The organism is Mycoplasma sp. 5912, assembly GCF_054353835.1.
In genome coordinates, this window is the sequence record NZ_JBTHHI010000001.1 from 115,344 (window position 1) to 173,014 (window position 57,671).

Annotated in this window: 48 protein-coding genes (2 of these 48 cut by a window edge); 15 read left to right on the plus strand and 33 right to left on the minus strand. The window is 27.4% G+C overall.

Features of this window, described 5'->3' with window-relative positions; translation table 4 throughout:
• The 13 genes from ACXYRP_RS00350 to ACXYRP_RS00410 all read right to left on the minus strand — a co-directional run.
• Positions 1-18, minus strand: the beginning of a protein-coding gene (locus tag ACXYRP_RS00350; protein WP_458614960.1) for a DEAD/DEAH box helicase. It extends 3,747 nt beyond the left edge of the window; 18 of the gene's 3,765 nt are visible here — the first part of the coding sequence; it begins with the start codon at positions 16-18; its stop codon lies beyond the left edge, outside the window.
• A gap of 6 nt (positions 19-24) precedes the next feature.
• Complete coding sequence (locus tag ACXYRP_RS00355) at positions 25-381, minus strand: PTS glucose transporter subunit IIB (protein WP_458607354.1); 357 nt, start codon at positions 379-381, stop codon at positions 25-27.
• A 216-nt stretch (positions 382-597) separates the two neighbouring features.
• Positions 598-1,647 (minus strand): FtsZ/tubulin family protein, encoded by a 1,050-nt coding sequence (locus ACXYRP_RS00360; RefSeq protein WP_458597344.1) that lies wholly within the window; start codon positions 1,645-1,647, stop codon positions 598-600.
• Positions 1,647-2,801 carry an MAG3720 family protein gene (locus tag ACXYRP_RS00365; protein WP_458597345.1) on the minus strand — a complete coding sequence of 385 codons (1,155 nt, stop codon included), beginning with the start codon at positions 2,799-2,801 and terminating at the stop codon, positions 1,647-1,649. Before ACXYRP_RS00365 ends, ACXYRP_RS00360 begins: the two co-directional genes overlap by 1 nt.
• An 11-nt stretch (positions 2,802-2,812) precedes the next feature.
• Positions 2,813-3,715 carry a 16S rRNA (cytosine(1402)-N(4))-methyltransferase RsmH gene (gene rsmH / locus ACXYRP_RS00370; RefSeq protein WP_458597346.1) on the minus strand — a complete coding sequence of 301 codons (903 nt, stop codon included), beginning with the start codon at positions 3,713-3,715 and terminating at the stop codon, positions 2,813-2,815.
• On the minus strand, positions 3,715-4,140 hold the full coding sequence (locus ACXYRP_RS00375; protein WP_458614961.1) for a division/cell wall cluster transcriptional repressor MraZ: 426 nt from the start codon (positions 4,138-4,140) through the stop codon (positions 3,715-3,717). The genes rsmH and ACXYRP_RS00375 overlap by 1 nt, the downstream gene beginning before the upstream one ends.
• Positions 4,141-4,349: 209 nt before the next feature.
• The gene (locus ACXYRP_RS00380; protein WP_435130478.1) at positions 4,350-5,024 is read right to left on the minus strand and encodes a potassium channel family protein; all 675 of its coding nucleotides are present in this window, start codon (positions 5,022-5,024) and stop codon (positions 4,350-4,352) included.
• An 8-nt stretch (positions 5,025-5,032) separates the two neighbouring features.
• The gene (locus ACXYRP_RS00385) at positions 5,033-6,820 is read right to left on the minus strand and encodes a potassium transporter TrkG (protein WP_458597348.1); all 1,788 of its coding nucleotides are present in this window, start codon (positions 6,818-6,820) and stop codon (positions 5,033-5,035) included.
• 15 nt (positions 6,821-6,835) lie between these two features.
• A complete protein-coding gene (locus ACXYRP_RS00390) occupies positions 6,836-7,072 on the minus strand; it encodes a YneF family protein (protein WP_458597349.1) in 237 nt (78 codons plus the stop codon).
• A gap of 16 nt (positions 7,073-7,088) precedes the next feature.
• Complete coding sequence (locus tag ACXYRP_RS00395; protein ID WP_458597350.1) at positions 7,089-8,210, minus strand: zinc-binding metallopeptidase family protein; 1,122 nt, start codon at positions 8,208-8,210, stop codon at positions 7,089-7,091.
• Between the two features lie 65 nt (positions 8,211-8,275).
• Positions 8,276-8,869 (minus strand): hypothetical protein, encoded by a 594-nt coding sequence (locus ACXYRP_RS00400; RefSeq protein WP_458597351.1) that lies wholly within the window; start codon positions 8,867-8,869, stop codon positions 8,276-8,278.
• Positions 8,859-9,581: a 23S rRNA (guanosine(2251)-2'-O)-methyltransferase RlmB gene (rlmB, locus tag ACXYRP_RS00405; RefSeq protein ID WP_458597352.1), complete on the minus strand. Its 723-nt coding sequence runs from the start codon at positions 9,579-9,581 to the stop codon at positions 8,859-8,861. The genes ACXYRP_RS00400 and rlmB overlap by 11 nt, the downstream gene beginning before the upstream one ends.
• 15 nt (positions 9,582-9,596) lie before the next feature.
• A complete protein-coding gene (locus tag ACXYRP_RS00410) occupies positions 9,597-10,817 on the minus strand; it encodes a class I tRNA ligase family protein (protein WP_458597353.1) in 1,221 nt (406 codons plus the stop codon).
• A 151-nt stretch (positions 10,818-10,968) separates the two neighbouring features.
• On the opposite strand from ACXYRP_RS00410, the gene ACXYRP_RS00415 reads away from it, so the two are divergent.
• The 3 genes from ACXYRP_RS00415 to ACXYRP_RS00425 are packed head-to-tail and all read left to right on the plus strand — an operon-like array spanning position 10,969 to position 13,769.
• On the plus strand, positions 10,969-11,757 hold the full coding sequence (locus tag ACXYRP_RS00415) for a DNA-methyltransferase (RefSeq protein ID WP_458597354.1): 789 nt from the start codon (positions 10,969-10,971) through the stop codon (positions 11,755-11,757).
• Between the two features lie 30 nt (positions 11,758-11,787).
• Positions 11,788-12,837, plus strand: a complete 1,050-nt coding sequence (locus ACXYRP_RS00420) for a hypothetical protein (RefSeq protein WP_458597355.1) — start codon at positions 11,788-11,790, stop codon at positions 12,835-12,837.
• Entirely contained in the window at positions 12,825-13,769 is a 945-nt protein-coding gene (locus ACXYRP_RS00425) for a hypothetical protein (protein WP_458614962.1), read from the plus strand. Before ACXYRP_RS00420 ends, ACXYRP_RS00425 begins: the two co-directional genes overlap by 13 nt.
• Before the next feature lie 247 nt (positions 13,770-14,016).
• Here ACXYRP_RS00425 and ACXYRP_RS00430 read toward each other — a convergent pair whose 3' ends face one another.
• Entirely contained in the window at positions 14,017-15,408 is a 1,392-nt protein-coding gene (locus ACXYRP_RS00430; RefSeq protein WP_458597357.1) for a DUF2179 domain-containing protein, read from the minus strand.
• Between the two features lie 161 nt (positions 15,409-15,569).
• On the opposite strand from ACXYRP_RS00430, the gene ACXYRP_RS00435 reads away from it, so the two are divergent.
• The 3 genes from ACXYRP_RS00435 to ACXYRP_RS00445 all read left to right on the plus strand — a co-directional run bounded on the left by ACXYRP_RS00435 (position 15,570) and on the right by ACXYRP_RS00445 (position 22,879).
• Positions 15,570-16,823 (plus strand): Mbov_0400 family ICE element protein, encoded by a 1,254-nt coding sequence (locus tag ACXYRP_RS00435; protein ID WP_458614963.1) that lies wholly within the window; start codon positions 15,570-15,572, stop codon positions 16,821-16,823.
• 145 nt (positions 16,824-16,968) lie between these two features.
• Positions 16,969-18,423 (plus strand): hypothetical protein, encoded by a 1,455-nt coding sequence (locus ACXYRP_RS00440; RefSeq protein WP_458614964.1) that lies wholly within the window; start codon positions 16,969-16,971, stop codon positions 18,421-18,423.
• A gap of 619 nt (positions 18,424-19,042) precedes the next feature.
• Positions 19,043-22,879 (plus strand): hypothetical protein, encoded by a 3,837-nt coding sequence (locus tag ACXYRP_RS00445; protein WP_458614965.1) that lies wholly within the window; start codon positions 19,043-19,045, stop codon positions 22,877-22,879.
• Between the two features lie 32 nt (positions 22,880-22,911).
• On the opposite strand, the gene ACXYRP_RS00450 is transcribed toward ACXYRP_RS00445, so the two are convergent.
• Genes ACXYRP_RS00450 through mip form a run of 3 tightly spaced genes read right to left on the minus strand, consistent with a single transcriptional unit; the run spans position 22,912 to position 27,287 of the window.
• Positions 22,912-23,301, minus strand: coding sequence for a hypothetical protein (locus tag ACXYRP_RS00450; protein ID WP_458614966.1), 390 nt, complete (start codon positions 23,299-23,301; stop codon positions 22,912-22,914).
• On the minus strand, positions 23,291-24,697 hold the full coding sequence (gene gltX / locus ACXYRP_RS00455) for a glutamate--tRNA ligase (protein ID WP_458597363.1): 1,407 nt from the start codon (positions 24,695-24,697) through the stop codon (positions 23,291-23,293). Before gltX ends, ACXYRP_RS00450 begins: the two co-directional genes overlap by 11 nt.
• A complete protein-coding gene (gene mip, locus ACXYRP_RS00460) occupies positions 24,684-27,287 on the minus strand; it encodes an Ig-specific serine endopeptidase MIP (RefSeq protein WP_458614967.1) in 2,604 nt (867 codons plus the stop codon). Before mip ends, gltX begins: the two co-directional genes overlap by 14 nt.
• A 176-nt stretch (positions 27,288-27,463) precedes the next feature.
• On the opposite strand from mip, the gene ACXYRP_RS00465 reads away from it, so the two are divergent.
• From ACXYRP_RS00465 to ACXYRP_RS00475, 3 genes are all read left to right on the plus strand, one after another.
• Positions 27,464-29,809 (plus strand): putative immunoglobulin-blocking virulence protein, encoded by a 2,346-nt coding sequence (locus tag ACXYRP_RS00465; protein ID WP_458614968.1) that lies wholly within the window; start codon positions 27,464-27,466, stop codon positions 29,807-29,809.
• A 562-nt stretch (positions 29,810-30,371) separates the two neighbouring features.
• Complete coding sequence (locus ACXYRP_RS00470) at positions 30,372-30,626, plus strand: hypothetical protein (protein ID WP_458614969.1); 255 nt, start codon at positions 30,372-30,374, stop codon at positions 30,624-30,626.
• 56 nt (positions 30,627-30,682) lie between these two features.
• Positions 30,683-31,372: an IS30 family transposase gene (locus ACXYRP_RS00475; RefSeq protein WP_458597390.1), complete on the plus strand. Its 690-nt coding sequence runs from the start codon at positions 30,683-30,685 to the stop codon at positions 31,370-31,372.
• 197 nt (positions 31,373-31,569) lie between these two features.
• Here ACXYRP_RS00475 and ACXYRP_RS00480 read toward each other — a convergent pair whose 3' ends face one another.
• Positions 31,570-32,571 carry an Mbov_0400 family ICE element protein gene (locus ACXYRP_RS00480; protein ID WP_458597366.1) on the minus strand — a complete coding sequence of 334 codons (1,002 nt, stop codon included), beginning with the start codon at positions 32,569-32,571 and terminating at the stop codon, positions 31,570-31,572.
• Between the two features lie 86 nt (positions 32,572-32,657).
• On the opposite strand from ACXYRP_RS00480, the gene ACXYRP_RS00485 reads away from it, so the two are divergent.
• The 5 genes from ACXYRP_RS00485 to ACXYRP_RS00505 all read left to right on the plus strand — a co-directional run bounded on the left by ACXYRP_RS00485 (position 32,658) and on the right by ACXYRP_RS00505 (position 37,968).
• Positions 32,658-33,830, plus strand: coding sequence for a DNA cytosine methyltransferase (locus ACXYRP_RS00485; protein WP_458597367.1), 1,173 nt, complete (start codon positions 32,658-32,660; stop codon positions 33,828-33,830).
• 231 nt (positions 33,831-34,061) lie between these two features.
• A complete protein-coding gene (locus ACXYRP_RS00490) occupies positions 34,062-35,159 on the plus strand; it encodes an Eco57I restriction-modification methylase domain-containing protein (RefSeq protein WP_458614995.1) in 1,098 nt (365 codons plus the stop codon).
• Positions 35,160-35,657 (plus strand): hypothetical protein, encoded by a 498-nt coding sequence (locus ACXYRP_RS00495; protein ID WP_458614260.1) that lies wholly within the window; start codon positions 35,160-35,162, stop codon positions 35,655-35,657.
• A 130-nt stretch (positions 35,658-35,787) separates the two neighbouring features.
• Positions 35,788-36,414, plus strand: coding sequence for a hypothetical protein (locus ACXYRP_RS00500; RefSeq protein WP_458614970.1), 627 nt, complete (start codon positions 35,788-35,790; stop codon positions 36,412-36,414).
• 12 nt (positions 36,415-36,426) lie between these two features.
• Positions 36,427-37,968 (plus strand): Mbov_0400 family ICE element protein, encoded by a 1,542-nt coding sequence (locus ACXYRP_RS00505; protein ID WP_458614971.1) that lies wholly within the window; start codon positions 36,427-36,429, stop codon positions 37,966-37,968.
• Between the two features lie 138 nt (positions 37,969-38,106).
• Here ACXYRP_RS00505 and ACXYRP_RS00510 read toward each other — a convergent pair whose 3' ends face one another.
• The 12 genes from ACXYRP_RS00510 to secG form a co-directional block, all read right to left on the minus strand.
• Entirely contained in the window at positions 38,107-40,032 is a 1,926-nt protein-coding gene (locus ACXYRP_RS00510) for a hypothetical protein (protein ID WP_458614972.1), read from the minus strand.
• Between the two features lies 1 nt (position 40,033).
• Entirely contained in the window at positions 40,034-40,309 is a 276-nt protein-coding gene (locus ACXYRP_RS00515; protein WP_458597372.1) for a hypothetical protein, read from the minus strand.
• A gap of 2 nt (positions 40,310-40,311) precedes the next feature.
• Positions 40,312-41,340, minus strand: a complete 1,029-nt coding sequence (locus ACXYRP_RS00520) for a carbohydrate ABC transporter permease (protein ID WP_458607480.1) — start codon at positions 41,338-41,340, stop codon at positions 40,312-40,314.
• The gene (locus ACXYRP_RS00525; RefSeq protein WP_435130539.1) at positions 41,297-42,334 is read right to left on the minus strand and encodes a carbohydrate ABC transporter permease; all 1,038 of its coding nucleotides are present in this window, start codon (positions 42,332-42,334) and stop codon (positions 41,297-41,299) included. Before ACXYRP_RS00525 ends, ACXYRP_RS00520 begins: the two co-directional genes overlap by 44 nt.
• Complete coding sequence (locus ACXYRP_RS00530; RefSeq protein ID WP_458614973.1) at positions 42,315-44,399, minus strand: ATP-binding cassette domain-containing protein; 2,085 nt, start codon at positions 44,397-44,399, stop codon at positions 42,315-42,317. The genes ACXYRP_RS00525 and ACXYRP_RS00530 overlap by 20 nt, the downstream gene beginning before the upstream one ends.
• Before the next feature lie 12 nt (positions 44,400-44,411).
• Positions 44,412-45,785, minus strand: a complete 1,374-nt coding sequence (locus tag ACXYRP_RS00535) for a thermonuclease family protein (protein WP_458614974.1) — start codon at positions 45,783-45,785, stop codon at positions 44,412-44,414.
• A 51-nt stretch (positions 45,786-45,836) separates the two neighbouring features.
• Positions 45,837-48,383: a P68 family surface lipoprotein gene (locus tag ACXYRP_RS00540; protein ID WP_458614465.1), complete on the minus strand. Its 2,547-nt coding sequence runs from the start codon at positions 48,381-48,383 to the stop codon at positions 45,837-45,839.
• A gap of 193 nt (positions 48,384-48,576) precedes the next feature.
• Positions 48,577-48,861 (minus strand): antibiotic biosynthesis monooxygenase, encoded by a 285-nt coding sequence (locus ACXYRP_RS00545; protein ID WP_458597377.1) that lies wholly within the window; start codon positions 48,859-48,861, stop codon positions 48,577-48,579.
• Positions 48,862-50,412 carry a methionine--tRNA ligase gene (gene metG / locus ACXYRP_RS00550; protein ID WP_458614975.1) on the minus strand — a complete coding sequence of 517 codons (1,551 nt, stop codon included), beginning with the start codon at positions 50,410-50,412 and terminating at the stop codon, positions 48,862-48,864.
• Position 50,413: 1 nt separating this feature from the next.
• Positions 50,414-51,214, minus strand: coding sequence for a tRNA1(Val) (adenine(37)-N6)-methyltransferase (locus ACXYRP_RS00555; protein WP_458597379.1), 801 nt, complete (start codon positions 51,212-51,214; stop codon positions 50,414-50,416).
• Complete coding sequence (gene rnr, locus ACXYRP_RS00560; RefSeq protein ID WP_458614976.1) at positions 51,195-53,375, minus strand: ribonuclease R; 2,181 nt, start codon at positions 53,373-53,375, stop codon at positions 51,195-51,197. The genes ACXYRP_RS00555 and rnr overlap by 20 nt, the downstream gene beginning before the upstream one ends.
• Positions 53,376-53,378: 3 nt before the next feature.
• Positions 53,379-53,612: a preprotein translocase subunit SecG gene (gene secG, locus ACXYRP_RS00565; RefSeq protein WP_458614272.1), complete on the minus strand. Its 234-nt coding sequence runs from the start codon at positions 53,610-53,612 to the stop codon at positions 53,379-53,381.
• A 151-nt stretch (positions 53,613-53,763) separates the two neighbouring features.
• On the opposite strand from secG, the gene ACXYRP_RS00570 reads away from it, so the two are divergent.
• Complete coding sequence (locus ACXYRP_RS00570; protein WP_458614977.1) at positions 53,764-55,464, plus strand: hypothetical protein; 1,701 nt, start codon at positions 53,764-53,766, stop codon at positions 55,462-55,464.
• A 21-nt stretch (positions 55,465-55,485) separates the two neighbouring features.
• Here the strand turns inward: ACXYRP_RS00570 and pfkA are convergent, their stop codons facing one another.
• The 3 genes in view from pfkA to ACXYRP_RS00585 are tightly spaced (at most 7 nt apart) and all read right to left on the minus strand, a layout consistent with a single transcriptional unit that may run on beyond the window.
• Positions 55,486-56,460 carry a 6-phosphofructokinase gene (gene pfkA / locus ACXYRP_RS00575; protein ID WP_458597383.1) on the minus strand — a complete coding sequence of 325 codons (975 nt, stop codon included), beginning with the start codon at positions 56,458-56,460 and terminating at the stop codon, positions 55,486-55,488.
• A 7-nt stretch (positions 56,461-56,467) separates the two neighbouring features.
• Positions 56,468-57,298, minus strand: coding sequence for a bifunctional 5,10-methylenetetrahydrofolate dehydrogenase/5,10-methenyltetrahydrofolate cyclohydrolase (locus ACXYRP_RS00580; RefSeq protein ID WP_458614274.1), 831 nt, complete (start codon positions 57,296-57,298; stop codon positions 56,468-56,470).
• Positions 57,286-57,671, minus strand: the end of a protein-coding gene (locus ACXYRP_RS00585; protein ID WP_458614978.1) for a valine--tRNA ligase. The gene runs 2,104 nt beyond the window's last position; the window shows 386 of its 2,490 coding nt (coding positions 2,105-2,490); its start codon lies off the right edge, out of view — the gene reads right to left on this strand; it ends in the stop codon at positions 57,286-57,288. Before ACXYRP_RS00585 ends, ACXYRP_RS00580 begins: the two co-directional genes overlap by 13 nt.

Sequence of the window (57,671 nt, forward strand, 5' to 3'; positions counted from 1 at the left end):
GTATTTGTTTTCTTGCATAAGTACCTACTTGATATATTTTGCTAAAGCATCTGCTACTGCTGCTGTATATTGTTCAAAAGTGATAGAAATAGAATTAGATTTTAAAAACAACCCACGAACACCTTTTAAAGCCTTTATTGACTGTATATCAATTATTTTAGTATCTTTTAAAGTGATATTAACTCTGTAGTGTGTATTGGTTATTTCGATAATATTTTCATGTTTTAATGCATTAATTAATGTTTGAATTTTAAATGGTAAATTGTTTTCTTGGTAAATAGTATTTTTTTGATGATTTTTACTTTTATTTTTTCATTTTAATCAAATGAATCCAAAGGTTATAATGGTATAAAAAATAATAATTCAGGTTCTTTTTTTCATATATTATTAATTTTACAACATTTACCATAATATAAAATAGAATATATGAATTTAGTCAAAATTTACTTATTTTTTTTAGTTGTTTTTAATTCAATTTAACTAAAAATTTAAATAATTAATTATTTTTATATAATAAATATTATTATGCTTATTTATATAAAAAAACTAGTAAATATTACTAGTTTGCAATCTATAATTCTGATTAATAATTATCTTCTAAGACTTCGAGAATCATGAATCATACATTGAATTATAGTTTTTTTGATTCGAAATAATTTTTGTGTTTTCTGAGTTTATTTGCTTCAATCCTTGCGAATATTTTGCATCAGTAGATTCAACATCATTTATATGTAAATTTTTTATATTATTATCAAGAGAATTATTTCGATTTACTAAATTTTGATTTATTCCACTTATAAATACATTTACATCTATAAAACTAAATGATTTTTGTTGATAAACTATATTTTTTATAATTTGTACATCATTAGATAAATTAAAATATTTAACAATTTCAGAAATTATTCGGCTAATTTCTTTATTTGTGTTGACATCTGTTTTAATGTTTACAAAAACTTTTGCAGCATTTTGGATTTGGGAATCATTTAAATTATATGTAGAAAACTTCTTAATTATTTTACTACTTAAATTGCTTCCGGATGCTTTTGCAGCAGTAATATAAGTTAATCCTGAATTCTCTAACGTCTTCTTTAAATTTGCAAGATTTATTGAATTATTCGCATTTTCATTTAAGAAGTTAATTAAATAACTTAATTGTAAGTTTGCGATTTTATTAATTTCTTGATCTGGAAAGTCTGGATACATATGATGTATTTTTTGCGTTGATACAAAAGTGTATGCATCAGAACATTCAATGATTTTATCTAAATATTGCTTTATATTAGGTAAATATGAATTTTGTAAAGGTATTTTGATAACTGAAACAACTAATTTGTTTAGCATTTTTGCTAATTTTGTTATTGCAGGAGTTAACCAAGTTCCCACATTGTCTATATAACTGCTGATTAACACAATTTCAGCATCTGCTAGTATATTTTTTAACATTAATGCATCAATATGACTGCTAAAGTCATCAATATTATCTTTTAGATTCTCTTTTATTAGTATTTTGCTTTCACAAGAACTTTTACTAAATTCTTGTTTATTTGCAAAAATTGCAATATATTCAATTTCATCATTTTGCTGAAAAGAAATTGGGTTTTCACAAAAACTACCACATATATCTAAAATTTTAATACTTTTCATTAATGTTTAAAAGCAAAGATTCTTTGTCAAAAACTTTTATTTTTGATATATGTTAAATCAATTTCACGTGTAACGGTTTGTAAGTGTCCGCTATCATCATAGTTAAATGAATTAGCAAAAATAATTGACTGTTTAATAATTGGATCAAGTTTATGTATCAAGTTAAAACCACCTTGGGTAATGGAATTTAATTGATAAAAACCTTTCAGTAGTTTTGAATCAATGTTTATTTGCTCTGTAAGTTTTTTAGTTATAAAGTCTGTTAATAAGTCATTGCTGCTATTAATTCAAACTTTTAATTCTTTGTTATTATATTTTAAAATTTGGTTGATTTTTGAACATAATATATTTACAAAGTTTATCAAAAGTGAATATATATCATTGTTGATTTCATCGAGAATTTGACCAGAATCACAAGATAAAATTTCATTGATTCTTGCAAAAATAACTTTTTTACTTAAATTTTGATCTAAAAACTTATTTACTATAACATCTGTACCCATTGCGATGTTAATAGTATTGAGAATATAGCCATTTTTTACAAAACTTACATAAATATTACTATCACATATGTTAACTAAAAGGTTGTTATTTTCTTGATTAAGTGAGCTTGCAAGAATTTGTTGAAAGGTCGCAAGTGTGTATGTAATATTTTTTTTATTTAAATTTGTCAAGTATTTATATGTCTTTACAAGAAAGGAATTTAATTGTAAATTATTTGTATTAAGAAATAATTGACTTTGAAATTGATGCAAACTTTGATAATCTTTGTCTTTTGGAAAAGTATCATAGTATTTATAAACACCATTATAAAAAGTTTGATATTGGTAGTTAAAGGTATTCAAATGAATAAAATCTTCAATTTGCTCAGGTTTTTCATTTAAAACATCTGTATTAACTTGCTTTTGACTAAGGATGTATTTAGTTTCTAAAAATAAGTCATCTTTTAAATTGATATTAATAAAAATATCATCTTTTTTGTATTTTTTGGTATAAGTGTTGATTTTATCTTTAATAAAATCTAAAATAATTATGGATTTTTGATAATAGATTTTAACATCTTCGGCGATTTTGCTAAAGTTGTTATTTGAATTTTTAATAGAAGAAAAGTAAAAATGATTTTGATGAATATTGAAATTTAAAAATATTTTCATTTTAACTCCTTCTATATTAATTTAGTTAATTTACGTAATTTTGCACTTTTTGAGCGTCGATTAATTTGAATTTCTGCTTGAGTAGGCAAAATTTGTTTTTGAATAAATGCTTTTGGTTCTTGAATCGGTAATTTGCTTGGTAGTTTTGACTTACAAAGTTGATTAAAATGCTCTTTTACTACCTTATCTTCAATTGAATGAAAGGTGATAATTACTAAGGAAGCATTGATTTTTAACAAATTAATGGCATCTTTTAGCATTGTTTTTAAAGAGTTGATTTCATCGTTTACTTCGATGCGAATTGCTTGAAATACAGGTTTTGCAGGATTTTTAGCACGTAATAATGCAGCAGGATATGCTCTTTTTATCACATCAACTAATTTTAGTGTTGTTTCAATAGGACGCGATGCTATAATGGCTTTCGCAACCCGACTAGCAAGTTTTACATCAGCGTATTTATATAGCAACCGTACTAAATCACTTTCACTATATTCGTTAACTACCTTATAAGCAGTTAATTGTTGATCTTGATTCATACGCATATCTAAAATTGCATCTTTGTTGTAGCTAAATCCACGGTGACCTTGATCGATTTGTGGAGATGAAACACCTAAATCAGCAATAATTCCATCAACTGAATAAACACCTAAATCCGATAATCTTGATTTTATATCTTTGAAATCACTTTTGATTATCGTGAAGTTATTCGATACTTTTTTAAGACGTTCAGATGCTATCTTAATAGCATAGTCATCTTTATCAAAAGCATACAAGTGTCCGTTTTCAAGTTGCTTTAATATCGCTTCTGAGTGACCACCCATTCCAAGGGTTAAATCGATATATATTCCATTTTTATCTATGTGCAAGGATTCGATGCTTTCATTAAGGAGTACAGAATAATGTAAGTTTGTCATTATAGCAGCGAAATTTTTTCTGCTAATGCCGACATACCTGAAAGTGATATTTCAGCATTTTCTGCATCAAATTTTTCCTTAGCTCAAATTTCAACAAGCGAACCCATACCCACAAATGTTATTTCTTTTTTGATAGCAAGATCAGTAGTAATTTTTTTCGGGATGCTAAAACGACCCACTGAATCTAGTGTGGCTAAAAAGGAATTACCAAGAATAAATCTAGTTACCTTTCTCACATCCTTATTAAAGAAGCTTTTTGATTCAATATTTTGACGGTATTTATCAAATTCTTCAATACTGCGTAGTTCGGCATTACCATCAAAACCGATGCTAACCATAAATTGATTACCCAACTGTTCTTGAAAGACTGGAGGTAAGATAACACGGTTTTTGTCATCTAGGTTTCTTGTATGTTGTCCAACCATTACCACGTCCTCCCACTATCTAATAAAATTCTACCACTATTTACCACCACTTATAAATAAAATTTTAATATTTTTTATCTTTTTAGTTTCTTAATCAATTTTGTTTTGACTAAAACAAAAGAAAACACCTATTTTTATGTATATTTAAAAATAGGTGTTAAAAAATTTGTGAAAAAATTTTCCACATTTTATCAATGTGGAAAATAATTTTAGTTTTGGTTATTAAATCATTCAAAGGCAGCAGTAACATTTTCTATTTCACCGATAACAGTAACTGTATCATTTTCATGTAAGACAGTATCAGCAGTTGGTCTAATTTTCTTTTGTTGGGTTTTAATTAACACGATTGTTATTTCTCATTTGTTTAAATTTAGATCACGAATTGGTATATTACAAATACTTTTGTTTTTAATTACAGAGTTTCCTAACACAAAACCATCACCGAGTTCTTGTAGATTCTTGCTATATAAAATAAATTTTTCATTTGATGCAATTAATGCAGCACGGATTCCGGCTTCTTGTTCAGGCCGCAAAATTGCACTAACACCAATTTGTCTTAGCACCCTTGCGTGACGACGACTTACAGCGCGAGCGATAATGTTTTTAACTTTTAATTCTAATAAGGCTGCAATGATTTCGATATTATCAGGGACAGCAACAACGATTGTTCCGATTTTTTCTACACCAATTGCTTTTAGCAATTTTGTTTCCGCAGCATCACCTACTATAAGCCTTTGTGCATCATCTTCATAAAGTTTTAACCGTTCTGAGTCGGTATCGATAATTGTAATTTGCTTGCCTAATTTAATTAACTCTTCAACAACGGCCTGTCCGAAGCGACCTAACCCGATAACAGCGATGTCATCGCTTTGTTTAAATTTCATATTTTCTCCTAACCGATTGCTAGATCAGCATCGATGTATTCATAACTGCGATCTTTTGATTTCTTACGTTTTCATACCAACAAGGTTGATGAAACACCGAATTGACCGATAAACATTGTTAATATTAATGCAAGTTTTGAAGCAACATTGAGATCTTTAGTTATTCCAGTGCTTAATCCGGTAGTTCCGAAAGCACTAGAAACTTCAAAAATGATATGCATTGGATCATAATAAGGTTTTGATAAATTTGAACCAGTTTGCATCATATTTGATGTACTGATGTGTCCACCTGAAACATCAAAGGAAGTAAATGTGATTAAAGTGACAAAAAAGACTAAGACAAAAGCTAAAATAAAAGTTTGTGTAGCCATAAAGACGGTTTTTTGTTCAATAGCACGTTTAAACATTCTTACCCGTTTGCGACCCATTAAAACAGAGATGGTAGTCATTAGCAAGACAGCAAAAGTAGTTGTTCGTATTCCACCACCTGTTGATGATGGTGCAGCACCAATAAACATCATAGCTGTTCATATTAAAATTGAACTTGCACTAAAATCTCGTAAATTCACACTTGAAAAACCAGCAGAACGTGTTGAAAAAGTTGTGAATATTATCGCAAAAGTTTTATCAAAATTGTTTCCGTACATATAACCTTGATTAATATAATGTTTTAAATTTTCAAGATTATCCTTACTTGTGTTTAATAAATTGTATATTTTTAATTCCGAATCACTAAGATTATTTGAATTTGTGATATTTAAAAGATGTGAAAATTTTTGGTTATTATTAATTGCAGATAATCAAGTATTGTATTCTTGATAATATGCTCCTGGGATATAAACTTTATTTCAGATAGTATTTTGTGATTTAGATGTTGCTTCAAAGGAAATTGTTAAAATAAAACCTACTAAAAATACTAAAATATAGGAAATAATTGAAACTTTGGTAAATAAACTAAAGCGATGTTTTCCTTGGTATCTACGGATTTTATGTTTTAAATAGCGATGGATATCATATATTGTTGGATAACCTAAGCCACCTATCACAAAAAGGATGATAAATCATATTTGTAATCCAAAATTAAGATAATAAGGCATGATTGAATTACCAGAAATAATGTCAAAACCAGCATTATTGATAGCTGAAATAGTGTGAAAGAAACCAAATCTAAATGAGTGTGCTCAGTTTTTATAAGGATTTATATATTCGCCTTGTGTTTGTAAATATGATTTAATTCCTAATGTTTGTTGTGGTGGAGTGTAATAAAAATAAATCGACATTAAAATACTTGAAATAAGTATGACAATTAATAAAAATTTCAAAGAAGATATAATTAATTTTATAGTTACATTAACATCCGAACTACCGCGTTCATGCTGGAGCAGTTGCACATTTCCAATTGATGTGATTTGTCTACCTAATAAATAATTGAAAATAAAGAATTTTAAGGCAAATATCCCGATTCCACCAAGTAAAATTAAAATAGCAATAATCGCTTGACCAAAATAATTTCAATGTGAAAAAGTATCATAGACAACTAATCCGGTATCTGAAAAAGCACTCGCTGTTGTAAATAAAGCATTGATATAATTATCAAATGAAGTTCAGTTATGATTATATGTCTTTTGAGTAATTGGACTTCAAAGCAGTAAACTAAAAATCAAAACTACAAAAAAATAAACAATTAAAAGATATTTTAATTGCGAAATATTTCTGCGTCAGTTTAAAAATTTTATAAATAACTGGACTAATTTTAAAGACTTAAGGAATTTACGAACCTTAAACCAAAAACTCATGTAACTCCTTAGAGATTATTTATCAGATTGCATAGAACGCATAATTTGTCTAATTTGTGATTCACTAGCAGTGCGTCCCATTTGTTTAAACATTATTCGAATTTGTTTTTCTGTAATAGGTGGATTTTCTTTAAGTTGTTTTTGAAACATTTTTTTTGCAACAATAAATGTTACAACTGCAGCGGCAAAAATAACAAAAATGATAACACCTATCATCATACCAACAAATGCTCCTGTTGACATTTCAACCATTGTTACTCCTTAATAATTAATTATACTTAATTTTTTGATATTCTGAATCATTAAAATCCTTAAGAAAATTAACTATCAAATCACTAGCAGCTAATAAATCAGAAATTGCACAAACCCCGATGGGACTATGTAAGTATCTTTGTGGTAGTGAAATTGTTAACACAGATGCCCCACCTGGAGCAAATTGTAATTCCTTAGCGTCAGTTCCTCCACCAGCAGCAACAAATTTATAAGTAGGAATTTGATATTTATTTGATATTTTTATAAATGCATCAATTAGTTTTGGGTCCATCAAAGTTCCACCATCTTTTACACGGATTGCAGCACCTGCATTTAATTTGGTGCTACCTGGTATAGTTGCATATGTATCATGTGAAGATGTAGTATCAAGAGCAATTGCAATATCTGGGTTAATAATTGAAACTGATGTTCGAGCACCACGGGTTCCAACTTCTTCTTGTACAGTTCCTACTAAATATAAATTTACATCTAAATCACAATTGGCTATCTGTGAGGCAATTTCATCTAAAACTGCTACACCTGCACGATTATCCATTGCTTTTCCACCAATTAAATTTGTATCATTGAACAAAATTGTTTCACCTGATAAATAAACTCTATCCCCTATTTGAACTCCTGCAGCAATTGCTTGTTCTTTTGAATAAAAACCAAAATCTGCATATAAATCATTATTTGTAAGAGCTTGTGAAATTTTTGATGCTTCCATAATATGGATGCTGGTATGCCCGAAAACACCTATATACTCTTGTTTTGATGAAGTGATTAATTTTGCTTTAGTTCCAATAACAACAGAGGCTCAAATTCCGCCTACTGGAGTTAAAAGAAGTTGTCCAGTTTTGGTAAAATCACGAACTAAATATCCTACTTCGTCCATATGAGCAGCAATCATTACTTTTGGAGCATTAGGGCTACTTGCTTTTTTATAAAAAATAATTGAACCAAATTTATCTCTAGATACTTCAAAATTATTACTAATATTTTTACGAAGCAAACTTGCAACAGGTTCTTCGTAACGCGACATTGCATCAGTTTGCATATAAGAAATTAATTTATTTTTAAATTCATTTTGTCTTGGTTCTGTAACATAATAAGATGGTTTATTGCTTTGATCTGACATAATTTCCTTTTGTAATATATTCTACCAAATTTTAAAAAATAGCCCATAATTATTGGACTATTTTTTTAGAAGAAATCAGTAATTTTTGCTCGGATGTTTGTTGTAATTTCTTTTTGTTTTGAATTTGTATAATGCATTTTATTATTATTTAATAAGTTTTGCAAATAATTTCTTTCTTGTTCATTTAACAGATGCATAATTGAAATTAATTTTACATATGCTTCGTTTTTATTGTTTCTTTCTTGAAAGTTTTTATATCATGAAAGTTTGTTTTGCAAACGATTGAAATTTATATTGTGTCTACCGATCTTGTTTTCAAAACGACTTTGACTTCCATAATGAGCATTAAAAAAATTGATAATGCGATACTTTAGCATACTTCAAAAATAGTTAGCAAAAGGGATGTCCTGCTGATTGCGTTTTGTTTTTAACATCTGCAATAGTTCATAATATGCTGCATTTAATATCTCATCAAAACTAAATACATGATCAAAATATACATTTTGGATTTTATGACATACAGCGAATAAAATTTGCTGGTATTGCTTTATAAATGATTGAATAATCTGATTATTTGTGATGTGTTTCTTGCTTTCATCCAAGTTTAAAAACTCAATAACTTCTGAATCAAGATTTTTGATCTGGAACTTAGTCCTCATTTAATTTACTGATATAATCAAAAAGGATAATACCAGTTGCAACCGAAACATTTAAAGATTGTATGCTTCCGTATTGTTTGATATAAACACTTTGATCGCAGACTGACAAAACACTTTTTGAAACTCCATCTCCTTCATTTCCTACAACTAAAATAGTTGGTTTATTATATTTTATTTGTGTGTGTGGAATTGCCTTAGCATCTATGGTGGTAGCATAAGATCAATACCCAAATTTTTGAAGTTTCAAAATTGTTGCCGAAAGACTAGATACTTTGTAAAAATTGATATTTACAAAACCACCAGATGCAACTTTTAACACGGTAGAATTAATTAAAACACTTTTTTCTTTTGGAATAATAATGTCTTTGATTCCGGCTGCATTAGCAGTTCTAATGATTGCACCAAAATTATGTGGATCTTGTAAATGATCTAAAATTAAAATACATTGTGGTTTGGTTTTAATTATAAGATTTATATCTTTATAATTAAAACCATCTAATATACCAATAAACCCTTGGTGGTTTTCCTTGGTTATATTATTTAAAAAAGCATTATCCTTTATTTCTACATTGTTAGTCTTCTTTAAAAATTTAGTGTATTCTGCTTTAGCTAAATATATTTTTTTAAATTTATATTTAGCAGCAATTGCGTCAAGCAAGGTGTTTTTTCCACACACTAATAATTCTTTCATATTTTCTTTAAAATTTTTCATAACATTTGTCCATATTTAGACCAATTTTTGTTCCATTAAGGTATTTCTGAGTAAATCTGCATTTTGGTAGTCTTTATTTTGCAGATGTTCTTGTCATTGATGATATATTTTGACATAAGGTAGATAATCAAAATCACAGATATCAAATCTTAAGGTACTAAAAATTTCAGTAAGTAAACTAATATCATTGCTTTTTTTATTGATATTAATGTTTTTAATTAAATCATTAATCTTTTTATTAAAATCAGAAAATTTTTGTTGATATAAAAGTCGCATAATATTTTTGTATTTATCTTTATCATAGTCATTTCCGATGTTTTTCAGGTATTTTAAAAAGAAGATATTCTTAATTCTTTTTAACAAAATTTCGATATTGTTTATTGCATTATCATCGATGTTAATATTTGCTGTAAAAGAATTTAGTAAAAATAATAATTTTAGGTGATCACCTGTATATTGATTCAAAAAGTCTTTTGCTAAAATAAAATTTTGTAATGATTTAGACATCTTTTGTCCTTTTAAATTAATTTGTCCAGTTCGCAATCATTTTTTGGTGATATCATTATCTGTTACTGCAAAATATTGGATATTTTCATTTTCATGATGTGGAAATGTCAAATCCATCCCACCTCCGTGGATATCAAGTCCATCAATATTAAAATGTTTATAAACTAATGCAGCACACTCAGTATGTCAGCCTGGTCTACCTGTTCCAAAAGATGAATTATATTTTATCCCTTTATCGGTTGTTTTTCATAAAACAAAATCAGCATAAAATCTTTTATGTTCACTAAGATTTTCATCGAAAATCATATGCTCTATTTTTTGTTTTGATACTACACCATAGTGTGATAAGTTATTTTTTACACTAAAATATAATGAATTTTGTGACGTATATGTATGATTTTTTACTGTCATTTTTTTTATAAAATCTTCAATAATATCCAAATTTTTTGTAACATATTCATATTGATAAACTGTGTCAACTTTTAACTTTTTTAAAATATCTAAATAATAAGTTGCATACTTTGTAGCTATTTCTGATTCGCTGACATTTTCTTGTAAAGCTCTATTAATGATTTTATCATCGATATCTGTTATATTATGTATAAATTTAAAGTCGATATTTAATGCTCTGGCAGCTTTTAAAATAAGATCCATAGTTAATATTGGTCTAAGGTTCCCGATATGCACATCATTATATACAGTAGGCCCACAAACATAAATTTTTAGCATATGATTATTATATAGTTTTTCAAAAGAAGAGAATTAAAGAACAAAAAATATGGAATTTATTCAACAAAAACATCAAAAATAACAATATATAAAACGTTTTGTGAAGATATTCATATATTAAGATTTATAATATAAAAGTTATAGGAGTAATATGGAAGTTAATAAAGTGTATCAGATGGATGTTATTGAGTTTTTAAAGAATTTAAAAGATAACTCAGTTGATTTAATCATTGCAGATCCACCTTATAATTTAAATAAAAGCAGTTGAGATAAATTTGAATCTAATCAGGAATATTTTGAATTTATGTATTCTTGATTAGATTTAGCAGTTATGAAATTAAAAGATACAGCAAGCATATATTTGTTCAATAATTCATATAATTCTGCTTTCATTTTAGTTTATTTAATTAACAAAGGGATGTTATTTAAAAATAATATTATTTGATATAAAAAAGATGGTTTTTCACCAAGTAAGAAAAAATATGTTAATAATCAAGAGACAATTACATTCCTAACAAAATCTAATAAATATACATTCAATTATAATGATATAAGAACTGAATATCTTTCGAAGAAGCGACTTTTGAATGCTAAAAACAAAGGGATAATTAAAAAAGGGAAACGATGAACACCTAATCCGAATGGTAAATTATGTACTGATATTTGAGAAATTCCGTCGGTTAGACATACGAATAAAGTTAACGGCAAGGTTGTGAAGACTAATCATCCAACACCGAAACCGAAAACAATGATTGAAAGAATGATAAAAGCAAGTTCTAATCCGGGAGATCTTGTTCTAGATTTATTTAGTGGTAGTGGTGTTACATCATTTGTAGCAAAAGAATTAAATAGAAATTTCATAGGATGTGAGTTAGATTCAGAATATGTTATGAAAATAAACATAAAATTACTAGATATAAACAAGCAGCAGCAAAAATAATTGTTATAATTTATAACTTATAAGGATTTTATGCAAAAGAATTATCAAGAGATTTATAAACATTTATCTAAATCACAAATACCGTTAGAAGATTTTAAAAAGACAAGGTTATTTAGTTATTTATCTAATTTAGGATACCAGTTATCAAAATTCAAAAATATGAATCAAAAATCATTGTATTATATACACTTTACATCTTTTTGTAATATTTATCAGCCTAACAAAATAAGGTTAAGAAATGATTCGTTTTTAGATGATGTGATAAATAAAAAAGATTCTATTTTAGTAGCTGGATACCGTGAAAATAAAGATGTTTACTTAGTTTTTATGAGTAAATCATTTTTTGGTTATAACAAACAAGTATCTGTATCAAATTCATTTATTTTAATGGAATATAGTGATTTAAAAAATAAGATACTACCATTAAATTCGGATGTAATTTTGCCTTATTGAATTAAGAAAAATAAGCAATCAAAAATAAAATATTTATACTATGTAACATCGAATGACTTTGATGAAGAAATTTTTGATAATTTTAAAGAAACAGTTAATAAGATGAATTTTAATCCATATTCTGAAAATATTGAAATTCAAAATTCACTTATAAACAAAGGCCCAAAAATAAACCAAAATGAAGTCTTAAAAATTAGAAGTTTTTGAAATTATAAATGTGCCTTGATAAGCTCAAATTATGACTATAAATGCCCACTTGGTGAAAACATTGATATAGATAAATTAAATAATTACGGTTTATCTTATGTAGATATTCATCATATTGTTCCGAAATGATATTTTATTAAGTATTTTAAGGATAAAGGTGAAATAATTGATTGAAATATGATTCATAGTAGCACAAATTTAATTCCATTGTGTGCTGCTTGTCATACAGGGATTCATAAAGGCTCTTCGAAAGAATCTATTAAAAAAGAACTTAGCTTTAAAATAATTAATTCGCTTTATAACAATTTATTTAATAAAAATATACAAAGTGATTTTGATAGTTTTATTATCAAAAATACTGATATCAAAGAAATAAAAAAATTATTTGAAATTTATACGGATGAATTATGAAGAAATTAATTGTCTGGGATTTATTTGGTGGTGGTCAAAACTCGGTATTTAATGCAATAAATGAAGATAAATATTTAAAAGACAAATTTGAAATATATACATGAGATATTACTGAACCTACTAGAAACAACCATTATAAATTAGATTTAGCATCAGATAATATAGTGCAATTATTTTGAAAATATCCTAGACCTGATATTATCGTTGCTAGTCCATTGTGTCAAAGTTTCAGTTGTGTTTTAGCAATGAAAGGTGGAGGAACTCCTTTTTGAAAGCTAAATGAAACCAAGGATTATGTTTTAGAACGAAGTGTAGAAGAATTTGAAAGATTAAAGGGTGGTTTTACTAAAAATTTAAAGGCAGATGTGCAACTTTTTATCAAACGTCTGGGTGAAAAATGTTTAAATAATACAATTGAATTAATAAAGTTTTATAAACCAAAATATTTTTATATTGAAAATCCTAAACAATCAATGATGTGAAAATATATAAAATTTAACCGTAAAGATTTTCACAATGAAAATCATTACTTTAATGAAGCAAGCTATGGAAAATATGGTTTTCTAACAACTAAAGCAACTTATTTTTATAGCAATTTAAAATTAATTTTAAAAAAAGGAAGAATCGATCCACCTTATACGATACAAGAAATTAATGGTGAAAAGTATTATGTATTAAAAGATGATCACAACATTAAACTTAGACGCGATTTGGATAGTAGGATGTTAGGATTGGCTTCATTGAATCGGATGATTAAGGCTCGTAAAGTCAAAAGTGGTATGGGTGCAATGGATTTTGTGCAAAGATATAAAACACCTGTTCAAAAAAATAAAATGGTAAATGAACAAATATGTGAAGCAGGACCCGCTTCTGCCATACCTCATTCATTGATAATAGATATTTTTAATCAAATTTTAAATGATGTAGAAACGAAAGAGTAAGAAATACATTTAAAAGTATTTTAAATTAAAAAAATGGAACAAATGTGGAAATAATTTTATTCATAGAATAAAAAAGTTAATTTTATTTGTAAATATTTAATATTTTCAAATACTTTAATTATAATTATTTAGCCTTGTACCCCCAAGGTAAAAAATAATTCTTAAATTGTGTAAAGTTATTCATTTATGTCCTTTTGCTAGTAGCAAATAATATGATGATACAAAAAAACCAAGGAAACTTGGTTTTTTAAAATTTGTTTTGTGGTAAGAAAATGTGTCCATCAATGCTGGTAACATCGGATATTGCTATAAATGCATCGCTATCTATTTTTCGGACATCTTTTATAATTCGATTTACTTGTCTAAACAATGTAATTGATGTAACAACATCTAATAATTCATTTGAATAACCACCTTGTGCTTTAAACAAACTTACACCTGTAACAATTTTACGGTCAACTTTAATGATTTGAGCGATTTCTACTGCTTTTTTGAGTGAGTAAATTTCAACACGGACTAACTTAAATTTTGGATATAACTTATTTAAAACAATGATATAGACAATATTTGTTAAGATTGTTGCAACAAAATTCGGAGATAAATATAATTGAAATGATCACTTTAAGGAGTTTATTTGAGCAAGTTCATGACCAGAAATATTACCTGATTTTGATGCTGCTTCCAAAAGTAGTGAACCAGGCAATCATGAACCAATTAACACACCAATTAAAACAATTATAATGTTAATATTACCTGAAATAGAACCAAATGATTTTTGCTTAGTATTTGCATATCATTCACCAATAATCCCTGTAACTCCAGCAGTTCCACCGATTATCTGAATAATTGCAAAAATTCATGCAAGTAAAAATCCGTATATAATAGCAAAAACAAATAATGCAATAATATTTCCACCATCTTTTCAGGTTAGTGGGATTATCCCGCTTAATGGTTGCTGTCATTCAGAAAGTGATTTTTTAATTTCAGCATTTGAAAAATCACCAATTAAGTAGATTGAACCAATATTATGAATAAATCCTAATCCGAAGGAAACTAATGAAGAAACAACTAAAAAAATTACCGTTAAATTCGTAAATAATTTACCTATTTTTTTATAACCAAAAATAAATATCGGTATGCTTAGGATAATATAAGCTAATCAAAAGACAAATTGATCTAAAAAGTTGCGAATTCCTAGTGTAACACTTCCTTTTGGAAGCAAAACAATTAAAAGTTTTGATAAAGCTTGTCCAAAAGTTGCTAATCCAAAGTTATAAATTCCGACATTTTTAACTAAAAAAACCGAAATAACGCCAAAAAAGACAGCAGCAGCAATTGTAATTAAAACAAGTTTTCAAAAAGGTTTTTGTGAATAAAGCAAACTTAGTTTCAATCCGAAATTTGCCATTTTGGTTCTTTTATAAATGGTATTTTTTTTAACTAAACGAGTTTTTCTTTCGCTGGTTCCTGCTAGAATTTCTCCAATTTCTAATGTAAGTGTTTTTCGTGATATTTTTGAAATTAAACTATTATCATTTTCGGCTTTTTTGGTTTCTTCAAAAATTGGATCACAAATGCTGGTTTCATTTGTTACATTTTCTTTTTGAGTTTCTAACGAATCATTTTTGTTTTCTTGCATCAAACCTCCTTTTACATAGTAAAAAAATAACAAATTCTTGTTAAGTTTTTTATTAGAATAATTATATTCTTTTTAACTAAAAATTAGACATTTATCTAACTCAATTTTAGTTTTATAATTATATCAAATATAGTTTAGATATTAAGTGATAAAGGAATATGATGAGAGAAAAAGATATTTTAATGAAATTAGTAATGCCAAAATATTCAATAACATATAATCGCTTAGGAATTAATATTGGTAAGCATCCTGTAATATTTTTTAAAAATTATCAAGATAATGAATATTATTATGTTTCTGCTCGTAGTGCATCTGATTTTGATAATAAAAAGAGATTTAAATATAATTACGAAGTTGAAATAACTAATTCAAAGATGTTAAATAATAAAGTAAGTTATATTGATACAACACAAATTTTTCATATAAATAAACAAGATCTATATAAAGTTTTTGATAAAGATTCAGTAATATTTTTAAATACAAATTATTTTGATATTAATGATATCAAAAGTATTTATAATAAAATTTATCAAAACTTAACTAAAAATCCACCTTATGTTTCACTTAGTTATATAAATATCAACAAAAATAAAATTCATACACAAACTAAATATTCACATAAAGAGTTTTTATGAAGAAATTATTCTGAATTACAAATAAAACCAGATGGATATAAATATCTTAATTCTGCTAAATGACAAATAAACAAAATTCTAAATAATAACAATTATCCAGATACTATTTTAGAACTTGATGATTTAGCTGGTGGAATATACACAACATATACTGAAATAATTCAAAAACATCATTTATTTGAAAAGTTTAAATCTTTTTTAAAAAAGGATTATCCACAATTTCTTGAAGATAAAAAACTTGATTTTAACAAATATTCACCAAGGCAACTTGAACAAATTTATTTAGGTTTACAAGCATCAGTTGATGTTGATAAATATTTGGATTCAAAATGAGAATACGATCAAATGCAGCAAATTAGAATAGGTTTACAAGCAAAAATTGATATAAAAGACTATTATGATAATAATTTAGATGGATTAAAGATGCAGCAAATAAGAGAATGTATTTTTAATGAACTAGATATAAAGAATAAATATAAAAATTATTGAGCAGATTCTGAAAATGATAGTAATTATGATATTAATAAAGCAGATATCAATGTAAAGGACATATTTAATGAAAATTTTGATGACAAAATAAATATCGTTTTTAATGATATTCTCAATCCTAATATATCTTCATTAAATGAAGATGCGAAAGAGACTAAGAATGAAATAAATGTTAAAATTGTTAAAAATATAGATAAAGAAAGTAAATCAGATAATGATGAAAATTCAGATGTTGATAATAAACAAGTGAATGACTTAGTTATTGAAGAAGATAGCGGTATAGTTATGTAAGTTTTAAATTTCAATTGAAAATATTTCCTTAAAATAGATAAAAAAATAATAAATTCACTAAATCTTATATATAAAATTTTGATATAATAATAATATCGTGTATCATAAAATAATTCGATATATTTATATAAATAAATGGAGTAAAATGAAAATCAAAAAGAAATTAATATCGCTTTTACTAATTTCATCTAGTGTCGCAGCAGTAGCGACAACTGCAGTTGTTGCTTCTTATATTTCGGTAAAGAATGTTCCAGTTAAAACTCAATCAATGCATATGTCATTAGCACCATTAAAATATTTTGATGGTGATAATGAAGTTAAAACAAATGAATCAGATAAGAAAACCAATTCAGATAATAAAAATTCATCAAAACAGGAAACAAAAGAGTTACAAGAAGCAAAAGATGGATACAAACAACTTATAGCGTCAATTTTAACTAACGAAAATAGCATTTTCACTGATAAATCTTTTAATCAATATAAAAAAATAGTAGATGATGAGAAGAAAATTCTTGATGAAAAACTTGACAAAAAAGAAATTACTGTTTTTGATGTAAGACTAGCAAATTCAAAAATTATTCATTATAAGTATCAATTAGTGATAAATGATGCAAAATTAGATGATGTTTATAAAATCATAACAGATTTAACAACAAAAATAAAAAATGATGGTGCCGCAGAAGTTCAAGCAGAAATTGATAAAAAAGTAGCAGACTTTAAAAAATCTTATGCAGATGCAAAAGATAATAATCAAAAAACAGAACAATTAACTAAATTAACTGAAATTTTCCTTGATGCAACATTGATTCAACCTGCTATTAAAGATCTTAACACCACTAATATTAATTCACTTAAATTAGAAATTGAAAACACCTGAAAAGAAAATGCATTTTTCACTGTGGATTCATTTAAACAGTTTTCAGATGAAAAAACAAAACTTATAAATCAACTGCAAGATTTATTAACTAATGGTACATCAATTACACAAGTGCAAGAAGATCAAGTTAATTCAGATTTAAAAAATTCAATTAATAAGTTAGTTATAGAATCATCTAAATTATCAGATGCAGAGAATAAATTAAAAGAACTTATAAGCAAGTTACCTAATGAAAAAGATAAAAATACCAAAAAATCAGTTCAAGATGTTGCAAATGAAAAATTAGCAGAAATCAATAATGCTAAAACAGGTGAAACATTACCATCTGATAAATTACAAGATTTATCTACATTGTTTATAAATGTCTGAAGTCAAATAAATAACCAAGAACTGATACAAAACTTTAAAGAGAAATTAAATCGTGAAATTAAAATAATAAGCGACAACGATGAAGTCCAAGTTCTTTCAAATGAAGTGCAAAAAGCAGTGACAATAGAAGATCTTAAAAAGGTACAACTAAAGATAACTGAAAAAATAGCAACTCAAAAAGAAGTGATTGAAGAACCAGAATCTAAATCTACTACAGCAGCTATAATTATTACATCGATTGTAATTGGTATTCTAGCAGTTGTTGGAGTTGTTATTTCATGAATTGCTGCTCCTCGCAAAGAAAAGAATAAAGATTCAAAAACCCAAGAGCAAGAACAAAAAGCAGAAAATTAATTTCTGTTTTTTGATATTTAATTAGTTAACTGATTTTATAAATTATAAGAATATATTGTTTCTAAAACTATATCCGTAGAAACAAATATTAACAAAGATTAGCGAATGATTCCAAGATCATATTTATTAATCAAAAACTTAATTAATATGATAAATCAATATTTTATAAATATACTTAGATAATTATAAAATTATATTTCTTTATTAATTGTTGAAAAATTTCCGTGTATAATGAAATATTGTTCAAATCTCTCTGGAGGGGGGGATTCTATAAACACAATTAAATAAAACACTGAATCAATAATGTTGATATAAGTTGCACAAGATTTTCTTATCTGTTTTTATATATTTAAATAAGATAGTTATAATATATTTATGGTTAAATAATGGAAAAATTTTCATTTATTTATCGTAAATTACAAATAAAAATATATAATTATAGAGCAAAGAATTTATTTAGTGTTTATCTTGTTTATACTTTTCATTAATAAGTAATTTAATCAAAGTAATTTTTCATTTTTAATTTTTATATTTATAACACTAAATTTATTATGCAAATAAAGATATAAAGTGAAATTTATATCTTTATTCTTATATCTTAATTTTAAGAAAGGTTTAAATGAAAAAAATACACCAGAAAATTTTTCTTTTATTATCAGGGATTACTTCATCAACGATAATATTAGCTACTGCATGTTCTAATCAAACTGATAATAAACCAAAGCAAGTAATTATAAATCCAAAATTAATTAATTTATCAACATTACAAACAACATCAAAATCAGCAAAAATAAAAGCTATAATTGATGCAAGCAAACCTGAATATAATAATGCAACGGATTTTAAGATAATATTTAATAACATTTCTTATATAGCTTTTGAGATAAAAACATCTAATAACCAAAAAGAAATTATATTTAACTTAAATGATTTAAATCCTGCTACTATCTATAGATTTATAAAATTAGAATTTAAAAATAGTATTTTAAATTCAGATGTCAATAATTTTTCTTTTACAACTACACAACAAAGTGATTTGACACCACCAAAAAAAAATGAACCTGATCCTGAAAGTGAAAAATCTCAACCTATTGACAAACAAGAATCATATAAAATCGAATCTGTTCAAACATCTAATGTTCATACAACATCTGCTATATTAAAAATTAAGATTCACACATCATCTGATATTTTAAATGCAAGTAATTTTATATTAACATTAAATAATCAAAACTACACTTCTTCGTCATTCAACAAACAAACAAAAGAAGTAACTTTTGAATTAGACAACCTAAACATAAATACAACATATAAGTTAAATAAATTGTTAATAAATGATAAAGAATTTCCATCATTTGATTTTAGTTTTAAGACAAAAGCAGAAAATGTAGTTGAATCATTACAAGCAAGTTCGATTAGTCACAACAGTTTATCAATCACATTCTCTTTGACAGATAATAATTTAGATGTCACACAATTAAATGTAGAAGTAAGCGATTACAGTCAACCTATTTTAGTTTCATTTAATCAAGAAACTCAAAGTTACAATTTTACTTTAACTAATTTAACCCCACAAAAATCATATACTATCAATTCTATAAGTTATCAAGGTAAGACATTATCAATAAAACCCTTGAATCACACCTTTACAACCACTTCTAATGCATTGCAAGTTAATCAAGCACATTTGGTATCAAAAAGCAAAAATACTGCTGCAATCGAGTTTAATTTAAACCGCGATATAACAGACAATGAATTAGCATCATTATCGGTAGATTTAACAAACAACGAAGCAACAACCAAACATAATAAATTTAAATATTTATCAAACCATAAGATATTGCTTCAAATAGATTCACTAAAACCACAGACAACCTACAAACTAACTAAATTAACTTTAAATAACAATGATATAGCATTAAACCGAGAAAATCAACTTTCTTTTACAACATCAAAAGAAGTTGCTGCTGATTCATTTGTAATTAGCAAAATAACTTATAAAGATATCACTGCTACTTCTGCTACAGTGCATATTGACTTTAGTTCAAACGATCTTTTAAATGAAAACCATCATGAATTTGAAGTAAATTTAGATAATAAAGTTTATAAATTTAGTGATTATAATCCATCTGAATCATATGTTGAAATTGTGCTTGATAATCTTGATTTTCATACTAAGTATTTTGTAAATTCAGTTACACTAAATGATAAAACTTTAACATTACCAACTGATGAATCACAAAAATCATTTACCACCTTGGACTGAAATCGTCCGGTAATATTAAATAGTTTAGGATATACTTTTGAAGATAAAGTTTCAGCTGATTCATCTGATGTGATGTCATTAGATTTTGGTGTTATTGATTTATTTCCACTTCATCGATCTCAGTATTTCTTTACAGCAGAATTTACTGATGAAAGTGCAAATAAAGACTACAATTTAGATTTTTTTGCTACACCTAAGGAAAATAATAACAATCAATTAAGTTTAGATAATATTCGCATCTTTGTTAAAAATAATCCTGAAGAAGCTGATGAAGGACATTATTATGATTTAGAACCAAATAAAACATATAAACTCAAAGCATTAAAATTAACTAATGGTGATGGACAAAGTGAACACGGAACACTTACTTTTACTTTAAAACAAGGTGCTTCATTTATCATTGATACACATATTAACACCACCAGATATCAAAATGTTGAAATAACTAATACTAATAATAATTTAAATGTTTCACTTAGTTTATCAGCCGATTCAAGTGATCCTGTTTCAGTTGATATAAAAAGTGATTTTGGTGGTTTATGAAATATAAATTTAACTAAAACAAATGATAAATATACAGGAAGCTTACAGATTAATAATTTTCCGTCTGGAACATACAGCATCGCAAGAGTATATTTAAATTCAAAACCTATTTTTGTAAATAAAAATAATAAAGGTAACGATACATTAAGAGTTGATGCAAGTAAACCAACAACAAATAATATAAATACAATAAACTATTCATATGATAAATTTAATTATCAACATAATATTATTTTAGATTTACAAAGTAATAACACTGTTAATACATTTGTCTATAAACAGTCTCCAAATATTGTTATACAAAAAAATGACTCGGAAGATTTTATTAATTTAAATAGTATATGAAATCCGAATACTAATAAATTAGAAATAAAAACTTTAAATTTAGATTTTGCAACAACTTATAAAGTTATCGGAATTGGTAGTGTACATATTAACGAAAATAAGTCATTTACAACTATAGCTAAACCTACTACAAAAGCACAGCTTAGTGTTGATGAGTTAAATAATCTAATTAATTCAATCAATCACTTAACATTAAAAAAACGTTGATGAGCATCTGGTATTAAAAAAGCTTTATTAGCAGATAAAGATTTATTTAAATACTTTAATTTTTCAAATAAAAATGGATTCGATAATGAAATAACATTTAATTTTGATGAAAGTAAATTTAGTAATCTAAATGAATTAAATGGTACATTATCGCTGACTTTGAAATTAAGTAGTGGAAATAATCATTCAATTGAAAAAACTTTTAAAATTGAAAATTTATACTCAAAAGCTTGAATTATTGCTAATAAAACTAACACATTATTATTCGATCCATTAGTACATATCTCAAAAACAGGTATGAAAAAATCCACCAAGGACTTTGATGATGCATATAAAGATGCTAAATATAGTAACATTGATGATTTAGATTCATCTTTTGGAAAACCTGCTATTATCGTTGATCTAAACGATGCATCGCTACAAAACTTTATTGATATCGATGATGGACTAAAAAGTTATGATCCAAGTGTTTTTAAAGCATATTTTGTTAAATATAAGGATGATGAAAATGTCTATAAACCATATAAAACCACTGCATATGCTCCATTAGGTATGATTCAATATAAAATAATGTTTTGATTCAATCCAACTAATGCTGAAGATAAATATACTAACCAAATTACACCTTTGTGATTAGTCGGATTTAATAATTATACTAACAAAGATGCAAAAGATTGATATACATATTTATCAAGGCAAGCAAAATTATATGCATCAGCAGATTATTTAACTGTTAATTCTTCATATGGTCTTAAATCAACTGCAACCGAGAGTGCTGAGCAAATGGTTGCATCAATAAATAATAAAGCAAATTCTCAAGAAAAAGTAGATTATCTTGATAAATATACTAATTTAATCAAGTTTATTAATGATAATTATAATGTTATAAAAGATGCCTATAATCCAGCTGTAGCACGCAGTTATTATCAAATTGAAATTATAAATGCATCAAAAATTGAATATGGTAAAAACAAGTTTGTAGATATTGCTTTTGCATTAAAACCAATATATTTGGGTGCAAGTGATGCATATAAAGCAAAAACAGATATTATAGCAAAAAATGTTATCCATATCCAATTACTTAACAATAATTAAAAATATCCCGAAAAACTTTCTTCGGGATATTTTTAATCCTTAATTAAGGTTAAATTAATGGTATATTCACCTAAAAGTTGTCCATCTTTAGCTAGTGTATAAGTGAATTCAAATAAATCATCAGCAAAGTTTTTATAAAACCAATTTGATACTAGTTCGATTGCTTGGTTGCGTCAATTATAACCTTCAAGATCTAATAAAAACTTAAATTCTTTTTGGTATTTTAAATATACGGTTGTAGCACCTGCATAAATATTGATATTGGTTTCTGATATTTCGATTCGATTTCGAATTCCTTGTGAAGGTTCGCTAAAAGTTAAAATGTGATAACCATCATCAAATTCATAATCTAACACAGAAATAAAATCAATATCTTTTGATTCACCATTTTGTTTTGTTGTTGATTTAAAATTAATTTTCATATTTTTTTAATGCATCCTTGATAAATTCTGGTCCATATAAATATATTGCTTTTGCTAGCTCAGGACCATGTTGTTGCGATGTAGTGGCAAGACGTATGGGCATAAAAAGATTTTTGCCTTTGATGTTTAAGTTCTTTGAAGTGGCATTAATTGCATCTTGAATATTTTCGATACTAAAGTTATTAAAGTCTATATAATTTTTAAATTCATTGATAACTTGAATTTCATTATCATTAAATTCAAAGTATTTATCAATAGGATTAAGATAAAGCATCAAATTTTGATTCATTTCTGCATATGTAATAGCACTTTGTTTAAATGTATCGATAAATAAATTAATTCATTGTAAACTTTTATTACTATTATCAAGTGATAAATGTTTTAAAATTTCATTGTTATCTTGAGTTTTCATATATTGTTTTGAAAATCAATTCATTTTCAAAATATCGAATTTTGATGGACTTTTACTTAAACGATTTGGATCGAATTTTATAATATTTTCATAATGCGACATCATTTCACTAGCATCTGCTGCAGTTCAACCTAATAATGATAAAAAGTTAAATATTGCTTGAGGTAAATATCCTTCATTTTTATAATCTTCTATAAATTGTTTTAATGATGTATCGCGTTTAGAGAGTTTTTTACCTTCCATATTAGTAATAATGGTAAGATGTCCAAATTCAGGCATATTTCAGTTAAGCATTTGATATAAAGCAATTTGTTTTGGTGTGTTTCCGATATGCTCTTCACCTCTTAAAATATGTGTAATCTGCATATCATAATCATCGATTACTACTGCAAAGTTATAAGTAGGATATCCATCAGATTTGATAATTACTCAATCACCAATTTCATCTGAGTTAAAACTTATTTGTCCACGTACTATATCATTTCATTGATAAACTTGATTTTTTGGCATCGCTAACCGAATCGAATAAGCACCATTTTGATCACGAATTTGTTTTTCTGCATCGGAGATTTTTAATCAATTGCGATTATAACGAAAACTAGGAATACCTTTTGCATCGCTTTCTTGCTTTTGTGCTTCTAATTCTTCGGTTGTATCATATGCTTTATAAGCAAATCCTAGTTCTAACAACATATTTGCAACTTGTTGGTAGCGACCTAGTTTTTCGCTTTGTCGATATTGGCCATATTTTGGGTTTGGTTTTAAAGGTGATTCGTCAGGTATGATACCTAATCAAGCCAAATTATCTATCTGTGATGCTTCACCACCGATAACATTGCGTTTGACATCTGTATCTTCAAGACGGAAGATAAATGTTCCATTATAATGTTTTGCAAATAAATAGTTAAATAAAGCTGTTCGAGCTCCTCCGATATGTAAATAACCGGTAGGACTTGGTGCATAACGTGTTCTAACTTTTTGCATTTACATTATCCTTGAATGCATGATCTGAGTATGCAGAATTTACTCCTTTATCAAAAAGGTGTGTTTTGTAATTTGTTCCATAAAGTTTTTCAAGAGCTTGCTTAAAGGAATTATTTTGATCTTTACCTCCACCATAAATAACATCATATTGAGGGGTGTTGTAATCACCAAATGCTCCATCGTAGTTAACACCCGATGAACGCAATGCTGTAGCAATAGTAACCCTTGAGTCAAAGAATACTGAATCAACTAAAGCAACTAATTCGTTTTTCTTAGTTCTAACACCAGTCCCGGATGCACCACCACCGACATTAAAGTCTCTTATCGCATATGATAGTCCTGAATGGTAGTATTCTTTTCCATCATCTTTGGATGTAAATAGATTTGGTTTATTATCACCATAAGATAAAAACGGAAGTGCTAAAAAGCGATCAAAGACACCTTTGCGGTTCTTAAATTCAGAAAGTACATTTGAATGTGATAAAAATCCACCACGTTGTGCTCTTGGATTATTTGCTAAATCTGTTGAACTTTTTCCGTATAAAGAACGGTTGGCATTAGTTCATAATGAATATGAATAAGGTGCACTAGTTATTAAATCTTTATTTGTATATTGTTCATCACCTTCTTTTAAAAAGAAGTCGACAAACCCTTGTGATTTAGTTTGTGTTGCTGGAAAACCAACAAGGTAAAGTAAGTTGTAATCAGAAACAGGTTTTTTCTTGTGATCATCAATTTGACGTTTAATAATTGGCCCATCTACACTATCATAACCACTTTGTGATAAGTAATCAAAAGTAGGAAATGATACTTTATTTGTATTGTTTACATAATCATTTGACATATCTTTAGCAAATTGCTCTTTGGTTTTTCCGTTTAGGAAGTTTTCAGGTAATTTATCAACATCTACTTCAAAAATAGCGAAATCTAAAAATTCTTTTGCATTTTGAGCATTAGTTGCAACTGATGTAGGGTCAAATTTAAAGAAGTCGCGACCATCTAAAATAACCTTAACTGAATTTTTATCAAAGCTAAAATTTGAAAAATGCTGATCAAAAGGAATGGTTTTTAACTGATTACCAATATAACTACCATTATTATTTAAACGAGTTAATCTTAAGGTAAAATCAGGTAAAGAACTTATACCATTTACCACGTGGTAGTTAGTGATAAAGTAGAATTTGGTTGGATAACTTTGGCCTTCTTTGATTTCATAATCAATTATTGATGCAGTTCCGGCTTCAGTTTCTTGTTTTTTTGGATAACCAACTAATTGGTTGAAATCAGTTGGTTTATTTTTGCTAATATAATCTTTAACTTTTTGTTTTACGGTATTATCTAAACCGGCTGTTTCATCTAATTTTTTGTAAATTTTATAATATTCAGATTTTAATCAATTAGTATATATGACTGCATCTTTTTCATTACCACCTTCCTTTTCGTTTCCATAGTCAGCCACAAGTTGCTTTTCGGTATCATCTTGGATAAGTTTTCAAACACCACGGTTACCATTCGATTTGTTTCATCTGTCTAATAATTTTGTTTTAGTATCTGAATCTTTAAGTTGATTTATCAAGTTTCCCAAATCTATATTATTTGTTAATGCAGTGGTTAAAAGGTTTTGTTGATTTTCATCTTTAGTAAATAAAAAATGATTAATACTTACATGATAAGATTGTTTGGCAAAATCTGAATATTGTTGGTTAGTGATAGTTCGTGCGACTCCTGTATTATTTTCTGGATTATTAATAGCATCAGTTCAGTTAGCAGCCACACGAGGACTGATATTAGGAAGTTGTAATTTCAATTTATCTTTATCATTAACTGCAATTGAATACCCCTTGATTCTTAATTCATCATAATTTGGCATATCCAGTTTTTTTAATTTTGCATCAATTTCTTGTTTTTGTTGCGAAGTTAAATTACTTGTAAGAGTCGAATCTGCGCTAAGGTATCTGTTTTTAATTAAATTTCAATCATAATCAAATTGTTGATCTTGATTCATATTAATAAAGTAGTTTACTTGGTCATTTTCACTAACATTTTTGGTTTGACCAAAGTTAAATTCTTCTTTTTTCTTAAATCCATCGATTGTAAAACTTTTATAAACATCAGCATCTTTACCAAAAGCCATAAATATAGTTATTTTACCATTAGCATCATCTACTTTGGTATTTGTTATGGTAAATTGAGGAATTTCATTTTCTTTTGCTGATAATTTTAAAATAAGTTTTCCTGGTTCCCTAATAGCAATTGCATCCTTTGTTACATCAACATTTGAAGCATATACATCTGACTTATTTCCTGAAAAATCAATATTAAATAAATCATTTAAAGAAGATTTTTCAACTTTTTGCTGTAATTCATTTTTTGTAAGTGTATTACCAGGATTTTGTGGATTTGTTCCAGGATTAGTCCCTTGATTTCCAGAACCAGGATTATCAGGGTTTTCTTTTTTGTTTTCACCTTCATTTGCATTTGAATTGGTTTTTGTTCCACATGCAACAGCAGAAATAGCTATAAAAGCAGCAGTAGCATTAAAAAGCAAGAATTTAGATAAAAACTTGGATTTTTTTATTTTTAATGGCATAATTTCTCCTTATTATTTAATATAAGATAATTTGAATAAATTTTACTACTTTAATTTTAAAAAAAATATTTTTAATTTTCCAAAAGTAATAAAATATTTTCAAATAAATCATTGATATTATACTAAATATAAAAAATTTTTTAAAGTGTTATAATATCAATACAAGGAGATATATTATGAAACGGACCTGAAAAATTAGTTTAATTGCTCTTTCTTCTATTGTGATAACCTCGGCTGCATCTGGGGTGTTTGCTAATATTGTTGCAACTGCTGCTGATAACAGTTATCACTCATTTACTGTTAGTGATCAACAAACCTTTGATACTCGCAGTAACCTTATTTTAGAAGGAAGTAAGACTTCAAAGGATTATAACCTAAAACAAAAAGATCCAGAAACAGTCAAAACTCCTGAAAAAGAAGAAATCAAAACTATTCCTTCGGATGTACATCAAGAAGATATTATTAAAGTACAACCAAAACCACAAGAGCCTCCAAAAAAAGAAGAAATCAAAAAACCTGAGGAACCTAACCCACCACAACAAGTTATACAACCTGTACAACCTGTTGAAAAACCACAACAACCAAAAACAGTTACTAAAACTGTGCAAACAGATGTAGGTAATATTCAAGTTACTGTTGAAGATGTTCCTCCACGTGTAGATAAACGTAGCGATCAAGAAAAAGGAATCACAAATCGTATACCATATCGTGCTGAATTAGTTCCTGATTTAAAAGATGTTAAACTTAATGCTGAAAACTATGCGCAAACAGTTTCAAATGGAGAAGCATCATTGAAAGCCTTTAGTAATCTTTGAGCAGGTGTTCCAGGAAAACCTGGTCCACTTCAAGAATACTATAAAGACTTATATATTTCTAGAGGTCATGATGAATTGCAAAATTATTTAAATAATAGTCCTAATGATTTAAATTTAATTTTACAATTATATGATAAATATCGTAATGTAATTGAGGCTGGTAATGCTAAGAAATTTATGTATGATTCAGTTCAAAATAAATATGATGAATGATTTAGCCGTACCGATACTTTAGAATATATCCCACCAGTTCGTGGTTATGGAAAAGAGTATTTAAAAGTAGGGTGATTATGAATAGCAATGAATATGGACCCAAGTAAGTTTAAAGAATTATCACAAAACCTTAAAAATGAACTTGCAAAAGGATTTTATATCAGTAAAGATGAAAGAAATGTTTATGTAAATGATAAAGGTGAACTAGATTCATATGCAGTAAGTCCAATTTTCAATTCAGTTGTTGCTGAAATGAAACGAAATAATGCTGAAAAGCGAGCTTTAGGATATGATACACAATGAACTCGTAGTCCTGATGACATTGCCCGTGGTAATTATCCTGGGTGAAGAAAATATGATGGTGATATGTCATATAAATACCATAAATATGGTTTTGAAAGTGATGATGGAATTTCAGTAACTGAATATAACAAAGAATCATCGAATACTGCAAATCCTAATGGGCCTAAAAAAGCATTTATAATGACTGCTGATTTAGCTAATGAAAAAGCATTTGCTAAAATAACCAATGTTATTAAAAATATGGTAGCTGCAAATGATATTCCGCTGGGAATTAGAATATTAAACATCGGTAAATATGATGATGCTCAAAATATTAGAAGTTTATTATCAGTGTTGCCTAAACATTTACCTTTATTAGAATTATATTTTGATAGCTTTAACACATCTGCTCTTGAAGCTATTTCTGATAAAAATATTGATGAACTTGGTTTATACACCAGCTTAAATTCACTTGATGAAAGATGATCAATTAATCCATGAGCGCTAAGAAATGTAGCTTGAGTAAATACCTTAGACTATAATGTAAGTTCCGATTATAATCGATATGAAAAAATTACTACTAGAATTACTTTTAATTCACTTGCTTTTGATGAAGATGACTGACATGGTGAAAATGATATGACAACAATTAATAATGGATTACGTATGGCATATGTAACCAGAAATAATGAACGTATTTTCCAAGGTGCAATGGGTCCAGGGTTGAAACCCGATCGTAATGCTTCTGGAAATTCATATCCGACTGGTTTAGATTTATCTCGAATTAAAGAAGCAAAAGGACTTAAAAATATGATTTTCTATGATGAAGATCACGGTTATTCAACCTTACGTAAATTAACCAGAATTGTCTTATATAATAATTCCGATACATGAGAAACTGATACTGATAATATGAATAAAGCACAATTTGCTATGGTTTTAGCAAAAGATATCCCGATGCCTCGCTCTAAAATTATTTTTTCAAATGGCAAAGGAACCAAGAATATTTTAATTAAACCAAAAATACCAGGTGCGACTTTAGATGGAACTGGTTTAGCTAACTTATCAACATTGATTGCTTATAGCGATGGAACTTTCTTTAAAGAAACAACTAAAATCTTTGTTCCAAATAACGCAACCAATTTATATAATCAATTAAAGGCTAATGGATATAATGTTGACTATCAATCAAATGATATACAAGAAATATAAAAATAATACCTTAAAAGGTATTATCCCAAAATGCAATCTAAAAAGCTACACTATAAAAATTAGACTATTGTGTAGCTTTTTTTGTATAACCACAAATATTTTCAATAATAAATTTACGATATTAATTTAACAAAAGCAAAAATAATTTTGAACTTACAAAGTCATTAATCCCAAAAGTTAAATTTTAAATTTAGTAACTTTTTTTATTTTTTATGCAAGCTTAAAAAATAAAACCTGCTTTGTAAACTGAGTTTGCAAAGCAGGGAGTTTTTTTGTTTCTTTTTTACAAAAAAGAAAGTTCCTCCGCCTATTTTGCCATTAGGCGAGAGCGGAGGGGGGTGGTAAAAGTGCAAAACAGATAAATGTATTGTATGTATATTTTACAAAGAGAAGCTTTGTTTTTGTTATTTCTAAATAAAATTATTACGGTTGTAAAAAACCCCTTTTCTATCTAGTGAATAGAAAGGAGCCTCTCATTAATAATTTTACCCTGAAAACAAGAATTTGATTAGAATTTTTATTAAAAACAGAGAAAAAATCACTAACTGAAATTTCAACAGAAATGAAAATTTCACGTTCATCTATCAGCAGAGAAATAAAGAGAAATTCGCATTTATTTGGTTATGATGCTTATTATGCGCAAGAAAAATGTGAGATAAGAAATCAATGAAAAAAGCATTGTATTTTAAAATCACACATGCATAAATATGATATATTTTCGCAAATTTTCCTTAGCAAATTTAATAAAAGAAGTTTTGGAATCGATGTCACTTATCAGTATATTAAAAATACTAAAAATGTGCAAATACAGCTTTAAGAACAGTATTCAACTGAATCGAAAGTGGTGTTTGAGTTATAAGCAGAAAAGACTGTTTACGCAGCAAATATAGAAAGAAACATCCAGATGACTACAAAAGTAGAGTAGAAAAATTAGTAGGAAAAAGATGGATTCGTCCTTTTTGATCTCGTCCAACTAGTATTGCAGAAAGAAGTGAATATGGACATTGAGAAGTCGATTTAATCGTAGGAAGAAACCGTGCAAAACATAGTCATTTACTTATTTTCACAGAGAGAATGACAAGATATGGAATTATCATTCTTCTACCAGAAAAAAATCCTTGAAAGATTAATCGATTACTTTGAGACACAATTAAAAAATACAAATTAAATGTTAAATCAATTACACAAGATAATGGTTGAGAATTTAAGAGTCTTTTTTATTTAGCATACAGATTACAAATTTATATCTACAAGGCAGACCCATATGCATCGCAGCAAAAGGGTGGGATTGAAAATTTCAACGGACTGGTTCGTAGATATTTTCTAAAGGGCACAAACTTCAATAATGTCACAGAAGATCAATTACTTTTAGTCCAAAACGAAATAAATAAAATGCCTCGAAAACTTTTTAAATACCAAAGTTCAGATGAGTTATTTTATCATTACAATTATTTTTTAGATCCTTGAAAACCTATACCAGATGAAGAACCTTTATATGCTTACAGTTATTTAAAAAGACAATCAAATACATCGAAAAATAAATTTTTCAAGAAATATAAATAGAAAATTAAACTAGATAGAAAAAGGAATATCAGTAATTTTTGATTACTGATTTTGTTTTCTTTCTTTTTTTCTTTTGTGAAAAATATAAGTAAACAAAAGAAGACAAATATTGATTTTTAAGTCTTTATTTGTCTTCTTAATCATTGCATTTAGTGTAGCTTCTTTAATTGCAATTCAGCATAATACCTTAAAAGGTATTATTTTATTTCTTTATAATTTGATTCGTCAATGAATTTATCACCCGATAATTCCTTACGTTTTTCTCGCATCTGTTCTCATGATAAACTTGGATCTGCAAATTCTTTAAAATCTAATCCTGATTCTAAGGCAAGCCGTATTTCTTCCATCTGTCAAGCATCAAAAAGACCACTAGAATATAAACTGGTATCAACTCCACTTTCTAAACCAAGACGTATTTCCTGCAATTGCCCATGACAATACGAATCTAAATCATTATTTCGTAATTCGACATAATCTGGAAATTGATTAACTAACAACTCTTGTTCGCGACTACGACCTTGATATTCAAATAATGCTTCTTGGTATTCCCTTTTAATTCAAATTAATAAGTTTTGTAGTTCTTTAAGTGTTTGTGGGTCCTTGTTACGTTTTTTTTCGATTTCAAGCAATAAAGTTTTCTTAGCTTCGCGTTGTTTTGATGTTAAAGTCGCATCATCACGAACTCAATCATAATCACGCTTTAAAAAGTTATCACAAGCATATAATGTCTTAGCACGCACTTGATTTTTTTTATCAATATATACATGCGAAAGCGATACAAGTGGTCGATTTTTACTTAAATTATCAATTATCCCTTTATATAACTCATGAATTTGTTCGATGTTAAAAAAATCTGTTTCTAAATAATAAATTGATTCTTCATCAAAAACTTCATGCAGATCATGGTCACTTATTTTATAAATTTCAGATGTATCTATAAAGCTATCATGGATAAATAAACCAGTTTTTGCTTTAGGAACCTTGATTTCATATTCCAATTTAGCCCGCTTATGATGAAATTTGTTTTTGGCACTTCGCGCTTTAACGTAGTAATAAACATCTTTATAAATATCTAAAAAAACTACAATTGGATGTACACCAAAATTATTTTCAAGTCGATCAAAGGTAACTGATTCATATGGTTTGAAAGGTTTTAATGGTTCAAAATGTTTTTGTATTTTATCTTTTTGTTCTGACATATTAACTCCTTTAATAAAATTATAAAACATTAAAATAAAGCAAAAGCAAATTTTTAAATTTATATATAATAAAATAAAGGGGTAAAATGATTGATAATAAATTAACTTATATCACACTGTTTTCATCAGCAGGAGTTGGTTGTTTCGGGTTTAAAAAGCAAGGATATGAATGCATCGCTACAAACGAATTGCTTGATAAACGTTTAAATATACAACGAATAAATAATAAATGTAAATATCAAAGCGGTTACTTATTAGGTGATATTAAAGAAAATTATGAAAATTTATATAATGAGATACAAAGATGACATTTACTTGGCAATGATGTTGTTGATGTAATTATTGCTACTCCCCCGTGTCAAGGGATGAGTGTTGCAAATCATAAAAAGAATAACAATGATATAAACCGAAATAGTTTAATCGTAGAAAGTATAAAATTAATTAACAATATTCAACCAAATTTTTTTATTTTTGAAAACGTTGCTTCCTTTTGAAAGACGGGGTGTTTATATAACAAAAAAATCGTTACAATATCAGAAGCTATTAAAGAAAGTTTAGGTAAAGATTATGAATATCAACATAAAATTATAAATTTCAAAAATTATGGTAGCAATTCATCAAGAACACGAACCTTAGTCATTGGTGTCCATAAGAAATTAGCTGATAAAATTGATGTCGAGAAACTTTTTCCTAAATATCAGGACGAAAAAACACTTTATCAAGTTATTGGTGATATGAAAACCTTAAAATGAGGCGAATATGATGACGATGATTTTTTTCATAGCTTCCGAACTTATAAACACCATATGCAATCATGGATACAAAATATCAAATCAGGACAATCAGCATTTAATAATTTAGAAGATATAAATAAGCCACATAAAATTATTAATGGTAAAATAATAATAAATAAAAATAAAAATGGTGATAAGTATAAAAGACAAAGTTTTGATAAGGTTGCTCAATGCATTCATACCAGAAACGATCAATTAGCAAGTCAAAATACAATTCATCCGAATCAAAATAGAGTATTTTCTATTCGAGAGTTAATGAAAATGATGACAATACCAAATGATTTTAAATGAACTAATATCCCTCTGTCACAGTTGAATAAGTTATCTTATGAAGAAAAAGTTGCTTTTTCAAAAAAGAATGAAATGAATATAAGACATTGTATCGGTGAATCAGTTCCTACTGTAATCTTTGAACAAATTGCTAAAAATATTAAGAAAGAGTTTTTTTGATGAAGAAAAGTTTAAATAAACAACAAATTAAACAAATTATAGAAAAAAAATGAATTAATAAACCATCAGAATTTAATTAAATTTATTAAAAATAGCAAACACAAATATGATTTCAATAGTTTATCTAGAATAATTGAATTATCTAATAGTAAGCGTAATTATTATGCAGCATTTTATACACCACAAATAATTTTAGAGCAAATAAATTCACAATTACCCGAATTTACAAAGAAAGAAATTAATATTTTAGAACCTGCAGTGGGTTCAGGTAATTTTTTACCTATTTTATTTAGAAAATATCAAAATAATATTGTGAATTTAACAATTATTGATATAAATAATGAATCAATAGAACTTTTAAAGATTCTTTATGAAAACAATATACCTGAAAATTTTAAGATTAAATATGTAAATGATGATTATTTAATGTTAAAATTTAATAAAAAATTTGATTTAATTATTGGAAATCCACCGTTTACCAAAATAAATAAAATTAAAAAAGTTGAATATCAAAATTTACATCAATATTCAGAAAATTTAAAAAATTTAGCAGGGTTATTTTTAGAAAAATCCTTTTTAGAAGCCGAAAACATTTCACTGATAATGCCAAAAAATTTATTAAATACACCAGAATATCAAGAAACACGTAACTTATTAGTTAATTTTAATATTTCATCAATTATAGATTTTGGCGAAAAAGGATTTGATGATATTTTAATCGAAACTATTAATATAACAATTTCAAAATGTATTATAGATAGAATTTATATTAAATCATTACCCAAAAAACAAGAAAATTATCAATTCAGGGACTATATTTTCTCTAAGGAATTGCCATACTGAGTTATTTATCGTGATGAATTTTTTGATTTTGTGTATAAAAAAATGGAATTTGATATTTTTAAGGTATTTAGAGACCGTCAAATTACTAATTCAATACTTATTAATAACAAACAAAATACAATAAGAGTCTTGAAGTCTAAAAACATCGATGATAGTGGAAAAAGTATCAGCGAAATAGAAAATTATGATTCTTACATCCTGGATGTTGTTGCAAAAAAATTAGATGTCTATAAATATCTTGATTATGAAAATGCTTATTTAACACCTAATATGACTTATAAACCTAGGCTAATATCAAAACCAAAAGGTTATCTAACAAACGGATCAGTAGCAATATTAATACCTAAGAATAATTTAAAGTTAAATGACAAACAAAAAGAATATATTTCGACTGATGAGTTTAGAAAGTTCTATCATATTGCACGAAATTATCAAACTCGTTCAATAAACATTGATTCTTCAAGTGTTTTTTGATTCGGGAAGAACAAGGAGTTGAATTAGATGTATAAATTATTAAGCGATTTCTTCGATGATAAGAATTATGATTTAAGAATTTCAAAAAATTCTAGATGAATTGATCAAAAGTGTACATATGATGTTTTGTCAATAGTTTCTGATTGTATTTTAGAATATATCAATAATAAAATGGATACATTTAAAGTAAAAGACATTTGATTTAATGAATATACAGTTATAAATGTTTCAAATCTATTTACCAAACCAAATCCATCGAATAAATCATCAAGAGAATACGATAAATATTTTGGACAACCTATTAATTTACTTGTATATGCAGGAGTTTTAAAACAAAACAAAGTAAATAATGTAAGACACTTTAAGGTAACTAATAAAGAAATTTTAGAATATATTGCATTAAGACCAATGAATGCTCTAAACTTTTTATGTGAGTATATCAAAAAGGTTTTAAAAGATACTGATATATATCATTATTTTGTGAATTTTTTAAACAACACCAATGCTTATACCTTTAAATATTAAATGAACATTTAACAAATTTTTATAAACAAAATACAAAAATTAAAGGAACCCTAGAAATTTATAGAATTTTACTAAAATTATAAATCCACTTTCATTTGTAAATAAATCCTTAGGAACTAAAAAAGGTTATTTGTCTAAAAATATTATTACATTAGATGATTTAACATACAATAAAACAAATTTTAGAGATCTAAAACCTAAAAATATGTCTAGAAATGACTATGCACAAGTTATAAATAAGAAAATTAATGAGACAACATATCGAAAATATTTAATCGATAAAGCAAAAAAAGCAATAAAAATGTTGAATCAAAAATATAATAACAATAAAAGTGAAATTATAGGATTAACGGATAATAACGATGCAACACAAGTGCATCATATCTTTCCACAGTCTAAATTTCCACAAATAGCAGATTATTTAGAAAATTTAATTGCACTAACACCAAATCAACATTTCTTAATGGCACATCCGAATAATAGCACACATTATATTGATGTAAATTTTCAATATTTAGCATTAGTCGCTAAGACATTTACAATTAAAAGTGATATCGAATCTGGAAATGAAAACTATTCATTTAGTAAATTTATTAATGTATTGAGATGCGGGTTAAATACAGAAGAGTTCGATGATATAGAAAACAAAGATTTTTTCATAATTATAGAAAAAATTGATTTAATATATTCACAATTTGGAAATGATAATCAATATAAGGAAGAAATTAGGATAAATAAACAAAGGATATTTAATTAAATTAAGGAAAATATGACACAAAAACAAAATTTTGAATACAAATTAACAAACGGATATAATATGAAACCAATACTACCGAAAAAACCTATTACATTTGATAGGTTTGAAGAAGATTATGGAATACATCCTGTTATTTTCTTTTACAGCGATCTAACAGGTTCATTTTACTATCTTAAATCTAGAAGTGCATATAATAAAAAACAAATCCAAAGAAAACCGTATGAATATGAAGTTTTAATTAAAAAGTCAGGCAATGGATTGCTATATAATGACAGTTATATAGATACAACACAAATTTATAAATTAAATATTGCAAAGGAAGATTTATACAAGGTTTTTGAAAAGGATTCTGTCTTATTTTTAGATACTGAATATTTTAATATAGATGATATTGATGAAATTTATTCACAGTTATATCGTAATTTAAAAAATAATCCTCCGTTTGTTTCGATAAGTCAGATATATTTTTATGATGAAGAAGTTAAATCAAGAACACTTTATAGCCATCAAAATTTTCTTGATATGGAATTAAATGCATATAAATCAAAAAGTAATATTTCAGTTGAACAAATTATACAAAAACAAGAGTTATATAATGAAATTATAAATTATCGTAACAACAATTATGATATTCTGTTTGAACTTAAGGAACTATCAAAAGGTTGTGATTTAGAATTAACTGATATTCATAATGAAATTAATTTTTTTAATGAATATAAAAATAAGATTTCAAGTGAATTTTCAAGTTTTATTACAGATAATAAATTTGATTTTAATAAATATTATTCAAGCCAACTTGAACAAATATATTTAGGTTTAAAAGCAAATTTAGATGTTAAAAAATATACAAAAAATATTTTTAATGGTTTTCAAATGCAACAGATAAGACTTGGTTTACAAAAAGATTATATATTAGATAAGGTATATTTATATATAGATCCAAAATACGATTGAAAACAAATGCAAGAGATAAGAAAAGGACTAGAGTTATCGTTGGATGTGAAATTATACCTAGATTCAAAATTATCATATTATCAAATGCAACAAATTAGAAATACATTACTCGAAGATAAAAAGAAGGTTATTAGCGATGATGTAAAAGAAAAAGGACTAGATAGTGAATATATGAACGAGTTGAATATACCATATTTTGATGCGATTTTGGATGAAGTTCACAAACGAAAGCAAAACACATCTGAGAGCAGTAGTCACATGCAAATTGTAAACATCAAGCATAAGGTTGCTAAGGCAGATGAAATAAATTCGCAGCTACATTTATTTAATGAGCAGCAACAAGAACAAATCAAACTAGGAATACATGTAGATATAAATGTATATTCATATTTGGACCCAAAATTATCAGCCAATCAGATGCAAGAGATAAGATATCATTTACTAGAAGAAAAAGTATATCAAATGAATTTAGATTTAAAAGAAAATGGTATATATAGCCAATACTTTGATTATACATATAAAAATGTTTTCAATCAATTTAATGAATTAAAAGAGTTATATAGTGATGAAAAATCAGATGTAAAAGAGAATGTGATGTAAGTGTGATATGTTTTAGCAGATAAATGTATACTGTTTAACAAAATAATAAAGTCACTAACCATAAAGAACATAATATGGCTTTATAGGCACTATTTTGTGGGTATAAAAAGTTGTCTACACAAAGTGTATAGACAACTTTTATAACTCTGAATTAGAATTTGGTAGTTTTTCAAAATGATTTTCTAATTTATCAAAGATAAATGTATCAATATTTGAGTTTTTATCTTTTTTGATGGCTTTATAGTATCCATATACATCGAATAAATATCATTTTTTATCTTCATGATTATAAAATTCTACTCAGTATGTAAGTTTCTTAGAATCTGTATTTATTTTATATCCTAAAACAGATTGAGTTTTATATATTTTATTTAAAAATAAGAGTTTAGCGAATAAATCTGCCAATGAATATTGTGATGTTTTAGATTCTGCAAAACTTTTATCGATTAGTTTGTAAATATTATCCAAATCAAATTTAACAACTTCAAAGTTTAAAAAGTCATTAATAGTTTTTGTCGCTTGTGCCTTTGTAGTAGCATTAAGATTAGGATTTCGCAATGCTTCAGATGCTTTTTTAACAGCCGGCAGAGTTTTTTCAAAATAATCTATAACAATTTTATAAACATCAACTTTTTTATTGGTATTTTTTACAAACAATTCTGCAGCTTTTAAAGCAGAAATTTTTTCATCCAACTTCTTTGTGTCATTATCATTTTGAAGTTGTTTGATTTCTTGTTGTAGTTTTTCAATATTCTCTTGCGTTTTTTTAATTGTTTCAAGAGTTTCGGGTAAGGTATTAATGTATGAATGATAAGTTTTATAATAAAGCATATCGATGTGATTTTGGATAAATTCTTTTGGTTTTGATAAAAATTCACTTTGTTCTGCTTCACTGAGTTTTTCAGTAAAGACTTTATATTCATCGTTTTTATTTTCTTTTGTATCAGATGTTGCAGATGGTGAAATTCCAAAAATTAAGTAAGTAGGACCAAATCCACGAGTAATTCCGTGAATTTCATCTTCCAAGTTTGCAGGAAGTGATTCATCAGTTTCAATGCGATAATTAGGATATAATTTATAAAACACATTTCAAATGTTTTTTAAAGTATTTTTAGCATCTATTTTGGTGTAATCAATTTTTGAATCAAGAATCTTATTTTTTTGTAGAGTTAAATTAACTAAATTAGTATCAATGGTGTTTCCACGGATGTTATTTGCAAAATCAATTTTAAATGAAATGTCAGCATTATTATAAGTTAAAAGTTTATTCACAGGTTTAAATGCTTCTATTTGTTTCTTGTTAGCATAATCGACATAATTTATCCCAACTGCTAATGGAGTATCTTTGATGAAGTTATATACAATGCTTTTAACTTTATCTTCGGTAATAACTTTATTAAAATCATCAATTTGATAATATTCAATTTTGCTTAATGCTTGATATAAAGTTAAAATTTGTTTTTCTAAATCGATATCATCCCCCGCTTCATTTGTTCCATATTTATGGACTAATATTTGTGCAACAGAACGTTTTCCGTTGATTTTATGATATGCATCTAGTTTCTCTAAGATTTGTTTTTGTTTTGTGTGAATATCATTTAACAAAATGATATTTGAATTAATTAAGTCTTGTCCTTGTCGTTGGTATTTATGTTTTTTATTATATTGATCAAAGTTGTATTGCATCAAAAGAATACTATTTGCTAAAAAGTTGATATTATCTTGGTTAAATGCAACACCTTTACCTGCTGTTGTAATAATTGTTGGTAGGCTTATTTTTAAAAACGAGTTATTAATAGAGACATTTAAATTTTGATATCTGATGTCTACATCTGAATATGTATATGCTAGTCAGTTTGCTGTATATAAATTATTTTCAAATTTTACTAATGCAGGAATTTTTTTGTCAGCAACTCTTTGTTTGATATTAAATCCGTTTTGTTGGACTCAATCCTTAGCATACTGAATTGTTTTATCACCTTGGTATAAACAGGACACGGCTGTTAAAGGAACGACACATGAAGATAAGGTTGTAAAAAGGAGATATTTAATTTTTTTGTTCATATTAACTAAACATTTCTGAGTATTTTCAAGATTTAAAACCAGCATATGAAATAATTACACCGATGATAAATACTACACAAGAAAATGCTAAACCTCCTATAGAATATGCTTTAGAAAACTGAAATGCATCTATGATGCTCCGATCTAGTTCGACTTTTTTGTTTAATTCAATGGTATAACCTAATTGGTGGATAAAAATTGATAATCCGATGATTGCTATCAAGGCCAATGCAGCAATAATTGTTCAAATAATAATTCTGCGTTTATATGTTCTCATTTTTATCCTTTAATAGTTGAACCTTGTCTGCTGATTGCATTCATAATTCTTTTTCTAAGTAATAAATAAATAATAAACATTGGTAAGATTACAAAGATAGCTGCAGCCATTTTAATATTTTGGAGTGGAACACCAGCACTGTTATCATCGCTAAAGTCCATACCAGCATTAAATAATCAAACTGATAGCAGTTGTAATGAATTACGATCCGAAACTAAAATTGATGGTCACAAGTAAGCATTTCAAGAAGCAAGAGCGGTTAAGATAACAATAGTTAAAGTAGTAGGCATTACCATCGGAAAGGCAATTTTAAACATATATTTTATCCCACCTGCTCCATCAATTAATGATACTTCTTTAATGCGTCCTGGAATTGCTTCAAATGAGTTTTTATACATAACGGTATTAAAGATGCTAGATACAAAAGGAAGTGCAATAGCAAATAATAAACCAGTATAATTAGCCCGCATATTAGTACGAAACACCACGATATATTGTCCAGATAATAAGGCAACTTCAGGTAGCACCAATAAAGCAAGTGCTAAGAATCAAACCAAACCTTTTCCACGTCACTTTTTAAGAGCAAAAGCATATCCCATTAAAAAGGTAATGAATACTTTTAAAACAACTGATATAATAACATTTAATGCAGTAAAACCTAATGAATTTCAATAACCAGTTGCTAATGCACGATGGTAGGTATTGGCGACAACTTTTGACCAAGCAACAGTATCACCAATACCTTTGGTTCCTTGATAATATGTATTTCCTTCGGTAAAATCAGAAACAAATCGAAAATTAGTACTTAGGTTTGCAACTTCATCATCTGTCATTAATGAAATTGAAATCATAAAGAAAAATGGGAATAATATTAGAACACCAAAAAAACATAACACTAATAACTTCAAAACCGATAAAAAAATTGCTGATGCAGGATTGCTGTCGATTACTTGGGTGGTAACTTTTTCTTGGTTGCGACGGATTTTTCTATGTATTAGAAGTTGTTGAATTTTTAACTTTAACTCAAACATTTCTTTCTCCTAAATTATTTAATGATAATTGCACCATAAAAAATCCTCCACGAATAATAGATGAAAAACTTACACCTATGATAAATAACAAGATAGCTGCAGCACCTGCATTATGAAATTGCGCGCTTTTAGTCATTAAGTAAACATATAACATTAAGGTTCCACCACCGTATGAAAAGGCATCGGTTGGGTTATTATTGAATAAAGCAAGCGGAAAGACTTTTAAACCTCCGATGATACCTAATGTGATTATAAAGTTAATGGTTCCTTTAATTGATGGTAAAGTAATGCTAAAGAATTGTTTGATTCCACCACATCCATCGATAGAAGCAGATTTATAAAGATTTTTATCTACTCCGAGCATTGCTGTGGTAAATATAAGGATGTTAAATGCTAATCCACCTCAAATCCCGTTAATAAACATTGCAATCAATGCATTGAATGTATATGGATCGGATGTGTTTAATCAGGCACGAGTGGAACCGGTAATTTTGTTTAATATCCCTGCTGGAGCAAAGAATTGGATAAATACCAGTGAAACTGCAACAGCATTAGTGATATAAGGCATAAAGAATACAGTTTGTCATATTCCACGTGCATATTTACGATGTAGTTTTGCAATAATAGAAGAAATAATTAGTGAAAAGGACATCACAAATGGTAGCACGACTAAACCATATATAAATGAGTTTCTTACCCCAGTAGCAAAACGCGCATCTTTAAACACATATTCATAATTCTTTCATGTTCCTTCACCGCTTTCGGTTGTAAAAGATTGATAAATATTAATTCCCATCGGAACTAATGTAAACATTAAAATGAGTAAAAATCCAGGGAGTAGTAAAAGTAATGGGATATATAAAGGGGTACGACGTTCTAAAATTGAATGCGATAAAACGACTTTCTTTTGTGATTGTTTTTTTAGTGACCAATTAAGTAAAAACCCCATATGAATCGAGATAAAAGAGTGCAACTTACGAATTAGATATTTCATATTCTAATCTTTCTTCGGAAACTGCATCAAAGATATGCAATTTTGAAATAGGTAAATCAAAATAAATATTATCCCCGATTCGATATTCTAAATCATTATCTAATAAAAAGTTAATTCTTCCGATGTTATTAACTTCAACTATTAATTTACTTTCTTTTCCAAAGTTCTCTTGCACGATAACTTTACCTTTAAACATCGCTTCTTCGTTGTTTTTAATAATAAAGTCTTCTGAACGAACCCCGATGTTTAAACTTGGATTTGACACATTTTTTATAAGTACATTTTCAAGCAATTTACCAGCAACATATACTCTGTTATCCTTATATTCTGAAGGGAATAATCCCATTTCAGGCATCCCTAAAAAACGGGCCACGAATTGGTTTTTAGGTTTATTATATAACTGCATTGGTGTTCCGAATTGTTGCACTTTTGCAGTTGACATACAAACAATAATATCTGAAATTGACATTGCTTCCTCTTGATCGTGGGTAACAAATACAGTAGTAATTCCGAGCGATTGTTGAATTTCCCGAATTCACTGACGGGTTGAAATCCGTAGTTTTGCATCAAGGTTAGAAAGAGGTTCATCCATTAATAATATTTCAGGTTTTTTAACAATTGCACGAGCAATTGAAACACGTTGTTGTTGACCTCCAGATAAACGAGTCGGTTTTTTTTGTAAAATAGGAACTATTTCAACACGTTTTGCTACTTCGATAACTTCATTATGAATTGCTTTACGTAGAGAGATTACATTTTTTGTTAATTCTTTTACTTTTTGGCGATCACTTTCGCTTAGAATATGGGGAATAATTTTCTTGCGTTCTTGTTTTATTTTATTGTCTAAATCATATCTTTTGCTTAACTCCTTAACTTGGTTAATGAAGTGTTTTTGAGCAGCATATGGTAATCTTTCGCTATCATCTTTAAGTTGTTTAAAACTAAGATCTTCGGATTTTGCTAACTTATATTCTCTTTTTGCAGCTAAATAAATTTCTTTGGTTTTTGCTTTTTCCTCGGCATATTTAGCATATATTTCTTTACGTTTTAAAATATATTTATAGCGAGTGATTAAATGCAATAATTTTTTTTCTACTGAAACAATTTTTAATCGCTCATTTAATTCTAGATGGTCAAGGTTTTCAGAAACTAAATTTGCAACTGCTTGCTGTAGCAATTCTAAATGAGCCGGGATGTCTTCAGGTTTTAATGGTTTAAAATGTAGCAGTTTAAGATCCATATTAGATAAAATTTCGGTTTTTTTAAGGTCTTCTAATAAGTTGTTACTTTTTTGAGATAGGTATTTGTCTTTAATTTCTTGTTTTTTAGTTTTAGTATCAAGATCCACTTGCTTATTAGTTTTCAAGACATTTTTAGTTAAAAGGGAAATTTCAGATGTTTCATGTGAAACGGCAAGTTTATAATCAGTATGAGCTTTTTCAAGATTTTCAATCATACGAGCATATGCTTCGTTGAATTTGTGCTGTAAATTATAAGATAAAAGTAATCAGTCATCAAAAGCTTGTCTTAATGAATTTGTTTCATTTTTACTTGCACCAAGCGCATTTAGATATAAAATTCTAATTTCATTTTGTGCTTGTTGCTTTTTTAACATTGTACGAAACTGTCAATCATAATCATTTTTTAATGGAAAAGCAATGTTAGCATAAACACTTAAATGTGGATATAAAGCATAGTTTTGAAACACAAATCCGATTTTGCGACGTTGTGGAGTAAAATCGGTAACATCTTTTCCTTTAAATAAAATTTTTCCTGATGTTACTGTTAATAAACCAGCAATAGCATTTAATGTAGTAGTTTTTCCAGAACCAGATGGACCTAATAAAGTTACTAATTTACCATCTGGGATTTTAAAACTAACATTATCGACAGCTAAGGTTTCACCAAAATCGATATTTAAGTTTTTCAACTCAATTGCAGGAACTGAATCTAGGTTTTTTTCTCGAAATTCATCTCGGTATTTTTGAATTTTCATTAAATCTGAATCGGTGATATTAATAGACTGAGTTTTAAGTTTATGAATTAACTTCTTCAGTAATAACATAAATTCCTTTCGTTATTTTTGATTAGTATATGTTTTAACTTTATTAGATGCATCACCAGGTTCACTGGAATAAAATGGAGCATATGAATTAGGTCGTTTGCTTAAATATACATATAATGAAACTTGATCAGGGGTGTCAAAATATTTAAAGAATCCATTTTGTTCTGCTACAGCTTGGTCAGCTGCTTGTGCCATCTTTGGATAAATATTATATATAAAGTCATCTGTTTTTGCTTGTTTAAAATCCACACTTCAAGCCGCTTCAGAAAGTGGAAGGGTTAAACCAGCACGAATAATTTCAACACCATAACTATATTTATATTTACTATAATCATTTATAGGTTGACTTGAATCATTGCTACCAAAGATAATATCTGCTACATTTCTACCATATGTATCTTTTCCGCTTGGAAAGGCAACTAAAACATCATCTTTATATTTATTGAAAATTTTTTCAGCAAATTCAGTTGACTTATAAGCAAAATGTGATTCAAAAGGACTAGCAGTTTTATAATTTTTTCCACCACCTATTCCTTTTTCAGGGGTATCAATTCCACGTAATCTTATTTTATATTGCTCGCCTATTTTAAATTCAGCATTACCTATTATTTTAGCTTCTAGTGGCTCAATGGTAAATGTATCACCATCTGAATCAGAAACAAGTTTAGCACGTAATATTTTATTTTTAAAGCGTTCTTGATTAAAATCAATTCCTAATGGGACAAAGTTTTTTTCATCTGTATCAACTTTCATATCCTTAATAGGGACATCAAAACTAAATGGTTTTTCAATATTAACTACAGATACTCAATCAACAGGATGATTTTGATAAAACATTTGATATCCTAAGGTTATTTTGTCTTTTATGCTTTTAGAATCTCATTGCGATAGAGGATTATTTTGTCCAGGTTCTTTCAGTTTGTCATCTAAATTAAGTGATACACTAGCATATAAAAACTTAAATACAACATATTTATCAAAAAACTTCATACGAACTAGTTTTGGATAACTACTCTTAGCATCATCGATTCTTAATACAGCTTTTTGTGGTTGTAAAAAAGTCAAATGGATTTGTTGTTTAAATTGATTTTGTATTGATGATGCGATTTTTTCTTTAATCTTATCAATATCATTATAAAAAGAAGTTCTTTTTAATGTATTGTTTAGAACTTCTGGTGTGGTTGTGATGTTATAATGATAGTCTTTTTTATCTTCTGTAAAAATAAGTGGATATTTTGAAACAGAAGCATCAACTTTATATTCAAGTATAGGGAGTTTTTCGTCATTAGCAGGATCATATTTAGAACAAGCTACTGCAGCAACTAAACTACTTGCTGATAAAGTTGGTAAAGCAATCATTTTTATTAATTTAGTAAACTTAAACATATTTTCCTTTCATTAAAATATAACTTGCCTAAGCAAATTATATTTATAATATTAACTTACTCCGATTGTGATAGCATCAACAAATTTGGTGAAATTGAATTTTTCTTGACTTGGATTATTGAAATTGTATTGATCAATGGATTGTTTTCATGCATTTTTGATTTGTTCTCTAAATGTATCAGAGAATGTTCCAGCAGGTTCTTCAAATGTATGGATTTCATCTGGTTTATTAATTGCTTCTTTTGCTTCCGCTAACACAACTTGAAGATATTTATTTGTACCACTCTTAGTTTTAGCAAATTTATCAGGATCTAAATTAACTAAGTCATTTGTTCCTGAAATATAAGACATTCCTTGTTCTAAGGTTCTTAAAGGTGTGTTGGTAATAGTATTTTTATCAACTTTAAAGTCAAAGGTTTTTGTAGTAGTAATCAATCATTTTACAAAAGCACGAGTTGCATCTTCATCAATATCATTTGATTTAACACCCATCAATGAAGGTCCTTGAAGGTATAAAACATTTTTATCGGTTGACTTTGCAGATCATTTTTTAGGTGTTGGTAGAGCAAATAATTCATCTTCGGAAAGAACATCAGTAGCTTTTAATATACGTTTGTGCAATCCAACTTCATTTAAAGCATTAGTAAATTTATTGTCTGTATCATCAATATTTTTTTCATAATCTTCATATTCTGTTGTATTCATTTTTAGAACATCTTTTAATATTACGAACGCAAATGAATCACCTGATGAATTCTTCATATCAATAATTTCAACTTTAGAATCTGTTTTATCTTTTAACATATCTTTAGCTTTTTGGATAAAATTAGTATTTTTTGGATTATCTTTTAATGAAACAATATAACCTAAGTTTTTACCACTTGTTTTAAGATTTTCAATTTTAGTTTTATTTTCATCATCAGCAGGAAGTAAATCATATTTTCCGATTGAAATATCATTACCTTTATCATCTTTTGGTATAGAAGATCATACAAAATTTTTAAAACCACCATAAACAGCTAGAATATTTGATTTGTATTTATTATATAATTCTTCAATTGCAGATGTACTTCCATCTCTATTTTTTTTAAATGTAGGATTTTGGATAAAAGTAAATGTGTTAGATTTTGATGGTTCAAATGAGAAGTTACCACTTTTATCATCAATTTCAGTTGCACCATCATTTTTAATATCTTTATAATTTTTTGAATATCCTGCAGTTGAACCGATTGAAAATGCGATTTTATGTTTAATTTGATCAGTTGATGAATATTGTCCACCCGGAAAACCATAAATTGCTTTAGTTTCAAATCCCTCAGTAAATTTATCTCAAATTTGTTGTGATACAGTATATGCATCACTACCTTTGCTTTTTAAAGCGTTATATTGAATTACGGTTTTATCATTTTGACGAATCGCTGTTGAAATCATTTTTGAGTAATCAGCACCTAAGCTAGAAAATAATGCTGAATCATAAACTCCAACCATATCATCGATTCCGAAAACATGTAATGATGTATCATTTGTCTTTGCTGAGTTTGTAAATAAACTTTGCATAGTTTTTGAGAAATTAATAATTCCTGTGTATGTTCCGAATAAATCATCCTTAGTTATAGTTTTATTTGGATCTAAATATCCTGCATTTTTCAGGATATCTTGTGCATTGGCAACAGGAGCTCCTCAAATTGCTGTAACGCTATTGCGATCAACATGTGATTTATCAATAATGTCATTGAATTCATCACTAATTTTTACACCCTTAGCTTTCATTTCATCTAAAAAGTATCCTAAAACAGGTGCATTAATTGATAAAACATTTGAACTTTTGAATAATGGAAGAATGTATGTTCCTGGTTTGGTAATATTTTCAGTTGTATAGTTTGCATTAACGAAACTTTTAGCAAAATCATCTAAATCAGTATTTAAAGATTTATCTTGTGAATTGAAATTTAATAATAAATTTTCTCCATTGCTATTTAAAACTGAAGCAATTACAGGATAACCGATTAATAAATTATAATAATCTTGTTGTTCTTCTTTTTTTAATCCGTGTATAGCTGCAATTTGTTTTCCAACATTTTGCACCCCGTCTGGATAACTGTTTCCATAGTTATCTACCTTAACTATTTCAGCAGCAGCAGAGATTCCTAATTCATTTAGTTTTGCTTCTTTTTGTTCGTCGGTTGCGTTTTTATTATCATTTACGAATTTTTGATATTTGCTAACTAAATCATTATATACATCAACAATAGCTCTAATTGTATTACCTTGAACACCACTTTGAGAAAAGGTAATTCCTAATTTAATATATCTATTCCCGTTGGAATCTTTCTTTTCTTTTTGACCATGACTTCTATTGTTTTTATCATTTTGAGCATTTTGAATCCGATCTTCTTGTGTCGCAGTTTCTAAGTCGCTTTTGATAACTAATGAACCTGGGTTACCTGGATTTCCTGGTGTAGTCGCACTACCTCCACCAGTATTATTTCCTTCACCACTTGAAGATTTACCACCTCCACATGCAGCAGCAAGTGCTACTGTGGTGCTACCCACTAAACCTGATAAGGTTAGTAAATATTTTTTTAACTTCTTTGACATATTATGTATATCTCCTAAATTATTTATTTATGTTATATAGAGCAGAAATATTTATTTCTGTATAAATTATATATTATTTTCTATAGTAAGTTTTAATATGCTTATTTTATAAGGTTATTTAATAATCTTTTGCTAAGAAGTGAAAATTCATTTCATATTTTTTTCATAAGTAACAAAAAGAACCAATATGGTTCTAACGATTTATTGACAATTGATAAATAACATTAACAGCCTTGGACATCTTTGATAAAGTTTGTAGTTCTTTAGCAAACTCAGGATTTTTAATGAATTTATCAAATTCGTTAAAATTGCTTCAACGTTCAATTACTAAAATTTTATCATCTGCTTGTATTCCGTATTCAAAAGATAAATTAGTTTCTTGCATACGTGTTTTTTGTGTAAAAACATATAAATAATCAATAAAACCCTTCATTTTTTCAGGATTAATTATATATTGTGTAGCTTTTGTGTAAATCATTTAGTTTCCTTTTTTGATGCGATTAAATAAAATAAAATGTGATTTAGGGATGATGTTATCAAATTTATGAAAATTAATTATTTGTTGAAAATCAAAACCAGATATGCATAAAGCATCTGCAACTTCTGAAACTTTTTTAGGTAGTAAAATAGATAAATATGTTGAAACAGCATAAATTCCATTTAATAATACTAATAAAATATCTTCCAATCTGATTAAATCATTTGTCAGTGTTCAAGGTTTAGTTACATCAATATATTTGTTTAAATTATCTGATAAATTTGTTGCAATCGCAAATGCTTTATGGATTTGATAGCGATCAAATTCATAACAAAAACTTTCTTTTGATTCTTTAATTTGTTCAAGCATTTGTAAGTCTTCGTTTAAATATTCATTTGTTTTTAAAGGTCTGTTAAAACTATTTGAAATCATCTTTAAGGTGCGTGATACTAAATTACCATAATTATTTATTAATTGTGAATTAATAACATCAATAAAACGATCTTCATCAAAGATTAAATCTTCACCTAAGGCAAATTGTGAAATAAAGAAATATTTAATCATTTCAGGATGGTATTTAGAGACTAAATCAAAGGGATCTACTACATTGCCTTTTGATTTAGACATCTTTCCTTGTGATGTAACAATTCAACCGTGTGCCTGGATGCGATTTGGTTGTTTGATGTTTAATGCTTTCAAAAAGATAGGTCAATAAATCATATGAAAACGCGAAATTTCTTTACCTAAAATATGTACAACTTCAGAGTTTTCGTTGTTTCAATATTTATTAAAATCACCTGGTTTATCAATATCATTTATATCAAAATCTAATGCACTAATGTAATTACATAAAGCATCTAATCATACATATAAAGTATGATTAGTATCTTCGTTGATTTTAATCCCTCAGTTAATATTAGTTCTTGTTACTGATAAATCTTCTAAACCTTTGTTAATAAAGTTAACTAACATCTCATGTTCTGTTTTTTTAGGGAATAAAAGGTCTGGATTATTATTAATATATTCTTTGAGTCAATTTTCAAATAGTTTCATTTTAAAAAAGTAACTATCTTCACTTACTTTTGTAAGTACATGTCCTGAAGCTGGATGATAAAGTTTTCCATCTTTTTTAATTACTTGTGCTTCGGTTAAAAACTCTTCATCTGAAATTGAATATCATCCTTGATATTTACCTTTATAAATATATCCTTGCTTTAAAAAATAACTAAAAATATCTTTAACTATTTGTTTATGTTTTGTAGATGTGGTTCTTGAAAAATAATCATAATTAATATCAAAAACTTCTCACATATTTTTAAATTTACTTACAACTTGATCCACAAATTGCTGGGGTGCTAAATTATGTTGCTGTGCAATTTGTTGTATTTTTTGTCCGTGTTCATCAGAACCAGTGAGCATTTTGACATCATAACCTTGACTTTTTTTATAATTTGTAATCGCTCAAGCAAGTGTGGTAGTAAATAAATGTCCAATGTGTAAGTTTCCGCTTGCATAATAAATAGGAGTAGTAATATAAAAAGTTTTTTTCATCTTATTCCTTATTTAATTTTATAGGTTTATACAGTTGTTTTATTTGTGGTAGATAATCATGATTATTTAAATCTTTTGCATCGTGAAGATATAAATTAGGTAAAAAGTGTGAACCTCAGCCGGCTTGATAGCGCGCTTCAATTAAAACAAATTTTGCTTTATCTTGCAACCTCGGATGCACAAATTGAATGCGTTTAGGTTCGAAATTGTATTTACGCAATAATTCAAATGCATCGATGCAACGTTCTACAGGTAAAACTAGTGATAAAAATCCTTTTTGTTCTATTATTTTTGAGCAACCTAAGATTAATTCATCTAAATTAAGTGTAATTTCGTGGGTTGCAATCAATTTTGCTTTTGATATATCTTGCTTAATTTTGGATGCATCAAAACGATAAAAAGGTGGGTTGCAAAAAATTATTTGATATTTTTTTTGATTTTGTTGATTAAATTGCTTTCAGTATAAATTAAAATCAGCATTAATCACATTTATTTGCTTATCAAGTTCGTTCAAAGCTACATTATATTTTGCTAACTGTATTGCTTGTTGCTGTATTTCAATTGCATCAATATGTAGTTTTTCACTGCGTGCTGCGATAAAAATTGATAAGGCAGCATTATTAGTTCCAATTTCTAGAGCATTTGTAAAATGATTTGATAAAAACACAAAATTACCCAGTAAAATTGTATCAACTGAGTAATTAAACATCGTTTTGTCTTGATAAACATATAAATCACTATCAAAACCTAAAGAGTTTTTGATTCAGTTTTGTTTTGGTAATTTATTTTCTAATTCGTTCATGATGGAATTTTTTCTTAACATATTCAGTATATAAATCAGCAAGGCAGCAATCTATTTTACCTTCAACTAAATCGACATCTAAAACAACAATATCGACATAATCACCAATAGCAAAGGTGCGTTTTTTTGAAATTAATTTAGTAAGGTTTTCGTTAGGTTCATAAATATCATCGATTAATGTAGTTTTGTGAACTAAACCAGATGCCATAAAGTCAAATTCCACAAAGAAACCAAAATTAAGAACACTAACAATTTGGACTTTAAAAGTTTGTCCAACTTTGTTTTTTAAAAATTCTGCAAATTTTAAATCATTAACACTGCGTTCGATTTGAACTGCCTTTTGTTCAGAACGAGTATTTAGATCGCCGAATATACTGATTTGATGTTTATATTCAGCAAGATTCTTTTTATTTTTATTGATAATAAAGTCACGAATGATGCGATGGATTACTAAATCTGGGTAACGACGAATTGGACTGGTGAAATGACAATAGAACTTTGATGCTAGTCCGAAATGTCCGATGTTATCTGGTGAATAAACTGCCTTTTGCATTGTACGTAAAAATAGTAATTTAATAAAATCATCATTGCGCATTTGCTTTACATGATTTACAAAATCAGCAAATTTATTTGGTTTAATACTAGTATTTGAATTGATTGCTTCACTGCTTATATTAATTGCGTTCAATGAGTTTGATAATAATGTTAATTTTTCAGCATCGGGAGCCTCATGAACACGGTATAAAACAGGTAATTTATGATCAAATAAGAATTTAGCAACTGTTTCGTTGGCTCTAACCATAAAGTCTTCAATTAGCACCTCAGAAAAACCACGATCATTGATTAAAACTTCTTTAACAGTTCCATCATCGTTAAGTTTAATTTTCGGTTCGGGAAGTTCAAAGTCAACATAACCTTGTTTAATTTTATATTCATGTAAAATTAAACTCAGTTCCTTTGCATCATTTAACATCTGTTTTAGTTGTGATACTTGCTTTGGATCGCATTCTTCATTAATTAAACCACTTTGGTAATACTTATCAACTTGTTTATAGGTTAAGCGAAACTTGCTTTCTATGATTCCTTGAATAATTTTTGTTGAAACGTTATTCCCATCCTTATCAATTTCCATTTCACAACCCATAACAAAACGTCGAACATTTGGATTAAGAGAACAAATTCCGTTTGATAATTCAATAGGAAGCATCGGTATAACACGATCCGGTAGATAAATACTAGTCCCACGTTTTAGTGCTTCATGATCAATTGCGCTACCAGATTTAACATAATAGGAAACATCTGCAATATATACACCTAAAAAGTAATTTCCATTATCTAATTTTTTAACATAAATTGAATCATCGAAGTCTTTGGTATCATCACCATCGATGGTAACAATCATTTTATCAGTTAAATCAACACGATTTTTTAAATCTTCATTGTCTATTGTTTGTGGGATGTTTGCAACTTCTGAAGTCATTGCATCTGGGAAATTTGAAGGGGCTTTAATATGCTCGAGGTATGATTTAACATACACCATCGGGTCAGCTTCATTGCTAATTACTTTAATAATTTTAATTGAAACGGTTTTTCCATCATATTTAATAATTTTTGCAACTACTAAATCATTAAATTTTGTTTCAACATTTGATTCGATAATATTTCAAGTTACATTTTTCATCCGAGTTTCAACAGGGATAAAATAAGTTGAATAATTTTTATGTTTTATAAAACCAATGACTTCTTTGTTACCACGTTCTAAAACTTTTACAACTACACCAGAGTTCAATTGGTTTTTATCTTCATACGGGTTTGAATAAACATACACAAAAACCTTGTCGTTATTCATTGCACCATTGAAATTGAAGTTTTTAATAAAAACACGATCCTTAGTTTTATTTATTTCATCAATGTTATAGTCAACAAAACCAAATTGACCTTTAGCATTGACATTTAAAATACCTTCAATTTTATCAACTAAAACTGGTGCATAATATTCATCGTTAACATTTTTAAATAACTTATATTCTCGTTGTAATAAAGATAATAAACTTGTTAGTTCACGATTGTTCTTAGGCAGAATCCGAAAACGTCTTGCTATATCTAAAAAACTTCTTGATTTAACAGACTGGATGTATTTTAAAACTTCTTCTTTATTCATAATTTAACGAACAAAAACCCTTAATAAAATTGCAATTACAAATAATAAAATTCCTAATACAATCATAGTATATTTTAAGGTTTTTTTAACTCCCCTTTCTTTTGAAATTTTAAATAAATCAAGGTCTCCAGAACCAACTAATGCACCTGAAAAACCATTTGAATCAGGTGACATTAAAAAGGAGACAATTAAGATTACAAAAGATATAATAATTAAAATTACTGTTAATGCTATCATAATTTCCTTACTTATAAGTTTTATTATTATATATTATTCTATTTTTTTCTTAATATTTTGATTATAAATATCATAATTTATTAATTTTGTTTTACAACTCATCATATGCTATGTATTTTCATTTTTATAAAGATATAATATAATTAAAATTATGCAAAAAAAATGAAAATATAAATTTTTATCATTGTTATCAACCTTTGCTACTACCACAACATTAATAGCAGCAGCTTGTTCACCTAAGCAACAAGTCAGCAGCTCTGAAAATGTTGTAGATAAAGAAGCAGAGAACAAAGAAAACGAGATAAAAATCCAAAATCAACGAATAGAAACTTTGCAAAAAGTACATAACTATGCTTTTAATTTAGTCATCCCACAGATTATTACACAGGTAACAAAAAGTGCTAATGATTTATTAAATAACAAAGATAAACAGAAGCAATTCACAGAGAATCCTGAATTAAAAAACCAAATTACACAATTAACTAAATACGATGACTTGCTTAATGGTTTTAATGATATTAATAAGAAACTTTTAGAAGCAAACTTTTATCAACATAAGCCATACTATAATTTCACAGCGAAAATTACTAATATAGGTCGTATAATTTTTCAAAATCGTATATATATAATTTCACAAATACTTCAAACCAACCATGAAGATGCAGAGAAAATAACTGATTATGTAAAAAAATATAGCGAAATATATGCACTTTTGAATTTTACAGCTCGTTTATATTGATCGGAAAGTGTTTTAAATGTTTTGTCTAACGATAAACAAATCGATAAAAATAAAATAACCGATATTCAAAAAGAATCTATCAATTTTCACAGTCATATTGATGATATTTTAAAACAAATTCAAGAAACTAACTATTTAGAAAATAATGAAATAATTACAAAAGTCGAAGATTTAACAAAAAAACTAAATGATACATTTTTAAAACTTAATGAGTTTTGAAAAACTTATTTACAATTAGAACATAAAAAGCAAATATGAAGTTTTGCTATTGGTAAATATAAAGATACTAAATTAGAGATAGAAAATCAAATCATAGATAATTATGAACCTTTATCTAGTTATATTGATAAATTAAGCAAAGATAAAGATAAAGATGAAAAAGAGAAGAATGCAAACGAAACAAGAATTCAGCAGCTTAAAAACCTTCAAGAAAAACTTTTAAAAGAGGGTAATACACCAGAAACAGATGTAAGAAATGATGTTGATTATCAATTCTTTTTACCTGTAAATGCTACTTTTAAGTATCGCGATAATCAATATCCTGCTAATTTATTTTTAACTGTATATTCAAAGGATAATACTGGTAAATTTAAGTTAAATGACTTTGATTTGGATGATAATACTACAAATTTATCTACACTTATTCCTGATGATGTAAAACATTTTGCTAAACTTACCCTATCCCATAATGATTTTGTTAACTTATATGCTTCATACTTTAATGTAAGAGAAATGTTTCTTAATCCAGAAGATGAGCAAGCATTACAACCATATAAACTAGCTTTAATCAATTTATTTACAGTAAATTCAGTAAATTATGATAAAGCAGACAATGTATTAAAACTAGGTTTATTAAATGAATTTGATAACGGTAATTATAATTATAATGCTGACAGTTTTGAAGGCAGCATCCCAGGATTATTCTCAAATTTTGCATTATTTTTCAATAAAGATAGTTTTATAGAAGATTCTAATGTTGATTTATTCTTCCAAATTTCAGATGATTTATATAATTATCTAGATGCTTTAAATAAAAAGCAGAATGCAAATAAGCAACCAAATGAATCGGAATTAAAAGAAAATATATTCAAAATTGAAATTCAATATCAATAAAAGTCCCTAAATTAGGGACTTTTATGATTGATTTAGTTTATTAAATTTCTTAGCTAGTTCAACTGCTTTATCTTTGGCTGGATTATCCATTGATAAAGCTTGTAAAATAGGGATTCCAGTAACTATACCGTTAATTAATCCAATTGCTAAACCTGATTTACCTTCAAGTAATAATTCCACTGCTTTAATTCCCATCACAGATGATAAAACACGTTCAGCAGCAGTCGGTTTACCCCCACGTTGGATGTGATTCAGTGGATTAATGCGAGTTTCCCATTTGGTTGCTTGCTGAATTAATGAACGCAGTAAATTTAAATCATATTTTTTCTCTGAAATTACAATCATAATGCTGCGACGTCATGATTGTTTTGATAACTCTAGTGCTTTTTCAACAATTTCTTCGTTAGAAAGATTTAATTCAGCGGTTGCAATGATTTCAGCACCAGTAGCTAAACCAGAATATAAAGTTAAATCACCACAACCATTTCCCATTACTTCAACTAACATAATGCGTTTATGACTTTGTGCTGTATCACGAATGCGATCAATAGCTTCTACCACGGTGTTTAATGCGGTATCATAACCGATGGTTACATCGCTTGAAGCGATATCATTATCAATTGTACCTGGTAAACCTATAGTTTTTACACCTAATTCGTGTAATAACTGAGCACCTTTATAACTTCCATCTCCACCGATAACAACTAATGCTTCGATACCAAGTTCTTTTAGGTTTTTTACAGCAACTAAACGAGTTTTTTCATCTTTAAACTCTGGATAACGGGCTGAAAAAATGCATGTTCCACCTTGATTGATATAGTTGTCTAAATTAACTTTTTCTGATGGGATTATTTCATTATTGCATAAACCTTTATATCCTTCAAATACTAAATAACTTTGGATTCCGTTTGCTTTTGCAGTTTTTACAATCGCTCTTAATGCATTATTCATTCCAGGTGCGTCACCACCAGAAGTTAATATAGCAATTTTCTTCATTATTCTCCTATCTTACAATATCAAGTAAGTTTTTTAATAAACAAACAACAGTAACAGGTCCTACTCCACCCGGAACAGGGGTAATGGCTGAAACTTTATCCTTTACAGATTCAAAGTCTACATCACCTGCTAAAGTATCGCTAAGTTGACTATCTAAATTAGTTCCTACATCGATTACGATCGCACCTTCTTTAACATTCATTGCTTTAACATACTTAGCAACACCGATAGCAACAATTATAATATCACCACTTTCCACACCCTTTAAACCAGTGCGTTCGTTATAGGTGGCTACATCTGCACCCATACGCTTGATAATATGAGCAATAGGTTTACCAACCACTTTACTACGTCCTACAACACACACTTTTTTACCTTTAACATCAATATTATGATACTCCATTAATTCTAAGACAGCCCTTGCGGTAGCTGGAACAAAATGTTTAGTAGGAATATCGTTATAAAGTGTAAATTCATTTTTTGCACTAAGTCCATCAACATCTTTTTCGTGTGGGACTGCATCTAATATCACTTGCTGGGGTATATGTGCAGGCAAAGGTAGTTGGATGATAACTCCGGTAGATTTTTCATTTATAATATCAAGTTTCTTAAGTAATAGCTTTTGTGTAATGGTTTCAGGGAATTTATATAATGTTCCTTTTAAACCAATTTCTTCACATTTTTTTAATTTAGCTGCTACATATTTATTTGATGCTGGATTATCTCCAACCTGCACAATTGATAAATTCGGTTTATCTTCATCATCAAGTTGTGCAACTTCTGCTTTTAATTTTAAAAGTTCCGCCTGGGCTAATTCTTTTCCACTTAGTATTTTCATTTAAGCTCCTTTTGGTATTTTTCTAGGTCTTGTGAATATTTTTGTAACTTAATTCGTTCTGCTTCAACTTTTTCAGCAGGTGCAGAAGTAACAAATTTTTGGTTTGAAAGCATATTTTTAGCTCGCTGTATTTCAAATTCAGTATCCTTAATTTTCTTCAACAGGTCTGCTTTATTTTTTTCTTTTAAAGCTGCATCTACTTTAATATAAAGGTTTTTACCTTGAATAGAAATAAGAAAATCATTATTTTCTGAAACTTGTGCATTAGCTAATTTATTAATCATTTCAATAGCATTTTTAGGTAAATTGCCTTGATAATCGTAATATATAACATCTTTTTTTGAGATTTTATTATCATCGCGGAAGCGACGAA